Origin of the sequence: Winogradskyella arenosi (assembly GCF_003337305.1) — a bacterium.
In the GTDB taxonomy this organism is placed as follows: domain Bacteria; phylum Bacteroidota; class Bacteroidia; order Flavobacteriales; family Flavobacteriaceae; genus Winogradskyella; species Winogradskyella arenosi.
The window spans coordinates 173,014-230,684 of the sequence record NZ_QPJO01000005.1; the positions used below are offsets into that span (position 1 = coordinate 173,014).

Sequence of the window (57,671 nt, forward strand, 5' to 3'; positions counted from 1 at the left end):
TAAAACACTTGTTAGAAATACTGATGTATGTGAAGGAGTATCAATAGATCCTTCTGACTGTGGCTCAACAAGTTTTACAACTCTAGCTACAGAATGGACTAGCCTAGGTACAGATGTATTTTCTAACCTTGGTACTCACACAGCAATGTGTGGTCCACCAACAACCTATACCTACAACGGCACATGGTCGCCAAGCGATCCAATTGGTTCAGCGACTGCTAACGATGATATTATCATTGCAACTGGAGATGTTACACTCGTTAATACTATTTCCGTAAATACAATTACTGTAAACCCTGGTGCTAGCTTAACTTTAAACTCAGGAATTACGTTAACAGCAACTGTCATAACACTTAAATCTGATTCAAATAATTATTCAAGTTTAATTTCGAACGGTACAATTTCTGGCCCCGTTTATTACGAACGCTTTGTAAATACAATAGGAAGCGGTGCTACCAGTAATCCTGGTAATGACTTAATTTCATTACCATTAATGCCTGAAGGATTAACCTTTGATTCTTTTATTAGTAATGGGAGCAATGCTGACGAAATTGCTGAGAATGGAACTTATTACGCTTTTGCACCTTACAACAATGCTAATATGAATTATGAGAATTTCTTAATGAATGGAACACAACAACTCACTAAAGGAAAAGGTTATAGAGTAGCTACAACAAGCGGTGAGAATTTAACATTTACTGGTGCGCCAGACAATAACACAATCTCAATAGAAATTGAAACCCCAGCTTCTGGAAGTCCATGGAATCTTATTGGTAACCCTTACCCGAGCTATATTAATGCACGTGCATTTTTAAGCCATAACGCTAGTATTTTTGACACGTCAGCTACGGCTATTTATGCTTATAACAGTAACACCTATAATGGAGTTGCGCCTACCACGGGCAATTTCACTATTATTAATATTGCAACTATAGACACCTTTATAAATGAAAACTTTAATATTGCACCTGGGCAAGGTTTTTTTGTAGTTTCCAATGCGATTGGAGGTCATGTAGAGTTTATTCCCGAAATGTGTACCGTAAATGGAAATGATGATTATATCGCGGGGAGAGATGCAAATAGCTTTGAGTACTTTAAGCTCAATTTAACGGGTACCTCAACCTATTCTACAAATTTTATCTTTAATGATAATGCGAGCTTAGGATTAGACCCAGGCTATGACGCTGCGGTATTTGCTCAAACCCCAGAACAATATCCTTTATTTTCGCATTTAGTAGAAGACAATACTGGATTACCGATAGCGCTACAATCTTTAAACACCACAAATTTAAGTAATGTTTCTATTCCATTAGGTGTAAATACCAATCAAGGTGAGACCATTACATTTAATATCGATAGCGCTCATTTACCAGAGTCTACTTTAGTCTATTTAGAAGATACCGTAACCAACAGTTATACCTTACTTAACACTAATGATTACGTCTTAACGCCAAACAGCAATATTACTGGCACAGGACGTTTTTATCTACACCTATCAAGCAATACATTATCCTTACAAGATAATGCAATAACAGCATTAAACATATATACAAACACAGCAGATCAAACTATTGTTATCTCTGGTCGGGTTAAGAATAAGACAACCGCTACTATATATGATATGCAAGGTAGAAAAGTAGTGCAACGTGTATTAAACATCAATGAATCCGTTCAAACAATAGATACTAATCATATGGTAAAAGGTATTTATGTCATAGACCTAAGTAACAAAACACAAAGTAAAACTCAAAAGATAATCATAAACTAAGAACAGCTACAAAAGCCCCCCTTTTTAACGTCACTTTTAACATTTAAACGGTTAAATATAGAATTATTAATATGGGGGCTTTTATTTATTTCAATATTATCTATATTGCGACAAATTACCGTATTGAAAGAGGGATGATAATAAGATTTTTAGTCCCACTTCATCTGATTTTGGCTTATTAATTATGATTTTTAAACGTAAAAGCTTACATTTAAAAAATTCAATAATTTAAGCTTAAATTATTATTTTTGAACTCAAAATTTAGGGCAAGAGCCATGAAGAAAGATAACAATACCGATAAAATTACAAGAAAGGAAGCCATTTCTAAAATGGGTAAATATGCTGCATTAACGGCGGTAGGAACGTTTGTGATCTTAAATCCATTATCATCTCAAACACAATCAACCCCTCCTCAAACTGGAGGAAACCCGTTCGGATAAGGATCACATTTTGAATACGCACTTAGCACCAACATTATATATGTGCTTTGGTGATTATTGGGTCTTGTGGTATGCCATCTCCAATAGTTATAGCATTGTGCATTCTGACTATAAACAACTTTTAGATACATACTTTTCCTCAAATACGGAGCTAGAGTATGCATCTCAAGTTTTAGAAGTTTTTTCAGAACCAGAAAGAACAAAGCTTTTAGAACACATAGGCCTGTATCTAAAGAATTGCAACCTCCCATATACTTTACCCCTTAAGCCTACGGGAACACTAGATTCCACAAAGCGGAAAATTGTAAAATATTACCAAATTGCGTCGAAGACCATTAAAATTTCGTTTTGTTCAGAATTGGTTTTAAAGACCATCCACCCCGCCCTAGCGCAATACGCCACCGACGTCGCATATTACGATGTTAATTTCGATATCTATTTAAAGGAGAATACGCTCTTTTTGTATCAAAATGAAAAACTTATAACTTCTGTTTTAAAAACAGATTACCATCATATTCAGGGCAAATTTATGATGCGCTTACTTTGTACTATACATCACAAAGAAGAAGTAGATTGGATAGGAACCCTTCATGGTTCAACAATTACAGATGGCCACTCCTCTATTGTATTTGTTGGAAAGTCTGGCAGTGGTAAAAGCACTTTATCGGCCCTATTAGCGACACATGGCTTCCAATTATTAGCAGATGATGTTTCACCGTTACTATATGAAGATCAACACATCTATTACAATCCATCAGCCATATCCATAAAAGAAGGGGCTTTTAAAGTCTTACGTCCTTTGGTAAACGGCTTTGAAGATATAGACATTGTTAACTTTAATAAGGCAAAAGGTCAACTAAAATACCTCCCCTGCTCACAGCCTAAAGCAACACATTATCCCTGTAAAGCTATGGTTTTGGTGAATTATAAAGCCGACTCTGAAACACAACTCGAAGAAACCTCAATAAAAGTGCTTTTAGAAACCATTATTGAAGACTCTTGGATATCACCGAACCCTATACATGCCGAGCAATTTTTAAATTGGCTAAAATCTATTAAATTGTATCGACTAACCTATAGTAATACGGATAGTGTTAATGAAACCGTTGCAACACTATTTACACAGCTTTAAGTCTGCTGTATTTTAAATGAGTTAACCGTTAACGTCCTTTATGAATCCCATTATAAGCACGCATATAATCATAGCAAACATCTTGAGTTTTGAACACCCAAGAAGTGCCTTAGCGAACCAACTGCGCGATCCACATTTTAATTGGGATGCTATTGTTGTAGAAGGAAGCAAACAATTAGTTTTACCTGCCATTTACTGTAGGTTAAAAGCTAAAAACCTATTAAATATCCTCCCTACTGACTTAGTAAATTATTTAGAGGAAATCACTTCCATTAACAGACAGCGCAACCTTAGCATATTAGCGCAAGTACAAGCTATTTCTAAAATTTTAAAACAACATCATATTAATCATGTATTTTTAAAAGGAACGGCTCTTTTAGCTTTAGGCTGCTATGAAGATAATGCGGAACGGATGGTTGGAGATATTGATATTTTAGTTGAAAAAGACCAAGTTCAAAATGCTTTTGAGCTTTTAAAGGATTCAGGCTATCCTAAAACCCATGGCTTTAATTATGAAACGAAAAATTTTAGACATCTCGATCGCTTAATCTCAGACCACGAACTTGCAGCTGTAGAGATTCACTCGGAACTCTTTAAAAAAAAGCATTGGTCCATTATAGACGTGGAATCCGTTTTGCAAACTAAGATGGTCACTGATAACATTCCCTTACCTAACCTAAAGTACCTAAGCCTCCATCTTATCTTAAGCTGGCAACTCAATGATCATGGACATTACTATAATACCTGTAGTCTCAAATCGATTTACGATATATTAGCCATAAAAATGCATAAGGACCGTCGTCTATTGGATAATTTACTTAACCTAAAATACGTCCAATCCTATTTTGAATTGGCCAAACATTATTTTATTGATGTCTCAGAAATTTCGTCTAACCGTTACATGCGTTATAGAGGAAAATGTCATTTATTGACCAGCCGAAATCGAAGTTTACAAACGGGATTGACTTATTTAAAATCCACTCTTAAATTTATTGGGAATCGACTCCATTTACTCTTTACTAATACAAGTTATTTAAAGCATATCATAGCCCATAAAATTCTAAAAAGATAAAATTTTCAGTAAAACTCATGGTAATTCCTCTCCTTTAGACTCACTCTACACTCTACCACCTTAAATCATAGCCATTCAACTTATTAGATTCATAAACCACAACAATATTTTATAGAAAATCACTAAAAAAACGTTCATAATTTCAAAATAATCTCGTTTTATTTTTTTTTGTCAAAAAAAACAATAAGTTTACAGCAATGTTTGTATTATAATACATAAAGTTTACCTTTGACCAAAATCATTTTTATATGAAAAAAACACTTTTAGCCGTACTTTTTATTTCTGCAAGTCTATCTATCTTTGGTCAAAGATACCGTGATGATTGGACAATAAGTGTCGGAGTAAATGCTCTTAATAATATTGCTACACAATCTCCAATAAACAGTCCTGGCGAGTGGGGCTTTAGAAATCCACTTTCAGCAGCTATTGAGTATAGTTGGATCGATAACTTCGCTATTGAACAATCATTCTCAATAAATGGTTTTGATGGTGATCCTAAAATCGATAATAGTTTAACAGAATCAAAATACAACTATTTCGCCCTTGATGCCAATGCAAAATATTATTTTAGAGAATTAATTTTCGGTCGAGGTCGTCATTTAAGTTGGTTCGATATCCATGCTAATGCAGGTCTTGGGTATTTCCATATTGAGAAAAGTAAAATGTCGTTTAACTTAGGAGGTGGAGTTTTAGTTTGGCTAGATAGAAATCAAACATTCGGACTAAGAGCACAAACCATTGCTAAATTCAGCTTTAATAATTCAGTTTATGGTTATGATAACAACCATTACCAATATCACTTACAAGCTGTATTTAGATTATAAGTTTATACGCTATAACATATACCAAAGGTTCACTATTAAAGTGAGCCTTTTTTATTGCCCTATATTTCTATACGCCACCAATATGGTTTACCGATTTGTTTTCACTTTAATTATATTTATGGAGCACCATACTAAGAAAAACTAATAGCCCGCAAACTTAAAGTTTAACATCTGTCTGATGAGTTTATAAAGCACCGGAAATTGCTTGTTAAATTCGGATGGAGTTTCTATAAAATTTTCAAGTAGAACCGCAAAAAACTCATATTGATTGGTATAGGCATAGGCTCTAAAATATTTAGATGCAATGAGCTTACGCCGTACACTTTCGTTATTTTGAAGGTATCGCGTTAAATTCACAAAACCTTGATTAAATATTAAACTACTAATATCATTACGCTGGGCTGCATTTAAATGTACTGCGTGTCCAAACTCATGAATTCCAAGATTTAAATTATCATCTCCTATTTTATAACCGTATTTAAAATCTTCCCAAGAGAAAACAATAGCCTTATGTCTCGGATTGGTTTCACCTTTATGATACGCCCCATTAATTTCAGAATAATAGATTTGCGGATAAATGATTACCGTTTCAATGACTTCTAATAAATAATTCTTAAATCCAAATGTTAGCATAATTGCCGTTGCTGCAATCGTTACTCGCATTTGTTCTGTAACCTCCAAATGTGACTGCCCCACAAACTCTTTTTCCTTAATAAATGTCGCTACTCTGTGATGAAAATACGCCTGTTCTTCCTTTGCTAATCGGTTATAAAACGTACTCTCTTTTTGTAAGATAGAAAGTTGTTTCGGCGTCAATCGATTTCGTTTTAAATAGACATGTGCAAACACAGGTTTCTTATAAAATGAGGCGTAATAAAACTGGAAAATCCAGGCTAGACGATACAAAATATAGCCAACAAGTAGAACGAGACCCAAAGGCCAAAGCCATGTTGATAAGAGACTATTTTCGAGAGTATCGTGCACTATTGGTAAAAGCATTCACATGGCTTTAAATTCATGAAGCTAAATCTAAACTATAAAAATTGAACGACAAAAAAATACCACACTACAATATCTCGTAGTGTGGTATTTTATAAGCATTTTTATCTAATGTAACTTGAATTTTTTGTGCAGCTCAACCTTAATAAAGAAGGCCAATACCCGATCTATTTATGGGAAAATACCACGTTGAATATATGCTTTTTCAATACGTTGTATAGCAATACAGAATGCAGCCGTTCTTAAATCTACACATTCATTTTGCGCATAATTATAGACACGATTGAAAGAGCCATTTAATTTTTTACGAAGCTTTTCTAAAACTTCTTCTAAATGCCAAATTTCACCACTTCGATTCTGTAACCATTCAAAATAACTACCAATTACCCCTCCTGAATTACATAAAATATCTGGAATAATGATAATCCCACGCTCTAAAAGAATTTTCTCTCCTTCAACGTTTGTAGGCCCATTAGCTCCCTCAGCAATTAATTTCGCCTTAATACGTGGGGCATTCTCTTTAGTAATTTGATTTCCTAATGCTGCTGGAATACAAATATCACAGTCAATAGCGAAGAAATCATTCTTATCTACAAGTTGAGACTTTGGAAAATCCATCACAGTTCCACCTTTCTTTTGTGTGTAGCTAAACAGGTTTTCAACGTCAATACCTTCTTGGTTTTCAATACTCCCTTGAGCGTCTTGCACACCAACTAATTTAGCCCCGTCTTGCTCTAAGAAAAGCGAAGCCCAATAGCCAACATTACCAAAACCTTGAACAATAAAACGTTTTCCGCTTAAGTCCATGTCATTTCGCTCTGCCCAGAATTTAATGGTTAAATAAACCCCAAATCCCGTTGCACGGTCACGTCCTTCTAGTCCACCACTTCCATCGGGCTTACCGGTGACAACATGTTGGTTAGCACTGCGCAAGGCTGGTGGTCTTGTACTCATATAAGTATCGGCAATCCAAGCCATGGTCTGACTGTTAGTATTAACATCTGGCGCTGGAATATCATGCTCTGGTCCAATATTATCCGCAAGAGCGTAAGTAAAACGACGTGTAATACGTTCTAGCTCTGATTGTGAATATAAAGACGGATCTATTTTTATCCCTCCTTTACCACCACCATAAGGTAAACCTGCTAATGAGGTTTTCCATGTCATCCACATAGCTAACGCACGAGCCGCATCTAAATCTACCGTAGGGTGATAACGCAAGCCGCCTTTATAAGGACCTAAAGCGCCATTATGTTGTACCCTATACCCTGTAAAAACTTCAACATTACCATTATCCATTTTCACTGGGAAATTAACTAAAATTTCGTTGTTGGTAATGCTTAATATTTTTCTAATGTTTGGATGTAGGTTGATGTGATCAGCAGCACTGTTAAATTGCTCCATGACGTTATCCATCATTCCTTTTAAAGGCACAGCCTTCTTTTTAACCTTTAACTCCTTTTTTGAATTTTCCATTTATGCGTATCTTATTTTTAGAATTACATATAATTTTGCCGTAAAAATAACAAATTCTTAAATAACAAGCGTTTTTTTATTAAATAACTAATTAAGCTTTTATCGCCATATTTGTTTTTCGTACTTATTATTACCGAAATAGCTTGTACAACGCTTAAACGCTGAGGTTTTGCTTCTGTTACTTTTAAGACCTTATTTCATTATCTGAGGTAGTCTTCTCATCATTAACCATATAAATAGTCCGAGTTGGGAAGGCCAAATCAACACCTTCGGCTTCAAAGCGCTTCTTTGCACTTTCATAAACGTCGCATTTTAAGGTGAATGAATTCCCAAAACTTGAAGACCAAGCCCAAGCTCTAATCACTACAGAAGAATCATTGAATTTTGTTAAGGCCGTTTTCACGATGGGTTTGCCTAGTTGCTTGTCTGATTCAGATCGGTTATCATGAATTAACGGATGATTTTCGCATTCTTCCTGTAGTATTTTTTTTGCCAAGGTCACATCACTGCTATAGGTAATACCGAGTTCAATATGCTCGCAACACTTCAATTCTCCTAAATCGTAGTTAATTAATTTTTCTTTATTTATAACTGCATTAGGGATCACGATCATTTTATTCTCGAAATTTCTGATTACCGTATGGCGTAACGTAATATCCGTCACCGTTCCTACCATCGTATCTGTTATTTTTATAACATCACCTATTTTAAAGGGTTTAAAGGACACGATAAAAATACCTCCTACTAAATTGGATAAAGCCTCTTGAGAAGCCACCCCTGCAATTAAAGCTAAAACACCTGCGCCACCTAAGGCCGTTTGCGCTACGCCTTTTAAGGATGGAAAGGCCATTAATGTAAATAACAAACCGATAAAGCAAATGACAAACACGGACACATACCTAAGAAACTTATAGGTTGTAGGATCAAAATCGTGAGTAACCTTTTCGTCAATACGATGCTTAAACCACATATTACAAACGGTAGCCGTAATAATAGTGATTACTGTTACCGCGCCAATATAACTGGCCAACTTAAAATAATTAATCAATAGCTGATCTTTGTCTCTATCTACAAAAACGGCACTCAAGGCTATAATCCCTAAAATTAACCATAATAGATTGAGCGTAATCCGCACTAATTTCATAGATCTCACAGGAGCATCGGGTAAGCGTTTGGCTTCCTTTTTTACTAACCACTTTATGATAAACTTTGTTGATAAACGCAGTAGAATCACAGCGGCTATAACCGCCAGAACGTAAAGAATTAAATTTTTATAGGTACTTATAAACTCTATCATAATAACTAAAATTTAAACGGATAAAGGATGCCTTCTCCTAAGCAATAATAAGGTTTTAAAGCTACACTTAAGAAGAATTTATAGCATTACTTATAGCTTGCGCTTAGCTTCTAAAATGCCTTTTAGATTAAACACCACAAGGTGGTCTACAATTTGCGCTAAGGTATATTCTTGGGTTAATTCGCGATTAAGAAGTAGTACATCTATTTTATAAATGTTGAGCAGACAAAATAACCTTAGGTCTACGGAAGCCACAATATCGCCAGATTTTTGCGCTTCTTTTAATAAATTTAAAACAATGGTAAAGGTGACATAATCACGTTCGTGTTGGTAGCGCTTAAAGGCTTTAGGATAGTATTTTTTCAATTCTATGTAAAACGTAGTGGAATTCGTCGAGAGTTGACGAATTCCATAACGATACATTAAAATGACTTTTTTTAAGGGTGAAATTTCGCGATTTAAAATTTTATTAAAAACGGCATGATGCCCTTCAAAAATAAAATCGACACTTTTTTCAACCAAATCTTCTTTACTCTTATAATGCACATACAGGGTCTTTTTGGAAATACCGAGATGATTAGAAATATCCGCCATTGTGGTACTTCTAACACCGTAATTTTTAAAGATAGGAATAATACTGTTCAACATATTTTCCGCTGTATGGACAATTTACAAAGCGTCAAGAATTTAATTCAAGATTATTTCCAACCTCCACCTAGAGCTTCGTAAAGATCTACGACCGCAACTAATTGTTGTAATTGGCTATCAATGCTATTAAGCTCTGCACTTAAGGCACTTTGTCTTGCTGTTAATAAATCTAAATAGTTGGCATAACCGTTTTTAAGTAATTCTTCTGAATTGGCTTCTGCAATACGCAAGGCTTCAACTTCATTCTTTCTGAATTCAAACTTTTTCGTTTCAGCTTTATAAGCATATAAGGCATTAGAAACCTCACTTCCGGCCACTAATAAGGTCTTTTTGAAATTCAACAACGCCGTTTCTTGATTGGCTAAGGCCACTTCCTTCTGAGTTTTTAATTTTCTTTGATTAAGCAAAGGTTGTGTTAATCCCCCAACCACCGTTGCAAACAGCGAATTGGCACTTAATAAATTATCTAATTCTAAACTTTGAAGCCCTCCAGAAGCTGTTAAGGTTAATGAAGGATAGAAGCTACTATTCGCTACGTTGGTAAGCTCAAAATTCTTAATTAAAGAATATTCAGCCGCCATGACATCCGGACGATTACGCAACAATAATGTTGACACTCCTAATGTCAGTTCTTGATCTATCTTTTGCGTTTGCAAAGGACTTCTTTCTAACTCCTGAGGCGTTCTTCCTAACAAAATACTCAACGTATTTTCAGCTTTAAAAATGGCCATTTCAATATCAACCTGTAAGGCTTTAGCACTATTGTACTGCGCTATATTTTGGTCTACTGCAACCTGAGTTACTTGTCCGGCGTCTTTTAACGCTTTGATAGTCTCTACACCACTTGCTCTTGTTTCAATGGTCTTTTTAGTCACTTCTAACTGGGCATCTAAAGCCAAGAGGTTGTAATAGGTATTCGCAATACTAGAAATCAGTTGCGTTTTCACCGCTTGATGTGCCGCAACGTTTTGCAAATACTCCGCTTGCGACGCACGCTTCCCGGATCTTATTTTTCCCCATACATCGGCTTCCCAAGATAAATTGGCCGTGATATCATAGGTATCTAAACCACCGCTAAATATAGTACCAAACTGACTATTTTCAGAATATTCTTGATGCGTGTAATTAGGCCCTACACTCAAGGTTGGCATAAATCCTGCCTTACCTTGTTTGGCGTACGCTTCTGCCGCAATCATTTGCTGAATGGCAATACGTACATCCATATTATTCTGCAGCCCTTCTTCGATATACTGTTGAAGGTAAGGATCTGTAAATAAATCTTTCCAAGAAACCTCTGCGATAGAGACACTATCGGTAGGCAGATTCTCTGTTCTATAAAGCGCTTCTGTTTCAAGATCTAAATCTGGCCTTACATAGTCTTTTGCTACAAAACAACTTTGTAATGTGAATGCCACGACTAATAATAAAGCACCTTTACTGAAATGTTTATGTTTTATAATTCCTGTCATAATTCTTAATCTTCAATAGTTTGTACTGCGGGTTGGCCTGAAACTTTTTCTTGCAACCACTGAAATAATATAAATAATATTGGAATAACGAAGACTCCTAATAAGGTTCCGATTAACATCCCTCCTGCGGCTCCTGTTCCGATAGAATTATTTCCTTCTGCACCTACACCTTTAGCTAATACCAATGGCATTAGTCCTAAGATAAAAGCGAAAGAGGTCATTAAAATAGGACGTAAACGTGCCTTAGCACCATGGATTGCTGCATCCACAATACTCTCGCCATTTTTACGACGTTGCAGTGCGAACTCTACAATAAGAATTGCATTCTTAGCTAATAACCCAATAAGCATAATTAAGGCAATTTGGAAATAGATGTTGTTTTCTAATCCTAAAAACTTCGTACTTATATAGGCTCCAAAGACACCAAACGGCAGCGATAATACCACTGCAAATGGTAGTAAATAACTCTCGTACTGAGCACTTAATAAGAAATAAACAAACAGAATACTTAAGATAAATATAAAGGTCGTTTGGTTCCCCGCACTTACTTCTTCTCTAGTTAATCCTGAATAAGCAATAGTATAATTACTTGGTAATTTTGCGACTTCTTCCTCAATAACTCTAATAGCATCACCTGTACTAAACCCGTCGTTAGTTGCTCCAGAAATACTGGTAGAGTTTAATAAATTAAATCGTGTAACCGATTGCGGTCCATAAACACGTTTTAAGTTTACAAACTGAGTGATCGGTGTCATTTCACCTGAATCTGTTCTTACATACATGCTATTTAAAGCATTCTCATCCGCTCTATCTTCTGGCAAGGCTTGAATATAAACTCTAAATTGCTTTCCGTATTTAGAAAAATCAGAGGCATAAATTCCCCCAATATAACCTTGTAAAGTAGAGAAAATACTACTTACAGAAACACCTTTTTCTTTTGCTAATGGCACATTAACTTCCATTTCATACTGTGGATAGTTGGTACTAAAAGCCGATTGTGCGTATTTAATTTCTGGATGGCTCATTAAAGCCATAGCAAACTCTTTATTCGCTTTATCTAGGTCTTTAAATTCGCCCCCAAACTTATCTAATAAATTCACTTCGAATCCTGCTGAGTTACCAAATCCACGAATACTTGGTGGAGAGAAGAAAATAATGTTTGCTTCTGGTAATCCTGCCGCCACACCAAATAATTTTCCGGTAATGGCCTGAGCAGAAAGTGAAGGATCTTCACGATCAGTCCAATCTTCCAGCTTAATAATCCCCATTCCGAAGTTAGATCCTGCACCGTTAATTAAACTTCGTCCTTTAATAAAGTTAACACCAACAACCCCTTCCATATTTTCTATTTTGGAGTATAGTTTTCTAGTTACGGCATCTGTTCTATCTAAAGAGGCCCCTGCAGGCAATTCAATATTTGCAAAGATGATTCCTCTATCTTCATTCGGTACAAATCCTGTTGGCGTTGTAGTCGATGCCCAATAGATTCCCACACCTGCAATAATTAAAAGCAATACAGATACAAATTTTCTTCGGTATAAAAACTGAAGCGATCTTCCGTAACGTTCTATAGTAGCATTAAAACCACGATTGAATAAGGTATAAAAACGTTTTAATGGCCCTTTTCCTTTTAATTCTTCATCTTCTTTATGCTCTTTTAAGAGTAAAGCACATAAGGCAGGACTTAAGGTTAAAGCGTTTACGGCTGAAATAAGAATGGCAATAATTAAGGTTACCCCAAATTGCTCATAAAACACCCCCGTAGGTCCGGTTACAAACGTCACAGGAATAAATACCGCTGCCATAACCAAGGTAATGGATATAATGGCACCAGAAATCTCATTCATGGCTGTTAAGGTTGCTTTTTTCGGATTGTGTTCTCCTTCATCCATCTTAGCATGCACGGCTTCCACTACCACAATAGCATCATCCACCACAATACCAATGGCAAGAACTAACGCAAATAGTGTTAATAAGTTGATGGAATAACCAAAGACATTCAAGAAAAAGAAGGTACCGATAATAGATACCGGAACGGCAATGGCCGGAATTAACGTAGAGCGGAAATCTTGTAAAAAGATGAATACCACTAAGAACACCAACAAGAAGGCCTCTAATAACGTATGTACTACTTTATCTATAGATGCATTCAAGAATAAACTGGTATCATAAGGCACAAAGATATCTAAACCTTCAGGTAAATCTGCTTTTACATCTTCTAAGGTTGTTTTAATATTTTCAATAATCTCCTGGGCATTAGAACCTTTAGTTTGAAAAATCCCCATAAAAACTGCTGGATGTCCTAAACTCATAGCATTTGACGCATAAGATTGCGCATCTAATTCAATAGTAGCAACATCTTTTAATCTCAAAAATTCACCATTCCCTAAGGCTTTGATAACAATATCACTGTACTGTGCTTCATCTTTAAAACGTCCACTATAAGTTAAAGTGTACGAAAAGGATTCTCCATTATTCTGCCCTAGTGATCCTGCTGCAGCTTCTAAATTTTGTTCTGCTAAAGCGGCAGAAACATCGGAAGGTATAAGGTTATAAGCTGCTAATTTTTCAGGGTTTAACCATATACGCATCGCGTAATCTTGTTGCGAAAATAAACTTACATCACCAACACCTCCAATACGTTGCATAGCAGGGATGACGTTTATCTTTAAATAGTTCTGAATAAACGTGGCGTCGTAATTTTCACTTTCAGAATACATGGAAATAAACATCAAAGCACTTGTTTCTTGCTTCTGTGTTATAACTCCGGTTTGTGTAACTTCTGAAGGTAATAATGGGGTTGCTCTCGCTACACGGTTTTGCACGTTTACCGCCGCAATATCCGCATCCATTTCTTGATCGAAATACACCGTAATTTCTGCAGTTCCGGTGTTAGACGCCGTAGAGGTAATGTAGGTCATTCCCTCAACTCCGTTTATTTGTTCTTCAATAGGAATGATAACACTTTCTAAAACCGTTTCGGCATTTGCTCCGGTATAACTTGCAGTAACCTTAATGGTTGGTGGAGCAATATCTGGGTACTCTTCAATAGGTAAGCTGGTGATACTAATAACGCCAAGCAAAACTATAATAATAGAGATGACTGTTGAAAGCACAGGTCTTTCAATAAATGTTTTTAACATAATTACTAAGTTTGTTCGTTAATTAGTTTCTAAATAAAGTCTCGATAGGTTCAATAGCCTCTTCAAACGGTGTTTCTTGTGGCGTAATCACCATTCCAGGACGTAGTTTTCCAACTCCAGAAACCACAATTTTATCCTCTGCTTTTAGGCCCGATGCTACAACGTATAAATTATCTACAGTACCTTGAACTTTAATAATTGAGGTTTCAATTTTATTATCGGCTACTAATTTAAAAATCATCACATTTCCTTGTTGCTCAAACGTAGCACTTTGTGGAACAACAATAGCATCTTTATACGTGATAGGGAATCTTATTTTGCCACTATTTCCATTGGTTAATATTTCATTAGGGTTATCAAAAGCGGCTCTAATTTTAATGGTTCCTGTACTTTGGTTGACTTGACCTGTACTAGTTTGAATACGGCCTTTTTCAGAGTATTCTTTACCATTCGCTAAAATCAAAGTTAAATCTGGCGAATTTTTAATACGTTCGGCCTTAGTTTTCCCTTCGGATTGTTGCAGATGATTAATGTACTGCGCTTCATTAAAACTAAAGAAAGCATATACTTGATCAATTTCACTTACTGTTGTTAATGGTGAAGCATCACTAGGACTAACTAAAGTCCCTTCTCTAAAGTTTATAGCACCAACGTATCCGTCAATAGGACTTTTAATGGTTGCATACCCAATATTAGCCGCTACCCCACTGTAATTCGCCTTAGCTTGTGCTAAATTGGCCTTCGCTGTTTCTAATTGCACAGGACTAATAATGTTTTTTTCAACTAATGGAATTAACTTATCCACCTCAACTTGAGCCACATTAATACGTGCTTTTGCGGCACCTGCATCTTGATTTAAAGACTGTGTTTCTAACTTAAACAACACTTGTCCTTTGCGTACTTTTTGACCTTCATCAACTAAAACATCTTGAATGTAACCCGATGTTTTTGCTCTAACATCACTATTTACAATACCTTCAATCGTGGTAGGGTATTCTTTATAACCCGTTACGGTTTTAGTTTGTAATAGCGTCACAGGAATGGTTGGAGGTGGCGCTTGAGTAGCGGCAGCAGCTTGTCCTTCTTTGTCTCCACAGCTTAAAACAAGGAAAAATACACCGAGTGCTAAAATTGAGTATAAATTATTCTTTTTCATTTTTTATAAGGTTTAAATGGTAATATGGTTCGTTATTATTTTAGTTTTTAATTCTTTTATCGAGGTGGTAGCCCCATCTAAAAAGGCGATATAATCGTTATGAAAATTTAAATCAAACCGATCTTCATCTCCGTCTTCAAGTTGCTGATTAATGGTATCCTTATAGTTTTTAATCTCTAAGTGTAAGCCTTTGATGTCTTCCCATTCTTTCACCATATTATCAATGTGCTGAAGTATGGAATCCTTATTGATAATAAAATACTTCTTACGATCTCCCGTTTTGGTGAAGTACACAATCTTTTTAAGATCTTGAAGATGGTTTAAATGTGTAGAAATGGTACTCTTACTCGCACACAGAATATTCACCATATCTTCAAAGGTGACCCCTTTTTTACCGGTGAGAATGATATAAGATAAAATTCTTGCAGCAACAGGAGCCAACTGCTCTCTTGTTTCTAAATGCACCCCTAGCTTTTCAACTAAGGCCATTTTTTCTTTACAAATAGTATTCGTCATTGTTCACTAATTTCTTGTTATGGATATGAAAAAAATACAACATCCACATCATTCAGTTTGCAAATATACCAATTGGTTCGGTACTAGCCGAACTAAACGAAGTTAACAATTTGTTAAAACACTTTAGACCATAAAAAAAGCCTGTACACAATATATACAAGCTTTTAACTATAATTTGTTCGTCAGGTTTTAAACGACTTCTTCAATCTTTTTGGGCGAGGTTAAATGCAGAATAACATAACCAACAATTGCAGAAATAAAGGAGCCGATAAGGATTCCTATTTTTGCCGAATCTACATATTCTGGTGATGACGCAAAGGCTAAACTTGCAATAAAAATAGCCATCGTAAACCCGATTCCGGCTAAGAAAGCAACACCTATAATTTGAATAAATTTAATATCACTTGGCACTTCAATAAGCTTAATTTTTTTTGCTATAAATACAATTAGGGTAATTCCAATCCCTTTTCCTAAAATTAAACTGATGATAATATTAATCACTAAGGCCGTATCTAAACCTTCTGATCCACTGATAAGCACCCCTGCATTGGCTAAGGCGAATATTGGGATAATGAAATAGGCCACCCATCCATGTAAATTGTGTTCTAAATGCTGTAATGGCGACTGAAATTTAGCCGACCAATCGTCTAAATCGTCAATCAGTTGAATTTGTTCTGTAGACAAAATAGGCGCCTTCAGTATACTCGCTTTCTTTATACGTATAAAGATTCGTTCTAACTGCTCTACAAAAGTCGCGGTCTTAATCTTTTGACGAATTGGCACAGAAAAGGCCAATAAGATCCCTGCCACCGTTGGGTGTAATCCTGCTTTTAAGAATAAAAACCATACAGCGATACCTAAGAAAAACAACAAGAATCTAGAATAAATTCCTTTATAAGATAACACATATAAAAAGGCCAATAAAGCTGCTGCTATAAGGAGTAAGGAAATTTTAATGGTACCACTATAAAATATGGCAATTACAAGTACCGCCCCAATATCATCTACAATTGCAAAAGCTGTTAAAAACACCTTTAAACTTAAAGGCACACGGTTTCCTAAAACATTTAAAATAGCTAATGAAAAGGCTATGTCAGTAGCCATTGGGATTCCCCATCCTTTTGTTGTTTCAGGATTTTGATTAATCAATAGGAAAAATAATACAGGAACAATCATTCCCCCTAAAGCCCCAACTAAAGGAAAGGCTATTTTTTTAGGTGAATTTAATTCTCCAATAAGCAGTTCTCGTTTTATTTCTAAACCGATAAGGAAAAAGAAAATTGCCATTAAGCCATCGTTAATCCAAAGAATTAAAGGTTTTTTAAATTCAAAACTTTCAGTAACGATTCCGACATCATATTGCCAAAGATCTCTATAAATATCACCAAACGGAGAATTAGCCCAGACTAATGCGATAATAGTGGCGAGCAATAGCAAAATACCACTGAAACTTTCAAATTGAACGAATTTCTGAAATGGGGTGAGAAATACTCTTCTGATCATAAATATTGATTTGATACTTTATTGGTTAATTCCAAAGATAAGATAACGAGATTTTAAAAATAACTGAATTGCAGTCCTTTTTTAATCCATATCTCATTGATTAATTATTTTATTTATTTCTTAATGAAGTGCACTTTAGCTACAATTTCCAAAGTACTTTTATCTTAACAAGATAGTAAAACGATTATGTTTTTCATAATCGAAGCGTCAAGCACCTCATTATTTCAGACTTAAAACACGTTGAAGTCTTAGGTATTACGCCCTATAAAGGCATCTATTGAAAACCGTCCTGGACCGGTTAAAAGTAAAGTTATATAGCCAACACCATATAAAAGTCCTTTCTCCATCACTCCAAATCCATCTCCAATATGAACTATAAAAACCGCAACAAGCATGGTAACAATTAGTGGGATTAAAGCCCAACGTGTTGCCAAACCGAGCACTAACAATAGGCTACAAATTACTTCTGCAAAAACAGCCAAAACTAATGAAGGTAAAACTCCCACACCAAACGGATCTGCAAAACGCAATTCCTCACCACTAAACAAGGTATTCCACTTGCCAATACCATGGCCAAAACACATGCCTAATCCTAAAAACACTCTTAAGATTAAAAGTCCTATATCGGTTAAAAACCGATGTCTATTGCTACGAAGTGAATGCATTAATGACTAAGATTAAAAGTTGCTAATGACGCTCTCTTCCCTACACTTAACGTTAACACGTTAGCGTTTAAGGTATAATTTTGCGCTGTATTAAAAACGGCTAAAATTTGAGATTCATTTATTTTAGACTTTAAACACATCATCTCTGTTGTAGCCAATTCTGAAAATTGAATACGATATCCTTCTTCTATTGTATAACGTCCTGTAAAAGTATTACAACCAGCGTTTCCGCTAATCCTATGCGTCTCCGCATCTAGAGTAAAATAAATCTGCTGCCCTTCGATAAGCTTACCTTCTACAGCCGCACCGTTTAAAGTTGTTAAAACCCATTTGCTATTTTCTAGCGTTTGCTGTATCTCATTCTTGCTCATTTTAGAAGATGCCATAGATGCTCCTTTAGAGCTGTTACAGCTTAAGCCCAAAACAAAAACTAAAGAAAACAGTATTGGTGTGATACGCATTATTGGTAAAAATTGATATTTACAAATATAGAGTTAGTTCAAAATCATTAAAGCAACCAAAGATTAAAGTATTGTTAAAACTAAGTTAGCAACAGTCCATAATTTCAAAAAACTTCGTCTTTATAAGCCTCTTTTTGCATGGACACACTCATTCTCATCTCAAAAGGATCTATTGCTTATACCTTCAGCAAAGCTTTAAATACGACTATGTCAATTTAACCTAATTGAAATAAAATTCCTTCAAGAGAAATCCGAGAAAGTACTACTCCTCTGAAAAGCAATAGATGGAAAAAATATAATAAAATTCATCACAAACTAGGTCACTTTAATTCATTTATTGAAAGGGTAATCTTATCTTCGCGCATTCTTAAAATTAGACTTATGAAAGTTCGCGAGTATTTTATTTTAATTTCAATTGTAACGACGTTATCTTTAGTAATTATAGCCCAATTTTGGCCTCCAATACTATGGGCATTTTTGGTGGTAGCGCCTTTAATTATAATGGGAATCTTTGATATTTTTCAAAAATCCCATACCATACGACGAAACTTCCCTCTATTAGGACGTTTTAGATATATCTTAGAATCTATCCGACCGGAGATTATGCAGTATTTTGTAGAAACGGATACGGAAGGGCGTCCTTTAAATAGAATTTTAAGATCCTTAATATACCGAAGAGCTAAAGGCGAAAATGACACGGAACCTTTTGGAACGCAAATGGATATTTACCACTCGGGTTACGAATGGTTAGAACACTCAATGTATGCTAAAACCAATCCTAAAGATATTGGGGAATTTCCACGTTTAATTATTGGAGGAAAAGATTGTAAACAACCTTACTCGTCGAGTTTATTAAATATCTCTGCCATGAGTTTTGGTTCGTTAAGTAACAATGCCGTCCTGGCCTTAAACAAAGGCGCTAAAATGGGAAATTTTGCTCATAATACTGGTGAAGGGGCAATCAGTGATTACCACTTAGAACATGGTGGCGATTTAATATGGCAAATTGGTACGGGTTACTTTGGCTGCCGACATGATGATGGGACGTTTAACGAAGTTACCTTTAGAGAAAATGCTTTGCGTCCTCAAGTAAAAATGATAGAGATTAAACTTTCTCAAGGGGCGAAACCTGGACATGGAGGAATTTTACCTGCCTCTAAAAACACCGAAGAAATTGCAAAAATAAGACACGTAAAACCGGGTATTGCGGTACACTCTCCACCTTCACACTCTGCATTCTCAGACCCTATACAATTTATGCATTTCATAAAAAAACTGAGAAGCCTTTCTGACGGTAAACCGGTTGGATTTAAACTCTGTTTAGGGAGAAAGCAAGAATTTATGGATTTTTGTGAAGCCATGATCTTTACAGGGATTCGTCCTGATTTTATTACCGTTGATGGTGGTGAAGGAGGAACAGGAGCCGCTCCTGTAGAATTCTCAAACTCTATGGGAATGCCATTAAGAGAAGGACTTATTTTTGTTCACGATACCTTGGTTGGCTTTGGCCTTAGAAACGATATTAAAGTTATTGTGGCCGGAAAAATAATTACTGGTTTCCATATGGCGAGAGCCTTAGCTTTGGGAGCTGACGGTTGTAATAGTGCAAGAGCGATGATGCTTTCTATTGGTTGTATACAAGCCTTACAATGCAACACTAACACGTGTCCTGTTGGGGTGGCCACTCAAAATCCTTCTCTTGTAAAAGGTTTAGTGGTTGAAGATAAAGCACCACGTGCAAAACGTTACCATGAGGCTACAATTCATAGTTTCTTAGAGTTGGTTGCTGCGGCCGGACTTACAAGCCCAAAGGAATTACAGCGTGAACATATTAGTAAGCGTGTAGGACTTTACGATGTTAAAACTTATGCTGAAATTTATCCTAATATAGAGGAAGGTTGTTTATTAAATATTGACACCATTCCTGAAGAATATAAAAAATTCTTCCACCTCACACGTATTATGAAATAAAATACCGGATAGATTAGAATAATGCTTTCAGAAATGAAAGCATTTTTTTATGTCTAGGTCTAAAAAACGATGAGATTTTGAAAGATGAAAACGCATTAATACTTCTAAAGTTGGTTTATTCTATTATCTTTATTACAACTGCAATTTAGCTTGCAACGAAATCCATTCATTCATGATTAAACTCTTGAAATCATTTTAACGCGCATCAAAACTCAATTTAAAGAATTATTAGACTTCTTTAAAAGCACCAATTTTTCTAAAGCTCTATTAGTAGGCATAGCCATGAGTACGCCTATAATTTTAGGTATTGCTCTTAACCAGTTTGAAATTGGACTTTCACTCTGCCTCGGCGCCATTTGGTGTTCTCCGAGTGATGTTAGTGGAAGTTTAAAACATAAGCAAATCGGCATCTTGGCCTCTTCAGGACTTGTGGTAATCATTAGTTTTATTGGCGGTTACCTTAACATGACCAACTATTTGCTTTTTCCTATTTTAGGACTACTTACCTTTTGTATTGCCTTTATTTCTATCTATGGTTTTAGAGCCTCCTTAATAAGTTTCTCTGGACTCTTGGCCTTAATCTTAAGTTTTGCTAATATCTCAAAAGGTTTAGAGGTTTATCAATTTGCATTGTTTGTCGGGTGTGGCGGCTTATGGTATCTCACCTTATCTACTTTATCCTACTACCTCAATCCTAAAGCGCAGACCGAAGAAATTTTGAGTAAAACCTTTTTACTCACGGCCGATTTTCTAGACACCAGACGTCAACTCATTGGAACACAGCCCAACCGTGTGGCGTTACAAAAGCAACTGATTAACATACAGAGTGAACTCATAGAACACCATGGCACCTTACGTGAAATACTCATCTTATCGCGGAAAAATTCAGGAAAATCAAACTACAACAATAAACGTCTACTGGTTTTTATTCAATTGGTAGAAATCTTAGAAACGGCTATAGCCAATCCGGTAAATTATGAAAAAATGGATGCCCTTTTTGAAACACATCCGGAACTTAAGGCCGACTTTCAACATTTAATTTTAGAATTATCACAGCAATTAGGCGTCATTGCTAAAAATTACAGAGCGCAAAAATTTCCTTCAAATAGCATTTTAAATGAACGTTTTAAAACGCTTGAACAAGATATATTAAAATTCAAAAGTGAACCAAATCAAAAGGATTATGAACGTTATCTCATGCTTCAAAACCTATTAGATTACCAGTTGAAGCAAATTGAAAAAATCAAGAAGATAAAATGGCTATTGGGCAATCCGGAGTTAACCTCTAAAGACGCCTTAAGTAAAGAAAAGATGAATCGGTTTATTGTGTCTCAAGATTATGATCCTCGGATTATTCTTAGAAACCTCAGCTTTAAATCTACAATTTTTAAGCATTCCTTACGCTTGGCCGTCGCGGTTATGGTGGGTTACGGCATCGGTTTAATGTTCGATTTCCCTAATCCGTATTGGATTATCTTAACCATTATTGTCATTATGCGTCCTAGCTATGGTCTTACTAAAACACGTTCTAAAGACCGTATTATTGGAACCCTGATTGGCGCCGCCATAGCAAGTGTTCTTGTTTTTTTAATCAAAGACCCTTACCTCTTTGGTAGCCTGGCCATCATCGCATTGGTGATCGCCTTTTCTATGGTTCAGAAAAATTATAAAGCCTCAGCAACTTTTATAACGCTAAGTGTTATTTTTATTTACGCCATCTTACAACCCGATGTTATTCAGGTTATTCAATTTAGAGTTATCGATACCGTAATTGGGGCTGCAATATCTTTTATAACGATGCGCTGGTTATGGCCAGCTTGGTCCTTTATGGAAATTGGTACGCCTATTACCGAAGCCATTAAAGCCAATAGCGCATTCTTTAAATCCATAAGTACTTTTTATATCAATAAAGGAACTGTACCCACCAGTTTAAAGGTGAACCGAAAAGACGCTTTTGTACAGATGTCTAATCTGAGTTCAGCCTTTCAACGGATGGCACAAGAGCCACAATCGAAACAAACGCATATCGACGAGATTTATGAGCTCGTGGTTATGAATCATAGTTTTTTATCCTCACTATCGTCTATCAATACCTTTATACAACATCATAACACAACGGCTGCTTCAGATCAGTTTATAGCAATTTCCGAACAAATTTTAAGTCATATTGATAAGGCTTATGAGCACTTAAAACAAATTGATTTTGAAACCTTTAATTCTACAAGCTCCAAGTCTAACTTTAAGAGTGCGCCATTAGATTTTTCTGCAGATCAACTGACCTATAATAGTATCATGGCCTCTAATAACCAACACATCCATAGGGAAGCGCATTTGGTGTGGGAACAACTCTATTGGTTATACGGTTTAAGTGAGAAAATGCTAAGATTAGCGTCTAAATATACCTTAGAACCGCAAGACGCTTAAACATTAGAGAAATAAAACCACCATGCTATAAATGAAAAAAAGATGAAAGTTGCCTTTCATCTTTTTCTTGTGCATGAGATGACTCTAATTAATCTTAGCCTCTTCTCTTAAAATATTCTCCGTTAACGGGTTTTTAGAACAAATGGTATTTAAGACAAGTTCAAAGCCTCCTTATAATGTTCCGTACGACTTAGTAAAATAGTTTCTAGAACTCTTGTAACATCAGCTTGCCATTTTCTAGCCATATCTAGCTCTCCGCTTAGGCCTGTTTCCGTAAGGCTATTAAAGAACTCTAAATCTATTCTTGGTTGACCAGCACTTGGAGAAAAGGTAAGTAATACCTTGTCTATAACCTCGTTCGTTTTGGCCCCATCTTTAACACGTCTTGTGGCTTTATTAACGTCGCAAACTTCAATGGTATTTAAGTCTACAGATTGTGATTGTACCACACCATTAATCGTTTTGTGAAAGAATAATATGTTTGTTTTAGTATCTAAACCAATCGCAAAGTTGCTTTGTGCATCGATACGTGTTAAGGTACAATTCTGTTTTGTCGCCTCGGCTTTTAAAGCTTTTTTTAATTGGCGTTGTTTTTTATTACTACCGTATATGAAAAGTACAAACGGTAAAATGATGATAGCAATAACTATTGCATCGATTATAAATAATCCTGATCCCATAATTTTTGAATTTTAAAAGGGTAATTTTTAAGTTGTATGTATTAGCATGTAGGAGGTGTAAAACCTCGATAAGAAGTGTCTAGTTTAACTATAGACAGACCAATACTTACCAAAAGGTATGAAAAGGATATAGTGTTTTTTTTACGCGTAGAATTTTAAAACCGTGCCAACCCGATTTAAGGTATTGTGCAAACTGCACTTTAAAAACTTGCAGACTACGATGGCTAACACCATAGATCTTAACTAGCTTTTTATTAGGCGGACCAGGTTCTTCACTTAAAAGGTTTAAGACTCTATAGTCTGATGTAGGCGCATCGAAAAATGCGTTTGGAACAATAGAAACCTGAGAGATTTCATCTTCAGACTGTGAACTTAAACTTTGTTTAAAAACATCATTATGGTCACTGGGAAATTGGTGTGCATTGGCAAGGGTACCAAGCAGAACACAAATCCATATGATAAACGTTTTTAACATGTTGTATTTTAAATGCAGCTACAAAGGAAAAGCATATTTTTGAATTATTTGATAAATTGCTGTTAATTAATTACCGTACGTATTTCAACTTTATTAAGTTTATAACAGTCGCCATAGCCTCTACGACGTTAAATTTATATTAAAAGCGTATATGGCCATACTAAATACGGCAACATTTAGTTTTTTTGAATGGACGAGCGTAGCTATGGAATAGACCTTAATTCGATTGAAATTTTAGGGATAGAGTTAATCCTTTTTTAAATGCATTAAGCCATTTATTTTAAGACCCTTATCTTGTTGTTGTCTATGCTGTAAGTACTAGCGGCTTGCAGACCTTTAAAATTAATTAGTAGGAAGTAGAGCACTTTTGAATGAATCACGTTTTATGAACATAAATAAATCGCATATCCCACTTATCGTTACAACCCTTTTTGGCATCATATTATTGGCCTTGCAAAAACCGGTAACCGATTCTCTAGTTAAGAAGAGTGATAAGCTTGATGCCCGATATTCCAAAATATATAACATTAAAAGCACGCATTTTTTACCTGAAATTTTAAATGAGATCAGTGGCTTTACTTGGTTAAGTGAAAATGTATTTGCTTGTATACAAGATGAAGATGGCTTTATTTATATTTATGATGTTGCTAAGAAAGACATGGTTTCTACCATTAAATTTGGTACTTCAGGAGATTATGAAGGCTTAGCAATTAACAACAAGGATGCCTATGTGATGCGAAGCGATGGCACTATATACGGCGTGGAAGATTTTAGAAGTGATAGCCTCCACGTTACAAAATACAAAACGCTCTTCTCTGGAGATCATAATATTGAAAGTTTAACCTATGATAAGGATAACGATCGCTTATTAATAGCGCCAAAGGATGAAGGACTTTACAACAACAACGAAAAATCAATTTATCAGATTCCATTGCAGACCTTAGTTATGGACAGTCTCCCAACGATTAAAATTGATTTAAATGCGGCTATATTTAAACCTTATAAGCATAAAAAAATCCACAAGACCTTCAATCCTTCTGATATTGCCATCCATCCTATAACCAAAGAGATTTATGTCTTAGAAGGAAAAGATCCGAAGCTTTTAATTTTGAATTCGGAAGGAAAATTACTGCACTTACATCCCTTGGATAAACGTAAGTTTGGACAACCTGAGGGTATTACTTTTAGTCCTGAAGGACGCTTATTTATATCTAATGAAGCTACAAAAAGTGGAAGCGCTTCTATCCTTGAAGTTGAATTAAAATAGTTTCTGGTAAGCTTGAACATAATCTAACCAAAACGAAGCGAAGGGATTGCGATGCATCCCTATTCCCTCCGCTTTGAAAATAGTTGCAACAAAAAAACGCTCAAGCAAGCTTGGCAATAATCTAACCAAAACGAAGCGAAGGGATTGCGATGCATCCCTATCCGCTCCGTTTTGAAAATAGTTTCAACAAAAAAACGCTCAAGCAAGCTTGGCGTTTTTTCTTATGAAACTATTTATTCGTGACCGCGAAGGGATTCGAACCCCCAACCCTCAGAGCCGAAATCTGATATTCTATCCAGTTGAACTACGCAGCCCTAATTCCTATTTAAAACAGGAACTAATTTATTTAAGACAATTTTGCCTTTACAATATTCGAAATGGTTTTTCCATCGGCTTTACCAGCCAATTCTTTACTTACCATTCCCATTACTTTTCCCATATCTTTCATACCCTCAGCACCTGTAGACGCAATAGTCTTCATAACCACCACAGTAATTTCTTCCTCGGTTAATTGCTTTGGTAAAAACTTTGCAATTACTTCGGCCTGTGCCAATTCTGGTTCTGCTAAATCTTTACGATCTTGCTCTAAAAATATAGCAGCGCTATCTTTACGTTGCTTTACCATTTTAGATAAAATTTTAATCTCTTCTTCCTCAGAGATCTCTTCTTTAGAACCTGTAGCGGTTTGTGCAAGTAATATTTCTGACTTTACAGCTCTTAATGCAGCTAAAGCTGTTTGATCCTTTTCTTTCATCGCTGCTTTCATAGCAGTCATTACATCAACTTGTAAACTCATAGTGTTGTTCTTTTATTAAGAAGCGCAAAGATACTAAAACTTTCGTTTTTGTGACTACAGTTGGCCTTTAATAAATGGCTATTTCTAATAAAAAAAAGCCTCTAAAAATATATTTTTTTGAGGCTTTTTTATAGGCTGTTAATAACTTTGAATAATGTCGAGATTAGTCTACATTATCATGTAGAAAAGAATTATTACTTCTTAATTGAATATCGTCATTGTCATCAGTTCCGACAGACATTCTAGAGCTCGTATTTTCAGAAGAATGCTGTGCATCTTCTAAATTCACTCCTTGACGTTTGTAAGCCGGTACCTTTTCAATTTCATTGATCTTAGCGTTGTTGAACTTATAGTTGAAATCTTTCATTTTTCTTCTACGTTCATCGGCTCTAGAAATTAACAAATCCGAAATAGGACTGTTCATTGGGTCAATCTCCTCTTCAGGCGCTGTATTAGGCTCTGGAGCGGCAATCGTTTTCTTTTCAAAAGTAATCTCTTCCTTGACCTCCTTTTTCTCTGTCTTAGTGTTAACTGGAGACTGCACCGTATCAAAATCATTTAAGGTGTAGCGCTTTTCACCTTGCTCATTAACTTTGGCTGTAGATCTAATTTCTACAGGCTCATTAACGTCTATATCATTTACCTCTTCATCTAAACTAAAGAAGGTTTTATTCTCTTTCTTTGGTGGCTGCTGGTCTTCAACAGGTTTTGGTGTTGAATTAGACAGGGGCAAATCAAAAGTTAGGGTAATCTGCTCTTCTGGCTCAGACTCTACAGGCTTTGTTTTATGCTCTACTGGTGTAATGATAAATTCTTCTGGCTCAACCGGAGTTTGTGGTTCTGGTTTAGAGTCTAAGACTTCTTCATAGACAATATTCATGCTTTTTAAGAAATCTGTGGTCTTAATAAGATCAGCTTCATGACCTGTTTTATCCTCAGTTTCATTTGAAGGCTCTTCTAGATTTTCTTCATCTAGTAACGTATGACGAACAACAGGCGCCTCTTTCTTTTCCTCTAATACGATATCTGGAGTGATGATAGCAGGCGTTTTTTCTTGCGTGCTAATTCCTGGCTCTTGAGTTTCCTCTAAAGCGTGTATCACTTTTTTAGTTTCTGTATTAGAGATTTCGTTCTGTTGATCTATATTAAAACCCGTAGCAATGATGGTTACAGAGATCGATTCTTGTAATTCTTCATCTTCACCAACACCCATAATGATATCTGCACCATGTCCGGCTTCATTTTGAATATGATCATTAATCTCACCTATTTCATCAATAGTAATTTCCTGAGAACCAGAAACGATCAGCAACAATACGTTTTTAGCTCCTGTAATTTTATTATCGTTAAGTAATGGCGAATCTAAAGCATTCATAATCGCTTCTTGTGCTCGCGTTTGCCCTGATGCCGTTGCCGACCCCATAATGGCAGTACCACTATTACTCAATACCGTTTTAGCATCACGTAAATCAATATTTTGTAAATAGTGATGCGTAATAACTTCAGCAATACCACGAGATGCGGTTGCTAAAACTTCATCGGCTTTAGAGAACCCAGCTTTAAAACCGAGATTTCCATAAACTTCACGAAGTTTATTATTGTTAATAACGACTAAAGAGTCTACATGTTGACGTAATTTTTCAATACCACGTTGCGCTTGTTCATTACGCATTTTACCTTCAAACTGAAAAGGCATGGTGACAATCCCAACCGTAAGAATATCTAATTCCTTAGACATCTTAGCAATAACAGGAGCTGCACCCGTACCTGTACCACCACCCATTCCGGCAGTAATAAATATCATTTTAGTGTTGGTATCTAACATTCTACGAATGTCCTCTGAACTTTCAACAGCGGCTTGTTCTCCAACTTCAGGATTGGCACCAGCGCCTAATCCTTCCGTTAAATTAACGCCAAGTTGTATTTTATTAGGAACACCACTATTCTGTAGAGCTTGAGAATCTGTATTACAGATTACAAAATCTACCCCTTTGATCCCTTGTTGAAACATGTGGTTGATAGCGTTGCTACCACCTCCTCCGACACCTATGACCTTTATGACATTTGATTGGTGTTTTGGCAAATCAAATGAAATATTTCCAAATTCGTTGCTGTTACTCATAATTATTATGGGTTTACTATTTATTCTATTCTTTTTCAATTGGGCAATTTTTAAACTGCCCTACTCTTCTCTTATCTCTCTTAAGGCAATTTAGAATTACCCTATTGTACTACTCTGTTTTATCTAAAAAATCTTTAACGCGTTCCGTTAATTTATCTAAAAATGAACGGCGTTCTTTTACGGGCTCGACTTCAACTTCTTCTTCTGGCATCGGTTCTACAAGTTCTGGCTCTGCCACAACTTCTTCTTCTACCACAACCTCTTCTTCAATAGCTTCGGCTTTTTTACGCTCTTGACGTTTTAAACCATCCATAACTAAACCTACAGCGGTTGCAAATAACGGACTCGCAATATCTTCATCACTACCACCAGCTAAATGCTCATTAGGATAACCGATACGCGTATCCATCCCTGTGATGTATTCTACTAATTGCTTTAAATGCTTTAGTTGTGCTCCACCACCGGTTAAGACAATCCCTCCAATCAGTTTTTTCTTCTGCTCTTCGTGACCGTAATTTTTTATTTCTACATACACCTGTTCTATAATCTCCACCACTCTGGCATGAATAATTTTAGACAAGTTTTTTAATGTTATTTCTTTTGGCTCACGTCCTCTTAACCCTGGAATGGAAACAATTTCGTTATCCTTATTTTCTCCTGGCCATGCAGATCCAAACTTCACTTTTAAAAGTTCTGCTTGCTTTTCTATAATAGAACAACCTTCTTTGATATCTTCAGTAATGACATTTCCACCAAATGGAATCACTGCTGTATGACGAATGATCCCGTCTTTAAAAACGGCCAAATCAGTCGTTCCACCTCCGATATCAATTAAAGCTACTCCAGCTTCCTTTTCTTCACGACTTAACACTGCATTAGCAGATGCTAAAGGTTCTAGTGTGATGCCCTCTAAATTTAAGCCTGCACTTTTTATGCAACGGCCTACGTTTCTTATAGAAGAGACTTGCCCTACAACCACATGAAAATTCGCTTCTAAACGACCGCCATACATCCCGATAGGTTCTGTAATTTCAGCCTGACCATCAATTTTATACTCTTGTGGCAAAACATGAATAATTTCTTCTCCAGGAAGCATTACCAATTTATGCACTTGATTAATTAAACGATCTATATCCTCTTCATCAATAACCACATCAGAATTCGGTCTGGTAATATAATCACTGTGTTGCAAACTACGGATATGCTGACCAGCAATGCCCACAGTAACATCTTCAATTTTTTCAGAGGCTGCTGCTTCTGCTTCTTGTACAGCTTGCTGTATAGACTGAATGGTTTGGGTGATGTTATTAACAACACCACGATGCACACCCATACTTTTAGCCCTACCTAAACCTAGAATCTCAACTTTATCGTACTCGTTTTTGCGACCAATCATGGCCACAATTTTTGTGGTTCCTATATCTAAACCTACTGAAATATTATGTTTGTCCATAGCTTACTTTTTGGTGCAAATAACTTGTTTATCAAATTTTAAATTCACGACATCATAGTGGTCTAAAATTTGGTCTTTAAACGCCTTCTGATAAAACGCTTTAAAATTGTTAATCTTTTTCTCGAGATTTTTTAAAGTTCCTAAATGAACTTTAAAATTACTTTTCCGAATTTTAAAATCGATAGTGTCATCCTCATTTTGATGGATTTCAATAACATGTTTTTTTAAGAAATCATCTTCGTCTGCAAATTTCGCAAATTGATAGACAGTTTCAAGCTTATTTTTCTTAATATTTCCGGTAACAAGTGGAACTCTTGCTGCATAGTTAACAGACAAAGGCATAAAGCCACCTTCATCATCAATATAATATGAGGCATTTGTATGAACTCTTGCTATTGGTTTTTTTTGTTCTACTTCCGCTGTAAGCCCGCCGTTTACTGACATAAACACTTCGGCCTGCTTTATCATTGGATTAGAATTTAGGGCAGTCTCTAAGGCATTCAAATCTATAACTTCTTTAGGCAGCTCTGCAACCGGTTCTTCATTAAGTATTAACAATTTACTAACATTTACTTCGGTGATAAACATCCTGTTAGCTCCCAAAAATGTGATTTTTGGATCCCCAACTTTACGCACCTTGTTTCTTTGGTTAGAAAAAGCGAATAAAAAGCTTACCAATACAAGTAACCCAATGACTTTTATGTAATTAAAATTAATTTTTGACATCAAAGGCTTCTTTTATACGTTTCACTTCTTGTCCTATATCTCCAGCACCAATAGTTAACACCACTTGGGCCTTAGATTTCTCAATTTCTTTAATAAGCGCTGCCTTTTCCACTAAAGCTTTACGCGGGTTTTCTATCTTATCTAAAAGCCACTGCGAGGTCACCCCTTCTATAGGCAATTCTCTTGCCGGATAGATGTCTAAAAGTAACAGTTCATCAAACTTAGAAAGGCTTTCTGCAAACGCATCGGCAAAATCTTTAGTTCTACTGAATAAATGCGGTTGAAAAATCGCTAATACCTTTTTATCAGGATACATTTCTCTTACCGCCTGATGCACAGCTTTAATTTCTTCAGGGTGATGAGCGTAATCGTCAATAAACACAAAATCCTCTGTCTTTATTTGATAGGTAAAGCGACGCTTCACACCTTTATAAGACGCTAAACCTTTTTTTAAGTCGTCATAACCACATCCATATTCAGCAGCCATCGCAATAGCGATAAGCGCATTAGATAAATTATGACGTCCCGGTAAATAAAACCTAAAATCGTGTTCTATACCTTTAGGCGTCTTAATATCGAAGACGTAACTTCCATTTTCTATCCTAACATTTTGCGCGCTGTAATCCGCTTCTTCTTCTACCCCATAGGTAATACCGTCTAATGGTAAACCTTGTTTTACAAACAATTTTCCGCCCGGCTTAAGACATTCTGAAAACGCCTTAAAACTTTCAACCAAAGCTTCCGCACTTCCATAGATATCCAAATGATCGGCATCCATAGACGTAATGCTAGCCAAGTTTGGCGATAAGGCTAAAAAGGAACGATCAAATTCATCAGCCTCAACGACGGTAACTTCAGTACCATTCAAGATTAAGTTAGAGTCGTAATTTTCACTTATACCGCCTAGAAAAGCCGTTACAGGACTATCACAAACGTTTAAGAGATGCCCTAAAATACTCGTCGTAGTGGTTTTACCATGCGTACCAGCTACAGCCAAACAAAAGGTTTGTTTTGTAATGGCACCTAAAATAGCAGAGCGCTTAAGAATGTTGAAATTGTTGGCTTTAAAATATTCTAATTCCGAATGACCTTTAGGAATTGCCGGTGTATACACTACTAAAGTTGATTCAGCTTCTAAAAATGAGGTTTCAATTTCTGAAACATCATCGTTAAAATGAATCACAGCTCCTAAATCTTGAAGCGCACGGGTAATCTCTGTTGGGGTTTTATCGTAACCGCCAACATGCTTACCATGGGCCACAAAATAGCGTGCAATGGCGCTCATACCGATGCCACCGATGCCAATAAAATAGACGCTATTTATACTTTCGAAATTCATTATTTATGCAACATTTTTTCAACCTCATCAACGATATCTCGTGTGGCGTTGACCAAGGCTAAAGCTTCAATATTTTTACTTAATTCTTCTCTTTTAGTTTTATCTGTGATTAGTGCTGAAAATTTCTTCTGAAAATCAGCTTCTAAATCTTTTTCTCGTATTAATATAGCCGCCTCTTTATCTGCAATAGATTTGGCATTTTTAGTTTGATGGTCTTCCGCAACATTAGGCGACGGAATAAAAATCACCGGTTTCCCTACAATACACAATTCTGAAACCGAAATAGCCCCTGCTCTTGAGATTATAATATCTGAAGCGGCATAAGCCAAATCCATTTGATTTAGAAAGGCATGCACTTGAATTGTTTTATTCGTATCGTATTTTTTATACTGCTCATAGTATAATTTACCACATTGCCAGATCACTTGGATGTTTTGAGCTTCAAAAAAATCAATATTCGCTTCTATAAGCTGATTAATTCGTCTTGCCCCTAAACTTCCTCCGAGCACCAATAACGTTTGTTGCTCTTTATTGAGTTTGAAAGCCGTTTGACCTTCAGCACGTTTATCCTTTACTTGCAACAAATCCTTACGAATAGGATTTCCTGTAAGCTTAATTTTCGCTTTTGGAAAAAAGCGCTCTAAACCATCATAAGCAACACAGATGGTATTCACTTTTTTAGACAACAACTTATTAGTGATGCCTGGGAACGAATTTTGTTCTTGAATTAAACTTGGGATCCCTTTAGAGGTTGCCACTTGCAACAAAGGTCCGCTAGCAAAACCACCGGTGCCCACAACAGCATCGGGCTTAAAGCTTTTTATAATTTTACGAGATCGCCATAAGCTGCTCATCAATTTAAACGGAAAAGCTAAATTCTTCAGGGTTAACTTTCGTTGAATTCCGGAAATCCACAAGCCTTCAATTTTATATCCTGCTTGAGGCACCTTATCCATTTCCATACGATCTGAAGCCCCAACAAAAAGGAATTCGGCATCAGGGTAACGCAACTTTAATTCATCTGCAATAGCCACTGCAGGATAAATATGCCCTCCTGTACCTCCTCCTGAGAGGATAAATTTGTATGTTTTAGTTTGCTTCAATCTCTACTTATTTTTTAAATCGTTTCGCTTAAAATAGATAGCGGATTATCGTCTGCTATTTCCTGTTCTTGTTCTCTTTCTTTTAGCACTTCGCGCTTAGCGCTAACACTTAGTATAATTCCGATGGATAAACAGGTCATCCAAATAGATGTTCCACCACTACTAATTAAGGGTAAAGTCTGACCTGTTACTGGAAACAACTCTACCGCAACGCCCATATTTAATAAGGCTTGAAATACGATAGGCAATCCTACAGCCAAGACCAATAATTTTCCGAAGATGGTATCCGATTTATGGCTTACCACAATAATTCTAAATAACAACCACATGTATAAGACCAAAAGAAAAACACCACCATATAAGCCGTACTCTTCAATAATAATGGCAAAAATAAAATCTGAAGACGACTGTGGTAAGAAGTTCTTCTGAATACTTTTCCCCGGTCCTAAAGGTGTAATCCCTGTAGCAATAGCAATTTTGGCTTTCTCTATTTGGTAATCCGCTTCGGTATCCTCTCCATTTGAAAAATTTTCCACACGACTAATCCAAGTATCCACACGGTTAGGCATGGCGCCTGGAAATGCTTTAGCCACTAAAATAAATATGGTTAAGGCCACAAGACCACTCAGCACCATTAAAGATAAATACTTAATAGGATACCCCCCTATAAACGACAGCATCATAATCATCGTAAATACAATTGCTGTGGTAGAGAAGTTCGCCGGAAGGATTAACATTAAGATTAAAAAAACCGGAGCCCAAAGCGGCAAAATAGTTTCTTTAAACTGAATCTCTTTATCCTTTATTTTAGACAGGTAACGCGCTACATACACCATTAAAACTACGGCTGCTAAAGTAGAAGTCTGAAAAGACATACCTACAATAGGGATTTGTATCCACCGACTGGCATTAGCACCTTCTATTGTAGTGCCTTGCAACATGGTTACCAATAAAAGCACAAACACAATAGGCACCATAATAATAGATAATCCTCTAAAATATTTATAAGGTACTTTGTGCACACCAAACATAATAACAAAGCCTAAAAACAAGTGCATAAAGTGTTTTATAAAAAACGAAAACGTACTAGAGTTCCCGCCATGGTAGGCCAAATTACTTGCCGCACTATAAACAGGCAAAAACGAGAATATAGCCAACAATGTGACTATAGCCCAAATGGCGCGATCTCCTTTTATTTGTTTAAATAGGTTTTGCATGCTCTTTTAATCTGTCCTGCAACTGCAGGTTATTCTATATTTTTTTTTAAGGTATACTTATCGTTCGGTATTCAACCAATGATTTATAAATTTCTTACTGCTTTTTTAAACTGACGTCCACGGTCTTCATAGCTCTCAAACAAATCGAAACTTGCGCAAGCTGGTGACAATAACACATTATCTCCTGCGCTTGCCAATTTATAAGCTAACTTAACGGCTTCCGTCATGGATTGGGTTTCAACAACCTGATCTACCATATTACTAAAGGTCTTAACCAACTTGGCATTATCCGCACCAAGACAGATAATCGCTTTTACTTTTTCGTTAATAAACGGAAACAACTCTCTATACTCATTCCCTTTATCTACACCTCCAACAATCCAAACCGTTGGTGCAGCCATGCTTTCTAATGCAAAATAAGTGGCATTAACATTAGTGGCTTTAGAATCGTTTATATACTGAACTTTATTAATTTTTAAGACACTCTCTAAACGGTGCTCTACCCCTTGAAAGTTCTCCAGACTATCACGGATGGTCTGTTTTCTTATCTTCAGTAAATGCGCAACAGTAGAAGCTGCCATCGCATTCTTCACGTTGTGTTTCCCTTCTAATGCTAAATTATTTGCTGGCATAATGATTTGGTTATTATCTATTGTTATTATTATCTCGTTTTGGCGTAAATACGCCCCCTGCTCCATCACTCTTGTTAAGGAAAAGGGTAATTTTTTAGATTGAATTTGATGCGCTTTTAAATACTCCGCGATGACCTCATCATCGGCATCATAAATAAAGTAATCGTCTTCAGTTTGATTTTCTACTACTCTAAATTTTGAAGCGATATAATTTTCAAATTTATAATCGTAGCGATCTAAATGATCGGGAGATATATTGGTTAAAACCGCAATCTTTGGTTTAAAACTTTTTATATCATCTAACTGAAAACTACTCACTTCTAAAACGTAGTTGTCATGATCTTCTTCAAGAACTTGCTTCGCAAAACTATCGCCAATATTCCCCGCTAAGCCTATATCTAATTCTTGTTTTAGAATATGATGCGTAAGACTTGCTGTGGTGGTCTTGCCGTTACTTCCTGTTATGGCCACCAAAGTAGCTGTTGTAAACATTGAAGCGAATTCAATTTCAGAAACCACTTGTATTCTTGCAGCGCGAATTTGTTTTACCAAAGCCACACGTTCTGGAATCCCAGGACTCTTCATAACGAGGTCTGCATTTAGAATTTTTGATTCTGTATGCTGTTCGTCTTCAAACTCAATCTCATTATTTAAAAGAACGTCTTTATATTTTTTTTTAATCTCTCCTTTATCGGAAACAAAAACACGGTATCCCTTCGTTTTTCCTAAAAGCGCTGTTCCTACACCACTTTCACCTCCACCAAGAATGACGAGCCTTTTCATTATCTAATTTTCAAGGTTACCATGGTTATAATTGCAAGCAAAATACCTACAATCCAAAACCGTGTTACAATCTTACTTTCATGATAACCCGATTTTTGATAATGGTGGTGCAATGGCGACATTTTAAAAATACGTCGGCCTTCACCATATTTCTTTCGTGTGTATTTAAAGTAACTCACTTGCAATACCACCGATAAATTCTCGGCTAAGAAAATTCCGCACAACACAGGGATTAACCACTCTTTACGGATGGCAATAGCGATAACAGCTATAATTCCACCGATAGTTAAACTTCCTGTATCTCCCATAAACACTTGAGCCGGATAGGTATTGTACCATAGAAAACCAATTAACGCCCCTACAAAGGCCGCGATGTAAATGGTAATTTCTTCCGCTCTTGGGATGTACATTATATCGAGGTAATCTGAAAACACAATATTACTAGACACCCAAGCAAAAATCCCTAAGGTAAGTACAATTATTGCGGAGGTTCCGGCGGCGAGTCCATCAATACCATCTGTAAGATTAGCACCGTTAGACACCGCTGTAATAATAAAAATACTAACCAAAATAAAAACCACCCATGCGTACTTCTCTAAGCTTGGACTAATCCATGTAATTAAATCTGAATAGTCAAATTCATTATCCTTTAAAAACGGAATCGTAGTCTTGGTTGACTTTTCTTCTGGCTTAAACAACTTAGCTCCTTGCACCCCAGGATTGGCTGCTCTTAACTCATTTTGTTGTTGTATTGGCAGTTTTTCTTTAATGGTAACATCATTATTAAAGAATAAAGTGGCCCCAACAATAATCCCTAGCCCCACTTGACCAAGAACTTTAAACTTTCCTTTTAAGCCTTCTTTATCATTTTTAAACTTCTTAATATAATCATCAAGAAAACCGATTGCTCCCATCCATAGGGTGGTTACAATTAACAGAATGATGTAAATATTTTCGAGCTTAGCCAACAAAAACACCGGTATCAATGTCGCAAGGATAATAATTACCCCTCCCATTGTTGGAGTTCCTGCTTTTTCTACCTGCCCTTCTAAACCAAGATCACGAATGGTTTCTCCCACCTGCTGTCTTTGTAAAAAGCCAATAATACGCTTCCCGTATATCGTAGAAATCAACAACGACAAAATCATAGCCACCGCTGCTCTAAAGGTTATAAACCCAAAAAGTGACGCTCCTGGCAATTGAAACTGTTGCTCTAAATATTCAAATAAGTAATACAGCATTCTTAGTGGTTGTTTTCGTTTTTTATTTCTCTAATTGTTTTAAATACGTTTGAACGATTTTATAATCGTCAAAATCAAAGCGCTCTCCTTTTATTTCTTGATAGGTTTCATGTCCTTTTCCTGCGATAAGAATAATATCCTTTTCACCTGCCATCTGACACGCTGTTTTTATAGCTTGTTTCCTATCGGTGATGGCTAATGTTTTATTAAAATTTTGGGCTTGTACTCCTTTTTCCATGTCTTCTATAATGGTTTCAGGCACCTCACTTCTTGGATTATCACTGGTTAAAATTACCTTCGTACTTAAAGCCGATGCGATATGGGCCATTTTAGGACGTTTGGTTTTATCCCGATCACCACCACAACCGACTACCGTAATAAGGGTTTCATTCTTAGTCCGGATATTATTGATGGTTTCTAATACATTTTTTAAAGCATCTGGCGTATGCGCATAATCAACTATAGCGGTAATTCGTCCTTCTGAAATAAAATATTGAAAACGTCCGGAAACATTTTCGAGCTCACTAATTAATCGTAATATTTCTTCTTTCTCTAGGCCTAATAATTCTGCAGTCCCATAAATCGCCAAAATATTATAAGCATTAAAACTTCCAATAAGACGCGTCCACAACTCGCTATCATTAACTTTTAGCAACAAGCCTCCAAATTCATTTTCTAAAATCTGCGCTCTATAATCGGCATAATTTTTTAAGGCATAAGTATATTTTTTAGCTTGGGTATTTTGCAACATCACCAAACCATTTTTATCATCGCTATTGGTCAACGCAAAAGCTTCACTTGGCAACTGATCGAAAAAGGTTTTTTTAACATCTCTATATTCCGCAAAAGTATCGTGATAATCTAAATGATCATGTGACAAGTTTGTAAATATGCCACCTTCAAACTTTAAACCTTCTGTTCTTTTTTGATGGATGCCATGAGAACTCACTTCCATAAAGCAAAATTCCACTCCGGCATCATTCATTAAGCTTAAATACTTATTAATAGTCAAGGAATCTGGTGTGGTATGTGTGGCTTTAAACTCTTGATCATCGACCATGATTTTCACGGTAGACAAAAGCCCCACTTTATACCCAGCCTTCTTAAAAAGTTGATATAACAAACTTGAAATGGTCGTTTTACCATTGGTTCCCGTTACTCCAACTAACTTTAGATTCTCTGAAGGATGCTCATAAAAATTGGCTGCCATATAAGCTAAAGCCTGATGCGAATTCCCAACTTCTATATATGCAATTCCGTTTTCAAGCGTCTCCGGAAGTGCTTCACAAACAATTGCTGTCGCCCCACTTTTAATCGCCTTATCAATATACTGATGTCCATCGGTTAGCGTTCCTGAGATTGCTACAAAAACATCGTTAGTTTCAACCTGTCGTGAATCAAACTCAATTTTATGCACAGGAATACCTGTACTCCCCACCACAGCATTGATTGTAACCTTATACAATATGTCTTTTAAAACTGTCATGATGCTTCTAATACTATAGTTTGATTGGTTTGTAATACCTCGTGCTTAACGACCGACTGCTTTTTAATAACACCACTCCCTGTTAATTTCACTTTTACATCCACATGTAAATTTTCTAACAAGGCAATAGCATCCATAGCCGGCATCCCAACAACACTCGGCATTAATTGTTTATATTTTCGTGAATTTTCATAATAACGCTCATAATCCTTACTCACTATCTGATCGTTAAAATCTAAGGTTTCCACCTCATCCACTATAGGCGTATCCGTATAAATCTTTTGTGCAATTCTTTTAAATACCGGTCCGGAAACATCCGCACCATAAAATCCAACTTTCGTACTTGGTTGATGCACCACAACGATACACGAGTACTTAGGATTCTCAGCCGGAAAATATCCTGCAAATGACGACACGTACTTTCTGTTTTTACGCCATTCTTCATAATTTGCATAATCCGTTCTGGCGGTTCCGGTCTTACCTGCCATTGAAAAGGTTTCAGAATACATTCGTTTTCCTGTTCCCTTAATAACAACATTCTTTAACATGTCTTGCACCTCCGCTAAGGTTTTATCAGAACATATTTTATCGACTAAAACTTCCTTTTCAAAAACTTCAATATTCTTATCAAAAGATTTTACCGCCTTTAAAAATCTAGGCTTTATTAACTCCCCATCATTAGCAATAGCATTGTAAAATGCCAAGGTTTGTAATGGCGTCATTCTAAGGTTATAACCATAAGCCATAGAAGGTAAAGCATTTCTACTCCAGTTAAAAGCTCCTGGTTTTGGAATATCAGGTTTTCCTTCTCCTATAATAGCCACACCCAAAGTCTTATCGAGTCGCCAAGAACTTAAGCGATCTAAAAACTTTTCGGGTTGCTTCGCATAATGATCATCTATAATAGTTGCCATCCCAATATTTGAAGACACCTCTAAAGCTCGTGCTGCAGAGATTTTACCATAACCACTACCCGAATCGGTAATTACACGTCCGTAAAAACTTTTTCGTCCTTTCTTAGTATCTACTACTGTAGCGGTATCAATAACCCGATCTTCCAAAGCCGCCATCATAGCCATGACTTTAAATGTTGAGCCCGGCTCATGACTTTCTCCAACCGCATAATTTAAGCGCTCGTAATAATTTCCTTTTTTGTTTCTTCCAAGATTAGAAATCGCTTTAATCTCTCCTGTTTTCACATCCATAACAACCACACAACCGTGATCTGCCTGATAATACTCTAGCTGTTTCAACAAGGAATGATGGGCGATATCTTGAATATTAACATCTATAGTGGTATAAACATCATAACCATCTTGAGGCTCTACCTGATCGAAATCAGCAATAGGCTTCCACTGCCCATTTCCAATTTTCTGCTTTAATCGTTTCCCATTTTTACCTTGAAGGTATTTCACTCCAAAAGCACCATCAATTCCTGGTCTTGTATAATTTCCGTTTTCATCTTGACGTTCATACCCAATGGTACGCTCTGCTATTCCACCCATAGGGTGCTCACGTCGCGTGGTTTGCTCTACAATTAATCCCCCTTTAATTGCCCCAAGGTTTAGCAAAGGAAAATTACGGATTCGGATATAGTCTGAATAGCTAATATTCCGCGCCAATAAGAAATACCGATTCTTATTTTTTCGAGCTTTTCGAATTATATTTTTATAATAGGAAACCGGCTTTTTCTGATAATAAGCATGAAGCGAATCTGCCAAAGCACCGATATACTTTTCAAAGGTCACATCTTTAGCTTGGACGGCATCAATTCTTATATCATATTTAGGAATTGAAGTGGCCAACAAACTACCATCTGCAGAATACACATTACCACGATTAGCAGGAATATCGAAATTTTCTAAGGTTCGCTTTTCCGCTAGTGCTCTATACGCATCACCCTGAATAAACTGTATGCTCACCAATTTAAACACAACAGCCAAGGCGAATACAAACATGCAGCCTGTGACGAAGTACAATCTGTGTAATATGTTTTTTTCTGTGATTGCCAAAGTTTATTCTTGTTGTGATTTTACTATAATTTTAGTTGGTGGATTTAAGGATATCCCAATTCCTTTTTTCTTCATTTCAGCCTCTACAAAAGACTCTTTTTTAAGCTGCATTAACTTCCCTCGTTTATCTACAAAAGCAGAACGCAACTCTTTTACTTCATTTGTTAACCTTGCAATCTCGTACACTTTTTGATCCGCACTATGCGAACTTGCAATCATAATAATTGCTAAAACGGAAATAAAAATGATGATACGCCAATTTTTAAACGAATCATCACTGACCAGAAACTTCCCTTTTAATATGCCGTAGACGCCTTTCATCATATTTTTTTAGCAATCCTTAGCTTTGCACTTCTTGCTCTATTATTCACTTTTATTTCTTCTCTAGACGGGACAATTAAGCGTCCCACTTTTTTTAAGGGCACTTCAAAATTACCAAACACATCGCGCTCCGGTTCGCCTTCAAACAAACCATTTCTTATAAAACGCTTTACCAAACGATCTTCTAAAGAGTGGTAAGAGATAAAACTTAAACGCCCGTCTGTCTTTAAGACTTCTGGCATTTGAAGCAATAACGCTTTTAAAACTTCAATTTCTTGATTCACCTCAATACGAATGGCCTGATAAATTTGCGCCAAGACCTTATTCTCTTTTTGGTGATTTAAAAACGACTTTAACACCGCCTTTAACTGTTCGCTTGTTTTTATTTCAGCCTCCTTTCGTGCTTCAACAATAACTCTTGCCATTGCCGGAGCCTGCCTTAACTCGCCATACTGAAACAAAACAGCTCTTATTTGCTCTTCGTCATAATTATTAATAACCTCATAAGCAGACAATTTACTGTCTTGATTCATTCGCATGTCTAAATCAGCTTCAAAACGGGTTGAAAATCCACGCTCCGCCACATCAAACTGATGCGAAGAGACGCCAAAATCAGCCAAGACACCATCCACTTCTTTAACACCATAAAATCTTAAGAAGCGCTTAATGAATCTGAAATTTTCATTAATTAACACAAACCGCTCATCATCGATAGCATTCTCTAAAGCATCTTTATCTTGATCGAAGGCGTATAATTTCCCTTGAGGACCTAATCTTGATAAGATTTCACGACTATGACCTCCACCTCCAAAAGTGACATCTACATAAACACCATCTGGTTTAATTGCTAAACCATCTACTGTTTCCTTAAGTAATACTGCATTATGATAATCCATCGACGTCTTCATCTTGCCCCATGACTTCCTCGGCCAAATCAGCAAAATCTGAAGCCGCGTCATCAATAGCTTGTTCGTATTTATTTTTATCCCAAATCTCAAGAATATTTACAGCAGATGCCAAAACCACTTCTTTTGTAATGCCCGAAAAACCAATAAGATCCTTCGGAATTAACAAGCGACCAGCGCTATCTACCTCAACCATTTTAACTCCAGCCGTAAAGCGTCTGATAAAATCGTTATTCTTTTTTTTAAAGCGGTTTAGCTTATTCAGCTTCTCCATCATTTTATTCCATTCAGACATCGGATACAATTCTAAGCATGGCTGAAAAACAGCGCGCTTTAAAACAAAACCATCTTGCAACGCTGATGAAAGCTGCTTTTTAAGTACAGCGGGTATCATCAACCTTCCTTTGGCATCTGCTTTACATTCGTATGTCCCTATAAATGAATTCAAAAGATATTCTTAACTACTTTAACGATTCAAATTCAAAGATATTGAAAAAAACACCACTTTTTACCACATCTTACCACATTTGTTGATAAGTTTTACCACTGAGGGGTCTAAAATTCGTTCAATGTCAATAAATTCGTCTTGCGAGCAGATATTAATTTAGTGGGAATTATTAACACCGAATTAGAAACTAGCCTTTAGTAAAAAAACACTGATATTTTATACAGATTATATATATTCTAAAGGATTTAGTTATATTTGTTTTTAACACATAAGTACGAATTTGCACATGGCACACCTTTTAAAAAAAGAAAAGGAATTTAGATATATTGAAGTAGGCGAAGGCAAACCAATTATAGTGTTGCATGGTTTGATGGGTGGGCTTAGCAATTTTGATGGCGTTACCAAATACTTTAGTTCTAAGGGTTACAAGGTTATCATCCCAGAACTACCTATTTACAGTATGTCATTGTTAAAAACCAACGTAAAAAGCTTTGCAAATTACCTCAAAGACTTTATTGAATATAAAGGCTTAGACGAGGTTATTTTGTTAGGCAACTCTTTGGGCGGGCACATTGGCCTGTACCATACCAAACTATACCCTTCAAAAATTAAAGCCCTTATCATTACGGGGAGCTCTGGCTTGTACGAAAGTGCAATGGGCGGAGGTTATACCAAGAGAAGTGACTACGAGGTTATGAAGAAAAAAGCACAAGAAGTGTTTTATGACCCTGAAGTAGCCACTAAAGAAATTGTAGACGAAGTTTACGAAACAGTAAACGACCGTAATAAACTTATTAAGACTTTAGCAATTGCCAAAAGTGCCATAAGGCATAATATGGCTAAAGATTTACCTAACATGACTACACCTGTGTGTATCATTTGGGGGAAAAACGACAATGTAACGCCTCCTGAAGTTGCGGAAGAATTTCATGAGCTTTTGCCGGATTCTGAATTATATTGGATTGACAAATGTGGGCATGCCGCCATGATGGAGCATCCAGAAGAATTCAATAAAATCTTAATACAATGGCTAGAGAAACGCGGTTTTTAAGTGTTTAGCAACCCCAATTCTAAAAACGAGATTACTTCTCTAAAACAAGGTGCAAGATCCTTAACGTTTAATTAAAAACAGATCCTACTTTTATAGGAACTTAAGATGAAAATAAAATCAGCCGAATTTGTAGTTAGTAATTCTGAAGTGGCAAAATGTCCTAAAAACAACATGCCCGAATATGCTTTTATAGGCCGAAGTAATGTGGGAAAATCTTCATTGATTAACATGCTTACCGACCGCAAAAGTCTAGCAAAAACTTCAGGACGACCAGGAAAAACGCAACTGATTAATCATTTTGCTATTAATGACACGTGGTATTTAGTAGATTTACCAGGATATGGGTATGCACGAGTTTCAAAAACTTCAAAGAAAAAATTTCAAAGCTTTATTACCAATTATTTTGAACAACGACAGCAGCTCGTTTCTGCTTTTGTTTTAGTAGATATTAGGCATAAACCTCAACCTATAGATTTAGAGTTTATGCAATATTTAGGCGAAAGTGAAATTCCGTTTGGTATAATTTTTACTAAAGCAGACAAATTAAAGCCTAAGGCTATAGAACGCCATGTAGAGGACTACTGTCAAGAACTTTTAAAATTCTGGGAAGAACTCCCTCCTTATTTTGTAACCTCTTCTTCTAAGAGTATTGGCAAGGATGACGTTTTAGATTTTATCAGTGCTACTAACGATGAAATTGAACAACTTCGCGGCGCCTAAATGCTGCCTAAAACCATTGACTTACAAAAAGGATTATCACGAAGTAATACTTTATTAAAGACTCCTCAGCGGAAGCTGTAATAAGACGCTCTAGTATTGCAATCCTCTAAACCTGCAAGGAAGCTCTTTTTTTATTACAACCCTATTAGCGTTGATCGGTAGAATCTCTAAGTGAATTGACACGTCCTCATCCACATCGCTGCTATAAGGATTATTAGCATCACTAAAAGTATTGCCGTAAAATAAGGTATAATAAACAGGTGAATCTTCGTTTAAAACAGCCTTAGAAACAGAAGAAGCAGACCGATTAGAAACATAAAATCTCTAGGTCTTCACATCCAAAGCATCTCGTAAAGCATTACCCACTAACATAAATGCCATAACGAGCAGCATGATACAAAATCCTGGTATTAAGGCTAAATACGGTTTACCTAAAATAATATAATTGTAATGGTCTTTTATCATAGCTCCCCAACTGGCCATTGGCGGTTGCGCGCCAATCCCCAAAAAACTCAATCCGCTTTCTATTAAAATCGCTGCTGCAAAATTAGCGGCAGAAATGACGATTAAAGGTCCAAAAATATTAGGCAGTATATGTTTTGTGATAATTCTGTAATCATTATATCCTAAAGCTCTTGCTGCTGTAACATATTGCATTTCTTTGGCGCTGATCATTTGTCCGCGCACCACTCTCGCCACTTCTACCCACATGGTTAACCCTACGGCAATAAAAACCTGCCAAAAGCCTTTTCCTAAAGCCAAAGTAATGGCGATAACTAATAATAAGGTAGGGATTGACCAGGTAATATTTATAATCCACATAATTAGGGCATCAATCTTCCCTCCGTAATAGCCTGCTAAACTCCCCATAATAAGTCCGACAAAAAGCGAAATAAAGACCGCCACAAATCCAATAAAAAATGAAATTCGAGATCCGATTAAAATCCGGCTCAAATAATCCCTTCCATACTTATCCGTACCGAAGCGAAACGTTCTATGGTTTATAAAAGGTTTATAATCTGAATTTGGAAAACGCGACAAGGCAATTTCTTTTTGCTCCCCCACTAAGCCATCGGAAGCGTAAGCCGTATAATGCAAAACATCTTGCTCTACCCGATAAGATGAAATAGGAATTTCGCTACTTGTATTGTGTTCGCCAAAGAACTGTTTAGACCACCAGTTCTGATTAGAATTTATCCCGGAAGGAATGGTTAACATATCTACCGAAAATCCTGGAGTTTTAGAATGAATAGACAGGTGCATCTGATTGGCATTCTCTGAATGATCTGGCGCCACAATATAAGCTCCTATAGACAGTAAGCCTATACAGATAATAATAAGCAAACTAAAAACGCCCCAAAAGTTCTTTTTGAACTTTTGAAGCGCTAAGCTTGTTAATGAATTATTTTTTTTAGCCATTCAGCATATCAATTAGGAACACATTAAACCTTTAACACTTGCGGTATAGGCAAAAGTTACTCCTTTTTACAATTCTTTAATTCTTTACTGAGTTTGCCATACTTCCTTCAAGACCATGAACTGCTTTTATATCGCTAAGCACGTTAATTGCCTCTTCAACATAAACATCTTTAGATAAACTTTTATGCCATCTGTTACGTTTTTCCATAAGTACAGAATCATTATCCATCAATTTCAATTCGTACGGTAATGACGTAAAGGTTAAATCGGTTTGGTATTCCGAAAGTTTAGAAAAACGTTTCGCCTCTTCCTCATTAATTTCCATTTCCTTTTTATAGGTTTCGTAATTTAAAGAATAAGCCTCACGGTCTCTAATTTTCTTTACCCACTGTGCATTCGCATCAATAAGTTTTAATTGTTCATTACTTGCCATTCTTGCTTTACTCTTTGCTACGGTCGTGTCGTAATCAAAATAATCAGTCCACACCTCATAATCGGCAGCATCAATCTTATCCCATGGTAAAGGGTTTTCCTGATCTTTTTCTCCGATATCAATATAGCTATAACGGTCTGGCACCACAACATCACTCTTCACACCTTCCAATTGGGTAGAGCCGCCATTAATTCTATAAAACTTTTGAGTGGTAAACTTTAAAGCTCCCATATCTCCAGCAGTATTGTTTTTCACCATACGGTTAAGATCCATAACAGTTTGGACAGTTCCCTTACCGTAGGTTTGCTTGCTTCCAATTACAATACCTCTTTTATAATCTTGCATGGCTGCAGCTAAAATTTCAGATGCTGAAGCCGACAATTCATTCACTAATATCACTAAAGGACCATCCCAAAGAATTGACTTGTCCTTATCTTTTAAAACTTCTTTAGCCTCTCCTGTTGTTTTTACCTGAACTACAGGGCCTTCTTCAATAAATAAACCTGCAATATCCACAACGGTTTGTAGTGATCCACCACCGTTATTTCTTAAATCCATAACAAGCCCCTCAACACCTTCTTTCTTTAGACGAATAATTTCTTGTTTAATATCTGAAGCGGCATTACGCTCATTATAATCTTCAAAACTAATATAGAACTTTGGCAAGTTGATAATTCCGAAGGTTTTCCCTTCTTTTTCAACAATTGAAGACTTTGCGTAAGTCTCTTCTAACTCAACTACATCTCTTTTAATATCAATATCCTTTACCGTTCCATCTACCTTTTTTAAAGTTAACGTCACAACAGTACCTTTAGGTCCTTTTATAAACTTAATAGCATCATCTAAACGCATGCCAACCACATTGACCGCTTCTTTTTCATCTTCTTGCTTCACTTTTAAGATCTGATCACCAACTTCTAATTCGTCCGCTCTCCAAGCTGGTCCACCGCTAATAATCTCATTCACCATAATACCATCAACCTTCTTTTGTAAACGTGCGCCAATACCTTCAAATTTTCCAGAGATATCTCTATCAAAACGCTCTTTATCTTCAGGTGCAAAATAAAAAGTATGCGGATCAAATTCTTCTACTATGGCATTGATATAAACTGCAAACCAATCATTACGACGTCTATCATCAATATAATCATACAACTCGTCTAATGATTTTTTAGTAGACAATCTGGCTTCTGCTTCAAGTTCTTTTACAGACTTTTTCGTTACCGTACTTTCATTTTCATCAGCATCTGCATCTAAATTTTGTTGCGCCAATGCATCATCGTAATTCGCAATGGTTGAAAATTTCAATTGCTTTCTCCAACGCTCTTTCATTTCACGCTTACTCGTGACATAAGTGAGTTTTTTGTAATCAGCGTTGTAGGTTTCGTTCTTAGAAAAATCAAAAGGCTTCTCTAAAAGACCTTTATAAATTTCCTTAGATTCCGCAATACGTTGTAGTAAACGCTCGTGTGTTAGGTTAAAAAACGAAACATCATAGGCTTTGATCTGATCATCAATTTGATTTCTATAGGCTTCAAATTCTTTTATATCAGACTCATAAAAATAACGCTTAAACGGATCGAGGTTATTTAAATAATCATCAAACACTTCAGATGAAAACTTATCATTAATCTCTTTTGGCTCAAAATGCCCTTGATCGAGTAGGTAAGTGATTAATTGAATTAATAATCGATCCTTATCTGGATCTTCAAATTTCTTACTTGTAAAACTGCATGAGGCTACGGCGATAAGCAATGCCAGCAATAAAAATTTATATTTCCCTTTCATTTTTCTTTTTGCTTTGTTTATGGTCTATTAAAGGTAAATTGGGTTTGCCTAACTCCCATTTCTTATTTTATATATACGAAGAACAGGTCTTGAATACGACTTAAAATGTCTTTACAGAATGAAGTAGGCTAACAATTTTTCACTAAAATAGCTGAAAAAACCATGCCATAAAAAATCGAGACCCTATTTTTTTGTTAAAGCTAATATTATAGCGCTTGTATTTCATAATTAGCATTGTAATTGCTTTTTTTTAGGTTTTACTTAACAGTGAAATTGAATTTACAAGGCTAAAATCTGCAGCTTTCAATTTTTCAATCTTAAACCTAAAGCCTTACACAACTCCGTAAGATTACACACGCATTATCTAGAACTAAACAAGCCGACCTATTCGCTACGAAAGGCCGCCTTTTTTATTACTTTTACAATTCATTTAAAATTAGTCTAGAGATGTCTAAACGCCCTTTAATTTTAGTTACCAATGATGATGGTATTACAGCGCCTGGTGTACGAACTTTAATTTCTGTTATGAAAGAACTCGGTGATGTTGTTGTGGTAGCACCAGACAGTCCGCAAAGTGCCACCGGACATGCCATTACCATCAATTCTACCTTACACATGGAAAAAGTAACTATTGATGGAGCTCAACCTGAATACAGTTGCTCAGGAACGCCGGTAGACTGTGTAAAATTAGCGGTTAATGAAATTTTAGACCGACGTCCGGATATTTGTGTTTCAGGGATTAACCATGGCTCTAACTCCTCTATCAACGTCATTTATTCTGGAACAATGAGTGCTGCTGTAGAAGCCGGTATTGAGGGGATCCCTGCCATTGGCTTTTCGTTATTAGACTACAATTGGGATGCCGATTTTGAACCTAGCAAATCTTTCGTAAAAAGCATCACCGAACAAGTCTTACAACACGGCTTACCTGAGGGTGTGGTTTTAAATGTGAATTTACCTAAATTGAGCAGCGAGGCTATAAAGGGTATTAAAGTATGCCGACAAGCCCGTGCCAATTGGAAAGAAGAATTTGACAAGCGCACCAACCCGATGGGACGTGAATATTATTGGCTTACTGGTAAATTTGTTAATATGGACAAGGGAGAAGACACCGATGAATGGGCTCTTGAAAATGGCTATGTTTCTGTTGTACCGGTTCAGTTTGATTTGACGGCACATCACGCCATTCAGCATTTAAATTCATGGTCCTTAAACAAATAAAAAAGCTCAAGTAAAAGATATATGAAAAAAGAAATATTAATTGGATTTTTAATTGGCGTTGTAGCCTCAGTATTTGGATTTATTTTCGGGATTCAGATCTTTGGAAATTCAAGTGATTGGGGGCTTGTGGTTGAACGCTCTATTAATCAAGGTTTTTTTACAAAACTGATGAGTATCGGTGCCGCATTAAATTTAGGCGTCTTTTTTCTATTTTTAAAGAAGAATAAAGACCAAAGGGCCAAAGGGGTTTTAATCTCTACAATTTTAATGTTAATTATTACGATGGCTATTAAATTTCTAAATTAGTATGAAATACTATATTATCGTTGGTGAAGCCTCTGGCGACTTACACGGCTCTAATCTTATGAAAGCCTTGCTAAAAAAAGACCCGCAAGCCGATATAAGATTTTGGGGAGGTGACCTTATGCAAAATGTTGGTGGCACCTTAGTAAAACACTATAAGGAACGCCAATTTATGGGATTTGCTGAAGTTATTTTTAACCTCAGAAAAATCCTAGGACTCATTACGTTTTGCAAAAGCGATATAGAAGCTTTCAACCCTGATGTCATCATCTTTATAGATAATTCTGGTTTTAACCTCAGAATTGCAAAATGGGCGAAAACCCAGAATTTCAAAACACACTATTACATCTCGCCTCAAGTTTGGGCTTCTAGAGCTAGTAGAGTTGAAAACATTAAACGCGATGTTGATGCTATGTACTGTATTCTTCCTTTTGAAAAGGATTTCTACAGCACCTACAATTATGACGTCAACTTTGTAGGCCACCCACTAATTGATGCCATTGCAGATCGGCCTCAAGTTAATGAAGCCGTGTTTAGAAAAGAAAATAAACTTAGCGAACTTCCTATCATTGCCTTATTACCCGGAAGCCGTAAACAAGAAATCACTAAGATGTTAGGGGTAATGCTCAGTTTAGTGGAGGACTTTAAAACCTATCAGTTTGTTATTGCTGGGGCACCAAGTCAGGACTACGACTTCTATAAACCCTTTATCAAATCAGAGAACATTAAATTCATCCCTAATAAAACCTACGACCTCTTAAGTATTTCTTATGCGGCCTTAGTCACTTCTGGGACGGCCACTTTAGAAACGGCCTTATTTAAAGTTCCTCAGGTGGTTTGTTATAAAGCCAATGCTATTTCTTATCAGATTGCGAAGCGGATTATTACTTTAAAATACATTTCCTTGGTCAATCTTATTATGGACCGCGAAGTTGTGACTGAATTAATTCAAGGCGATTTAAATAAAAAACGCTTGAAAAAAGAATTATTAGCTATTTTAGATTCTGAAAAACGCGACCAGATGTTTTTAGATTATTATGAGCTAGAACAAATATTAGGAGGACAAGGCGCTAGTGCTAAAGCTGCCGAACTTATTGTTTCTTCTATAAAATCTTAACGATCCCAATCTTTTCTATGAGAACCTTAATACCATTTTTTGTACTTCTATTATTTGCAAGCAGTTGCAAGTCTAAAAAAACCAACTCAAAACACTCGAGAAACACCCCTAGTGTTAATGTTAACACCACTGCTAAACCTACTGCTGAAGCTAAAAGCATTGTAAAATATGCCCAATCTTTTGAAGGTACGCGTTACAAATATGGAGGAACAACAAAAAAAGGTATGGATTGCTCGGGGTTAATTTACACCAGCTACAAAAAACATGATATTAGTCTCCCAAGAACCACTTCTGGGCTGAAAAGTTATGGGGACTGGGTTGATGTTAAAGAGGTCAATGTAGGTGATTTGGTATTTTTTGCGACCAGTAAAAACAGCCGAAAGGTTAACCACGTTGGTATAGTGACGAATGTAAGAACTGGAAATGTAGAATTTATACACGCTTCTACCAGTAGAGGGGTGATGATTTCTTCATTAGCCGATAGGTATTGGTACTTTGCTTTTGTACAAGCCCGCCGAGTTTTATAGGATCTCTTTAACACTTATTTCAGCACAAACTCCGATAACAAAAACTGCAAAAACATTATAACTTAAAGATTTTTAGTAACTTAGAAATATGAAGTTACTAAATTTTATTGTCATAAAACTAACACTCTGTTTAGTTACTGGAATTCTAGTAGCGCATTATTTCACGTTAGATACGAACCTTATTATTTACATATCTATAGGCTTAACCCTTAGCCTTTTGGTTTACAACTTTCTCATTTCAAAGCTTATTTATAGCCCCATAACCTTTGGGATCCTTAGCTATTGCTGTATGTTGAGTTTAGGAATGACAAGCTATCACATTCAAGATGAAAAACGTCATCCTTCACACTATAGTCATTTAGAACTATCGGACTCCCCAGAAACGCTGATTTTTCAAATTAAAGCCCGTTTAAAACCTGACCGCTATAACGACAAATATATTGTAAGCTTAAAATCCGTAAACACGCATAAGGTTACAGGCCAACTTCTTCTCAACATACGTCGAGACACCCTTATAAAACCCATAAACGTTGATGACGTATTTGCAACCCAAGCAAGATTGCAAAACACAGCAAGCCCTAAGAATCCCTATCAATTTGATTACGGTAAATATTTAGCTTTTCAACATGTACATCATCAAATCTATGTACAAACATCTGAACTTTTACCACTTTATAACAGCAAACGCACCTTATATGGTTATGCGGATGCCTTGAGAGTGCACATAAATTCTAAACTTGTCACGGCAGGTTTTAAGGATGATGTTTTAAGTATTATGAATGCTCTGCTATTAGGGCAACGTCAGAATATTGATAAAACACTTTACAATAGTTATGTCAATTCTGGAACCATCCATATCCTAGCGGTATCAGGCTTACATATAGGGATTCTACTTTACCTTCTTAATTTTTTATTTAGCCCCTTACTCTTTCTTAAATACGGCCATTTTATAAGACCTTTTCTGTTAATTCTAATCCTGTGGTCCTTCGCCATTATTGCGGGCTTAAGCCCCTCCGTAACACGTGCTGTCACCATGTTTAGTGTAATTAGCATCGCCATGCATCTTAAACGCCGCACCAATATTTACAATACCCTTGTGACTTCGGCATTTTTTACCCTTCTCTTTCAACCGAATTTTCTATTTGCTGTAGGTTTTCAAATGAGTTATTTGGCCGTATTAGGGATTGTTACCCTACAACCTAAACTCTATGCCCTTTGGATTCCAAAATTCTATATTCCTCGTAAATTATGGGAAATTATAACCGTTACTATAGCTGCTCAACTCGGTGTTTTACCAATTAGTTTGTTTTATTTTCATCAATTTCCAGGCTTGTTCTTTATTTCTAACCTAGTAGTAATTCCATTTTTAGGCCTAATACTTGGTTTAGGTATATTCATTATTGCCTTAGCCCTTATAAATCTTTTAATTGAAGAAATAGTCATCACTTACAGTTTCGTCATTGATAGTTTAAATTCATTTATCGCATGGGTTGCGCAATTTGAAAGTTTTCTACTGAAAGATATTTCATTTTCTTTATTCCAATTGGTGTGGTGTTACGCTTTATTGGTTAGCATAACTCAAGCCCTAAGAACCTATCGTTACAAATGGGTAGTCCTTAGTTTGATTCTCGTTATTGGTGGGCAATCAAAGGCGCTTTATCAAACCCTACAATCCCCTACTGAATCCTTTATCATTTTTAATCAAAGTCGGCATACGGTGATTGGCAACCATAAGGATCAGACCTTGGCGGTCTATCATAATTTAGAACCCGACCAACAGCGCAATCATACAACAATTCGAAATTATAAAGTAGGTGAAGGTATTAAAGACGTCACCTTTCATAAGCTTCAACCCGTTTATCAATACAATGATAAAACCTTACTTGTTATTGACAGTCTAGGAGTTTATAACAAGCTCTCATTCGCGCCTGATTATATTGTGTTACGAGATTCGCCACGACTGAACTTAAACCGACTTATAGACCAATTAAATCCTAAACTAATTATAGCAGACGCTAGCAACTACAAGACTTATGTAGAACGATGGAAACTTACGTGTAGGCATAAAAAAATCCCTTTCCATTATACCAATGAAAAGGGAGCCTTTATTATAAATAGCGCTGCTATTATTCCTTAAACTTAGGTTCAAAAGCCTTATAATAGGCATTAAACTGTTCTTGAGAGGTCATTTCCTTATGCTTATCGCTCTTAAATAGCTTTAAATACAATTCTAATTGTTGTGGCTTTAAATACCCCGAAATCGGAGAAATAAATCCACCTTCTTCATCAAAAAACACCATTGTAGGATAGGCTTGAATTTGTAAAAAACGAGAAAATTCGTGAGCACTATTACGTCGGTTTGCTTTTTGTGGGTCGTAACTTGGGTTTTCGAAAACCTGACCTTTATAGGTTAACTTAGAATTCCCTTCAGCATTAAACTTTACAGCATAATAATGTTCGTTAATATAAGCTGCCACATCTGGATTTTGAAAGGTATTTTTATCTAGCATTTTACAAGGACCACACCAATTGGTATAGACGTCCATAATAATTTTTTTGGGTTGTTCTTTTTGAAGCTCTAAAGCTTCATCTAAAGTGACCCAATCGATTTCTTGTGCGATTGCTGTAAACGATAATGTAAAAACAGCAAGGAGTGTTAAGGATATATTTTTTATCATGTTATATGTGTTGCAAAATTTGATCCGAACTTACAAAAAATGCTCCTAAAGTGGAGCATTTAATAGATTTTTAACGGTTTATGTTAACGTACACCGTGCATTAATTTCTTTAAAACAGGGTTTAAAAAGAAGATTAATAAGCCCGCAATAACAGGAACAATCGTAAATATTAAGAAGAATGTAGATAAACTGTATTCTTTAGTAATATTCTCAATCTGTCCTCCTAACACGGCTGCTAATTTATTACCAATAGCAATAGCGAGGTACCACATACCAAACATTAGAGCAATCATACGCCCAGGAACCAACTTACTTACATAAGACAGTCCAACCGGAGACAGACATAACTCTCCAAGGGTATGGAATAGATAGGCTAATATTAGCCAAATCATACTCACCTTTACACCATCTACAATACCAGCGGCACCAAAGGCAAGTAAACCAAATCCGAGCCCCATAATACTTAAACCTAAAGCGTATTTAGTAGCCGCACTTGGATTGTATTTACTCTCCCACCATTTAGAAAAGAAAGAGGCAAAAACAATAATAAAGAATGAGTTTAAGATACTAAACCACGATACCGTAATTTCGACTTCCTTATCTCTAACATGGGTTACAGTTGCTGCTACCACCCCATTATCACGATTTAAAATTACCGCCTGTTCTTTAGTGGCTTCTAAGCGTTCGTCATCTAAAAATCCGAACTCTGTACCATCATTATTTTTTGGTGCAATATGAAGTTTATCACCAACATTAAACGTTAACGGCTCTGCAATAGATGTTGTACGTGTTACGATTTCATGGTTTGCATCGGCCTTTGTATTTTCTGAAACCGGAATATATAGAAATTGCAATTTACCATCTGCGTCTACTTTTTGTTTTCCAGAAGCATCAACATCTGCTGTTTTAATGGCAGAATATGTGACATCGTAAGCTACGGTATTAAAATCTCTATTTAACATCCAACCTACAATACCCCACATGAACAAGAAACAAATAACCAATACAATATTAGACCCTGGAATCTTTGTAAATGTTTTCTTCCATAAAATCACCAAAACATAAGAAATGATAATTAAAGGAATCACTGTTAGTAAGGTGTTAATAACGTTAAAAATTGTTGCCGCACTTCCACTTAACATTCGATCTACATTATCCCTAGCGAAAATCACTAAAGACGAAGCTCCTTGCTCAAAAGACATCCAAAAGAACACCGTAAAAAAGGCAAAGATGATAAAGGCAATCATACGATCTCTCACCACGGCAGTATATCGTAAAATACGACCAATAACAAGAATTAAGAATAAAACTAATGCAAATAATACTGCGGTATACTGTCCTTCAAAATCATCAATTTGAAAGAAAGAGAACATGTCAATCCCTGCAATTTTAGACATTGGATCGTTAATCGCGTAACCCAATCCGATCACAGAAGATATAATGATTAAAACTTTATCTAACGTTGTAAATGGATTTGGACGTTCTTCCTCATCTTCAACAGCCACTTTAGGCGCTTCAGAAGTCGACGCTTCTACCGTATCAACCTCAGTAGCTTTTGCGGGTTTAGCACCAATCTTTCCAAATAACGGTCCAGATAACCAAAACTGAATAGTACCAAGCAGCATAAAAACACCTGCTAAACCAAATCCGTAGGCCCAACCTACTTTTTCAGCTAAATACCCACATAACATCATTCCGAAGAAGGCGCCGGCGTTTACCCCCATATAATAAATGGTGTAGGCTCCATCTTTCTTCTCAGGATTTTTCTTATACATATCCGAAATGATAGACGTCATGGTAGGCTTAAAGAAGCCGGTACCAATAACTAAAAGGAATAAACCAAAGTACAATGAAAACTCTGTTTCAATAGCCATGGAAGCATGCCCAGCCGTCATAATTAAAGACCCAATAATTACGGCATTACGATAACCGGTGTATTTATCGGCAAGCCATCCCCCAATAATTGGTGTAATGTAAAGTAGCATGGCGTAGGTCCCAAAGAGAGCCCCAGCATTCTCTACTGTCCATTCCCAACCCGGGTTATACCCAATAGCGGCCATGGTTAAGAAATTAACTAATAATACACGCATTCCATAAAATGAAAAACGCTCCCACATTTCAGTAAAAAATAGAACAAAAAGCCCCGCAGGATGCCCTAGGACCTTGTCTTTAAACAGGTTTTCTATGTCTGTATTCATAAAATAATTAATTTAGTTAGTAGACTAAAACCCTTACGTAGTAGCTATACAACGTAAGGGCCTTAGTAATGAAGTATTTAAAAATATATTTAGTTATTTAGTTCTGTATTTGCTAATTCGTATGGTTCTTGTTCTAAAATTTCATGCTCATTATCTTCAGCACCATGTGTTAACTTCTTCAATTTCTTCAAGAATAATAACAATAGTAATCCAAAGGCTACGGTAAAAATAGTTAACCACATAAAGGTTGCATACTCTTGCTCACTTTGTTCTTCCTCTAAAACAAAAGACACCCCGTAATCTTTTCCATCACCTTTATTCTCGATAATTTGAGCTTTATCTTTATCCTTTTCAAAAACCAAACGTGCATGATAAGGATTGGCTTCTGTAACGTTATTTTCTTTTAAGACTTCTAACAGTTGGTGTGATTTTGAATCGCCTCCCTGAGCTAATTCAAATAAACGATTTAAATTCTTACCTGTTTCAAAATCTTTAAATACAACCGTTCCATTTTCAGGATATACTGTAGATTTTATACTGAAATTTTTATCCTCATCAATTGGGTAAGCCGTTGTATCTACAACCTTATTATTAGCATCCTTAATTTTAAAGGTTTCTTTTGAAATAAAAGGTAAAACCTCTTGTTTGCTTACCACCATTTCTCCATTGAAAGATTCTAACTGAGAAGATTCCCCAATAGTTCCGGCCAATTTATTTCCAAAACCTGTTGCCGCAAAATAAACGCCCATCATTATAGAAGCGTATTTTAAAGGTGCCAATTTGGTAATAAATGATAAGGATACAGGTGAAGTACATAGCTCGCCTATAGTGTGAAATAAATACGCTAAGAAAATCCAAAACATCGCTGCTTTTCCAAACGTTTCAGAACTTGCTTCTTGAGAAGCAAACATCATAAACACATAACCAAGTCCCATGATAATTGTTCCTATCGCCATTTTAAATAATGAAGAAGATTCTCTACCACTCTTTTTCCACCAGATCCAGAAACTACCGATAATAGTACCAAAGATAATGATGTAACCCGCGTTTAAAGATTGGAATACTGCTGCCGGAATTTCTTCTAACCAGCTTAATCCAATATGTCTATCAACCTTTGCATCTGTATAAAGGTTCATTAAACCTCCAGCTTGCTCAAAGGCACCCCAAAAGACCACCACAATTAAGAAAGAGATTAATAAAACCACCACTCTATCTTTTTCAATCTTAGTTAACGGACGTTTTGCTGCTAGACGTTCTTCTTCTGTAGCTTCACTTCCACCGGTAAACTCACCAACACCTTTTAAGAAGCGTTGTCCCCATATAAATACAATCTGCCCTAATAACATTCCTATACCTGCTAAACCAAATCCATAGTGCCAACCGTAGTAGTAAGCCACTAAGCCCACGGTAATACTAGCTAAAAAGGCGCCAACATTAATACCGATATAGAAAATAGTAAAACCACTATCTCGTCTTATATCCCCTTCTTTATACAGACCACCAACCATGGTAGAAATGTTAGGTTTTAATCCCCCAACCCCTAAAATAATTAAGGCTAAACCTGTAAAAAAGGCCCAACTTTGAGGTATGGCTAAAACACCATGCCCAATACAGAGTAATAGACCACCAAACATTACGGTTTTTTTCTGTCCTAAAAATTTATCTGCAATCCATCCTCCTGGAATAGAAGCCACATACACCAACATGGTATACCAACCGTAGAGCCAGATCGCATCTTTATTAGACCAGCCTAAACCTGGATCGATAGCTGTAGCGGAAGTTGCCATATACAACACTAATATTCCACGCATTCCATAATAGGAGAAGCGCTCCCACATTTCTGTAAAAAACAGAATAAATAAACCTATTGGGTGCCCCAGAATTTCCTTGTGATGCACGACTTTAGTTGCTGTTGACATAAATAGTAATCTTAGTTAGTTATTTTATTAATGATAAGCGGATTAGTTTTTAGACGCTTTAGAAGAATCTCCTAAAGTGCTATGAATAAAATTCGTCATCTTCTTATATAAATGTAATCTCGTGTTTCCTCCGTAGATCCCGTGATTTTTGTCAGGGTAAATCATCCATTCAAATTGTTTATCCGCCTGAATAAGGGCTTCTACCATGCGCATTGTATTTTGAACATGCACGTTATCATCACCAGAACCGTGAATCAGTAGAAAGTCTCCTTTTAATTTATCTACATGATTAATTGGAGAGTTATCATCATAACCACTTGCATTTTC

Annotated in this window: 48 protein-coding genes and 1 tRNA gene (2 of these 49 only partly in view); 15 read left to right on the plus strand and 34 right to left on the minus strand. The window is 36.3% G+C overall.

What is annotated here, in order from left to right:
- The 5 genes from DFQ08_RS14025 to DFQ08_RS14040 form a co-directional block, all read left to right on the plus strand.
- Positions 1–1,768: the 3' end of a GEVED domain-containing protein gene (locus DFQ08_RS14025; RefSeq protein ID WP_114310667.1), read on the plus strand. It extends 2,828 nt beyond the left edge of the window; 1,768 of the gene's 4,596 nt are visible here — the last part of the coding sequence; its start codon lies beyond the left edge, outside the window; it ends in the stop codon at positions 1,766–1,768.
- 275 nt (positions 1,769–2,043) lie between these two features.
- Positions 2,044–2,208: a hypothetical protein gene (locus DFQ08_RS16225; RefSeq protein ID WP_181858415.1), complete on the plus strand. Its 165-nt coding sequence runs from the start codon at positions 2,044–2,046 to the stop codon at positions 2,206–2,208.
- A gap of 10 nt (positions 2,209–2,218) precedes the next feature.
- Positions 2,219–3,340: a phosphoenolpyruvate carboxykinase (ATP) gene (locus tag DFQ08_RS14030; RefSeq protein ID WP_147269482.1), complete on the plus strand. Its 1,122-nt coding sequence runs from the start codon at positions 2,219–2,221 to the stop codon at positions 3,338–3,340.
- 40 nt (positions 3,341–3,380) lie between these two features.
- The gene (locus DFQ08_RS14035) at positions 3,381–4,412 is read left to right on the plus strand and encodes a nucleotidyltransferase family protein (protein WP_114310669.1); all 1,032 of its coding nucleotides are present in this window, start codon (positions 3,381–3,383) and stop codon (positions 4,410–4,412) included.
- A 248-nt stretch (positions 4,413–4,660) separates the two neighbouring features.
- A complete protein-coding gene (locus DFQ08_RS14040; RefSeq protein ID WP_114310670.1) occupies positions 4,661–5,236 on the plus strand; it encodes a hypothetical protein in 576 nt (191 codons plus the stop codon).
- Positions 5,237–5,377: 141 nt separating this feature from the next.
- On the opposite strand, the gene DFQ08_RS14045 is transcribed toward DFQ08_RS14040, so the two are convergent.
- The 11 genes from DFQ08_RS14045 to DFQ08_RS14095 form a co-directional block, all read right to left on the minus strand.
- On the minus strand, positions 5,378–6,220 hold the full coding sequence (locus tag DFQ08_RS14045) for a zinc-dependent peptidase (RefSeq protein ID WP_394347189.1): 843 nt from the start codon (positions 6,218–6,220) through the stop codon (positions 5,378–5,380).
- 186 nt (positions 6,221–6,406) lie between these two features.
- Entirely contained in the window at positions 6,407–7,711 is a 1,305-nt protein-coding gene (locus DFQ08_RS14050; RefSeq protein ID WP_114310672.1) for a Glu/Leu/Phe/Val family dehydrogenase, read from the minus strand.
- Positions 7,712–7,895: 184 nt separating this feature from the next.
- Positions 7,896–9,008 carry a mechanosensitive ion channel family protein gene (locus DFQ08_RS14055; protein ID WP_114310673.1) on the minus strand — a complete coding sequence of 371 codons (1,113 nt, stop codon included), beginning with the start codon at positions 9,006–9,008 and terminating at the stop codon, positions 7,896–7,898.
- 90 nt (positions 9,009–9,098) lie between these two features.
- Positions 9,099–9,656: a TetR/AcrR family transcriptional regulator gene (locus DFQ08_RS14060; protein WP_114310674.1), complete on the minus strand. Its 558-nt coding sequence runs from the start codon at positions 9,654–9,656 to the stop codon at positions 9,099–9,101.
- Between the two features lie 50 nt (positions 9,657–9,706).
- Entirely contained in the window at positions 9,707–11,125 is a 1,419-nt protein-coding gene (locus DFQ08_RS14065) for an efflux transporter outer membrane subunit (protein ID WP_114310675.1), read from the minus strand.
- Positions 11,126–11,130: 5 nt separating this feature from the next.
- Positions 11,131–14,268, minus strand: coding sequence for an efflux RND transporter permease subunit (locus DFQ08_RS14070; RefSeq protein WP_114310676.1), 3,138 nt, complete (start codon positions 14,266–14,268; stop codon positions 11,131–11,133).
- Between the two features lie 22 nt (positions 14,269–14,290).
- Positions 14,291–15,424, minus strand: a complete 1,134-nt coding sequence (locus tag DFQ08_RS14075) for an efflux RND transporter periplasmic adaptor subunit (protein WP_114310677.1) — start codon at positions 15,422–15,424, stop codon at positions 14,291–14,293.
- A 12-nt stretch (positions 15,425–15,436) separates the two neighbouring features.
- Positions 15,437–15,940, minus strand: a complete 504-nt coding sequence (locus DFQ08_RS14080) for a GbsR/MarR family transcriptional regulator (protein WP_114310678.1) — start codon at positions 15,938–15,940, stop codon at positions 15,437–15,439.
- A 189-nt stretch (positions 15,941–16,129) separates the two neighbouring features.
- Positions 16,130–17,443: a Na+/H+ antiporter NhaA gene (gene nhaA / locus DFQ08_RS14085; RefSeq protein WP_114310679.1), complete on the minus strand. Its 1,314-nt coding sequence runs from the start codon at positions 17,441–17,443 to the stop codon at positions 16,130–16,132.
- A 248-nt stretch (positions 17,444–17,691) separates the two neighbouring features.
- Positions 17,692–18,108: a DoxX family protein gene (locus DFQ08_RS14090; protein ID WP_114310680.1), complete on the minus strand. Its 417-nt coding sequence runs from the start codon at positions 18,106–18,108 to the stop codon at positions 17,692–17,694.
- Entirely contained in the window at positions 18,108–18,494 is a 387-nt protein-coding gene (locus DFQ08_RS14095; protein ID WP_181858416.1) for an META domain-containing protein, read from the minus strand. Before DFQ08_RS14095 ends, DFQ08_RS14090 begins: the two co-directional genes overlap by 1 nt.
- A 456-nt stretch (positions 18,495–18,950) precedes the next feature.
- Here DFQ08_RS14095 and DFQ08_RS14100 point away from each other — a divergent pair, with 456 nt between their 5' ends.
- Complete coding sequence (locus DFQ08_RS14100) at positions 18,951–20,540, plus strand: FMN-binding glutamate synthase family protein (RefSeq protein WP_114310682.1); 1,590 nt, start codon at positions 18,951–18,953, stop codon at positions 20,538–20,540.
- Between the two features lie 282 nt (positions 20,541–20,822).
- Positions 20,823–22,964 (plus strand): FUSC family protein, encoded by a 2,142-nt coding sequence (locus DFQ08_RS14105; RefSeq protein ID WP_114310683.1) that lies wholly within the window; start codon positions 20,823–20,825, stop codon positions 22,962–22,964.
- Between the two features lie 149 nt (positions 22,965–23,113).
- Here the strand turns inward: DFQ08_RS14105 and DFQ08_RS14110 are convergent, their stop codons facing one another.
- Positions 23,114–23,644 (minus strand): hypothetical protein, encoded by a 531-nt coding sequence (locus DFQ08_RS14110; protein ID WP_114310684.1) that lies wholly within the window; start codon positions 23,642–23,644, stop codon positions 23,114–23,116.
- A gap of 106 nt (positions 23,645–23,750) precedes the next feature.
- Positions 23,751–24,119, minus strand: coding sequence for a hypothetical protein (locus DFQ08_RS14115; protein ID WP_114310685.1), 369 nt, complete (start codon positions 24,117–24,119; stop codon positions 23,751–23,753).
- Positions 24,120–24,504: 385 nt separating this feature from the next.
- On the opposite strand from DFQ08_RS14115, the gene DFQ08_RS14120 reads away from it, so the two are divergent.
- Complete coding sequence (locus DFQ08_RS14120; protein ID WP_114310686.1) at positions 24,505–25,386, plus strand: SdiA-regulated domain-containing protein; 882 nt, start codon at positions 24,505–24,507, stop codon at positions 25,384–25,386.
- A 240-nt stretch (positions 25,387–25,626) separates the two neighbouring features.
- On the opposite strand, the gene DFQ08_RS14125 is transcribed toward DFQ08_RS14120, so the two are convergent.
- The 15 genes from DFQ08_RS14125 to mraZ all read right to left on the minus strand — a co-directional run bounded on the left by DFQ08_RS14125 (position 25,627) and on the right by mraZ (position 41,970).
- Positions 25,627–25,700, minus strand: a tRNA-Arg gene (locus DFQ08_RS14125).
- Positions 25,701–25,732: 32 nt separating this feature from the next.
- A complete protein-coding gene (locus tag DFQ08_RS14130; protein ID WP_114310687.1) occupies positions 25,733–26,182 on the minus strand; it encodes a GatB/YqeY domain-containing protein in 450 nt (149 codons plus the stop codon).
- 163 nt (positions 26,183–26,345) lie between these two features.
- Positions 26,346–28,304: a cell division protein FtsZ gene (gene ftsZ / locus DFQ08_RS14135; protein WP_114310688.1), complete on the minus strand. Its 1,959-nt coding sequence runs from the start codon at positions 28,302–28,304 to the stop codon at positions 26,346–26,348.
- A gap of 109 nt (positions 28,305–28,413) precedes the next feature.
- Entirely contained in the window at positions 28,414–29,757 is a 1,344-nt protein-coding gene (gene ftsA, locus DFQ08_RS14140) for a cell division protein FtsA (RefSeq protein WP_114310689.1), read from the minus strand.
- Between the two features lie 3 nt (positions 29,758–29,760).
- Positions 29,761–30,483, minus strand: a complete 723-nt coding sequence (locus DFQ08_RS14145) for a cell division protein FtsQ/DivIB (protein ID WP_114310690.1) — start codon at positions 30,481–30,483, stop codon at positions 29,761–29,763.
- Entirely contained in the window at positions 30,470–31,822 is a 1,353-nt protein-coding gene (gene murC, locus DFQ08_RS14150; RefSeq protein ID WP_114310691.1) for a UDP-N-acetylmuramate--L-alanine ligase, read from the minus strand. The genes DFQ08_RS14145 and murC overlap by 14 nt, the downstream gene beginning before the upstream one ends.
- Entirely contained in the window at positions 31,822–32,925 is a 1,104-nt protein-coding gene (gene murG, locus DFQ08_RS14155; RefSeq protein ID WP_114310692.1) for an undecaprenyldiphospho-muramoylpentapeptide beta-N-acetylglucosaminyltransferase, read from the minus strand. The genes murC and murG overlap by 1 nt, the downstream gene beginning before the upstream one ends.
- Before the next feature lie 14 nt (positions 32,926–32,939).
- Positions 32,940–34,142 carry an FtsW/RodA/SpoVE family cell cycle protein gene (locus DFQ08_RS14160; RefSeq protein WP_114310693.1) on the minus strand — a complete coding sequence of 401 codons (1,203 nt, stop codon included), beginning with the start codon at positions 34,140–34,142 and terminating at the stop codon, positions 32,940–32,942.
- Between the two features lie 83 nt (positions 34,143–34,225).
- Entirely contained in the window at positions 34,226–35,557 is a 1,332-nt protein-coding gene (gene murD / locus DFQ08_RS14165) for a UDP-N-acetylmuramoyl-L-alanine--D-glutamate ligase (protein WP_114310694.1), read from the minus strand.
- Positions 35,557–36,798, minus strand: a complete 1,242-nt coding sequence (gene mraY, locus DFQ08_RS14170; RefSeq protein ID WP_114310695.1) for a phospho-N-acetylmuramoyl-pentapeptide-transferase — start codon at positions 36,796–36,798, stop codon at positions 35,557–35,559. The genes murD and mraY overlap by 1 nt, the downstream gene beginning before the upstream one ends.
- A gap of 22 nt (positions 36,799–36,820) precedes the next feature.
- Positions 36,821–38,284: a UDP-N-acetylmuramoyl-L-alanyl-D-glutamate--2,6-diaminopimelate ligase gene (locus DFQ08_RS14175; protein WP_114310696.1), complete on the minus strand. Its 1,464-nt coding sequence runs from the start codon at positions 38,282–38,284 to the stop codon at positions 36,821–36,823.
- Entirely contained in the window at positions 38,281–40,242 is a 1,962-nt protein-coding gene (locus tag DFQ08_RS14180) for a penicillin-binding protein (protein WP_114310697.1), read from the minus strand. The genes DFQ08_RS14175 and DFQ08_RS14180 overlap by 4 nt, the downstream gene beginning before the upstream one ends.
- A gap of 57 nt (positions 40,243–40,299) precedes the next feature.
- A complete protein-coding gene (locus tag DFQ08_RS14185) occupies positions 40,300–40,620 on the minus strand; it encodes an FtsL-like putative cell division protein (protein ID WP_114310698.1) in 321 nt (106 codons plus the stop codon).
- Positions 40,617–41,513: a 16S rRNA (cytosine(1402)-N(4))-methyltransferase RsmH gene (gene rsmH, locus DFQ08_RS14190; protein WP_114310699.1), complete on the minus strand. Its 897-nt coding sequence runs from the start codon at positions 41,511–41,513 to the stop codon at positions 40,617–40,619. Before rsmH ends, DFQ08_RS14185 begins: the two co-directional genes overlap by 4 nt.
- Complete coding sequence (gene mraZ / locus DFQ08_RS14195; protein ID WP_114310700.1) at positions 41,500–41,970, minus strand: division/cell wall cluster transcriptional repressor MraZ; 471 nt, start codon at positions 41,968–41,970, stop codon at positions 41,500–41,502. The genes rsmH and mraZ overlap by 14 nt, the downstream gene beginning before the upstream one ends.
- 286 nt (positions 41,971–42,256) lie before the next feature.
- Here mraZ and DFQ08_RS14200 point away from each other — a divergent pair, with 286 nt between their 5' ends.
- Positions 42,257–43,021, plus strand: coding sequence for an alpha/beta fold hydrolase (locus tag DFQ08_RS14200; protein ID WP_114310701.1), 765 nt, complete (start codon positions 42,257–42,259; stop codon positions 43,019–43,021).
- A 105-nt stretch (positions 43,022–43,126) separates the two neighbouring features.
- A complete protein-coding gene (gene yihA, locus DFQ08_RS14205) occupies positions 43,127–43,741 on the plus strand; it encodes a ribosome biogenesis GTP-binding protein YihA/YsxC (protein WP_114310702.1) in 615 nt (204 codons plus the stop codon).
- A 324-nt stretch (positions 43,742–44,065) separates the two neighbouring features.
- On the opposite strand, the gene DFQ08_RS14210 is transcribed toward yihA, so the two are convergent.
- A complete protein-coding gene (locus DFQ08_RS14210; RefSeq protein ID WP_114310703.1) occupies positions 44,066–45,160 on the minus strand; it encodes an ABC transporter permease in 1,095 nt (364 codons plus the stop codon).
- Positions 45,161–45,236: 76 nt separating this feature from the next.
- A complete protein-coding gene (locus DFQ08_RS14215) occupies positions 45,237–47,381 on the minus strand; it encodes a carboxy terminal-processing peptidase (protein WP_114310704.1) in 2,145 nt (714 codons plus the stop codon).
- A 447-nt stretch (positions 47,382–47,828) separates the two neighbouring features.
- Here DFQ08_RS14215 and surE point away from each other — a divergent pair, with 447 nt between their 5' ends.
- The 5 genes from surE to DFQ08_RS14240 all read left to right on the plus strand — a co-directional run bounded on the left by surE (position 47,829) and on the right by DFQ08_RS14240 (position 52,686).
- Complete coding sequence (surE, locus tag DFQ08_RS14220) at positions 47,829–48,602, plus strand: 5'/3'-nucleotidase SurE (protein ID WP_114310705.1); 774 nt, start codon at positions 47,829–47,831, stop codon at positions 48,600–48,602.
- A gap of 21 nt (positions 48,603–48,623) precedes the next feature.
- Positions 48,624–48,908 carry a hypothetical protein gene (locus tag DFQ08_RS14225; RefSeq protein ID WP_114310706.1) on the plus strand — a complete coding sequence of 95 codons (285 nt, stop codon included), beginning with the start codon at positions 48,624–48,626 and terminating at the stop codon, positions 48,906–48,908.
- A 1-nt stretch (position 48,909) separates the two neighbouring features.
- The gene (gene lpxB / locus DFQ08_RS14230; protein ID WP_114310707.1) at positions 48,910–50,022 is read left to right on the plus strand and encodes a lipid-A-disaccharide synthase; all 1,113 of its coding nucleotides are present in this window, start codon (positions 48,910–48,912) and stop codon (positions 50,020–50,022) included.
- 17 nt (positions 50,023–50,039) lie between these two features.
- The gene (locus DFQ08_RS14235; RefSeq protein ID WP_114310708.1) at positions 50,040–50,549 is read left to right on the plus strand and encodes a C40 family peptidase; all 510 of its coding nucleotides are present in this window, start codon (positions 50,040–50,042) and stop codon (positions 50,547–50,549) included.
- Between the two features lie 88 nt (positions 50,550–50,637).
- Positions 50,638–52,686 carry a ComEC/Rec2 family competence protein gene (locus tag DFQ08_RS14240; RefSeq protein ID WP_114310709.1) on the plus strand — a complete coding sequence of 683 codons (2,049 nt, stop codon included), beginning with the start codon at positions 50,638–50,640 and terminating at the stop codon, positions 52,684–52,686.
- Here the strand turns inward: DFQ08_RS14240 and DFQ08_RS14245 are convergent.
- From DFQ08_RS14245 to DFQ08_RS14260, 4 genes are all read right to left on the minus strand, one after another.
- Positions 52,676–53,227 (minus strand): thioredoxin family protein, encoded by a 552-nt coding sequence (locus DFQ08_RS14245; protein ID WP_114310710.1) that lies wholly within the window; start codon positions 53,225–53,227, stop codon positions 52,676–52,678. The genes DFQ08_RS14240 and DFQ08_RS14245 overlap by 11 nt on opposite strands.
- 83 nt (positions 53,228–53,310) lie before the next feature.
- The gene (locus DFQ08_RS14250; RefSeq protein ID WP_114310711.1) at positions 53,311–55,425 is read right to left on the minus strand and encodes a peptide MFS transporter; all 2,115 of its coding nucleotides are present in this window, start codon (positions 55,423–55,425) and stop codon (positions 53,311–53,313) included.
- Between the two features lie 89 nt (positions 55,426–55,514).
- Complete coding sequence (locus DFQ08_RS14255; RefSeq protein ID WP_114310712.1) at positions 55,515–57,344, minus strand: peptide MFS transporter; 1,830 nt, start codon at positions 57,342–57,344, stop codon at positions 55,515–55,517.
- 42 nt (positions 57,345–57,386) lie between these two features.
- Positions 57,387–57,671, minus strand: the 3' portion of a protein-coding gene (locus tag DFQ08_RS14260; RefSeq protein ID WP_114310713.1) for a S9 family peptidase. Its footprint extends 1,917 nt past the window's final position; the window shows 285 of its 2,202 coding nt (coding positions 1,918–2,202); the start codon falls outside the window, past its right edge — the gene reads right to left on this strand; its stop codon occupies positions 57,387–57,389.

Excerpts from the sequence above, each read along its gene's own strand:
- DFQ08_RS14075 (WP_114310677.1), bottom strand. The coding sequence starts at position 15,424 with ATGAAAAAGAATAATTTATACTCAATTTTAGCACTCGGTGTATTTTTC.
- DFQ08_RS14200 (WP_114310701.1), top strand. The coding sequence starts at position 42,257 with ATGGCACACCTTTTAAAAAAAGAAAAGGAATTTAGATATATTGAAGTA.
- DFQ08_RS14240 (WP_114310709.1), top strand. The coding sequence starts at position 50,638 with ATGAAGTTACTAAATTTTATTGTCATAAAACTAACACTCTGTTTAGTT.
- DFQ08_RS14050 (WP_114310672.1), bottom strand. The coding sequence starts at position 7,711 with ATGGAAAATTCAAAAAAGGAGTTAAAGGTTAAAAAGAAGGCTGTGCCT.
- DFQ08_RS14160 (WP_114310693.1), bottom strand. The coding sequence starts at position 34,142 with ATGCAAAACCTATTTAAACAAATAAAAGGAGATCGCGCCATTTGGGCT.
- murD (WP_114310694.1), bottom strand. The coding sequence starts at position 35,557 with ATGAAAAGGCTCGTCATTCTTGGTGGAGGTGAAAGTGGTGTAGGAACA.
- DFQ08_RS14080 (WP_114310678.1), bottom strand. The coding sequence starts at position 15,940 with ATGACGAATACTATTTGTAAAGAAAAAATGGCCTTAGTTGAAAAGCTA.
- DFQ08_RS14250 (WP_114310711.1), bottom strand. The coding sequence starts at position 55,425 with ATGAATACAGACATAGAAAACCTGTTTAAAGACAAGGTCCTAGGGCAT.
- mraY (WP_114310695.1), bottom strand. The coding sequence starts at position 36,798 with ATGCTGTATTACTTATTTGAATATTTAGAGCAACAGTTTCAATTGCCA.
- DFQ08_RS14040 (WP_114310670.1), top strand. The coding sequence starts at position 4,661 with ATGAAAAAAACACTTTTAGCCGTACTTTTTATTTCTGCAAGTCTATCT.
- surE (WP_114310705.1), top strand. The coding sequence starts at position 47,829 with ATGTCTAAACGCCCTTTAATTTTAGTTACCAATGATGATGGTATTACA.
- ftsZ (WP_114310688.1), bottom strand. The coding sequence starts at position 28,304 with ATGAGTAACAGCAACGAATTTGGAAATATTTCATTTGATTTGCCAAAA.
- yihA (WP_114310702.1), top strand. The coding sequence starts at position 43,127 with ATGAAAATAAAATCAGCCGAATTTGTAGTTAGTAATTCTGAAGTGGCA.
- DFQ08_RS14215 (WP_114310704.1), bottom strand. The coding sequence starts at position 47,381 with ATGAAAGGGAAATATAAATTTTTATTGCTGGCATTGCTTATCGCCGTA.
- murC (WP_114310691.1), bottom strand. The coding sequence starts at position 31,822 with ATGAATTTCGAAAGTATAAATAGCGTCTATTTTATTGGCATCGGTGGC.
- DFQ08_RS14255 (WP_114310712.1), bottom strand. The coding sequence starts at position 57,344 with ATGTCAACAGCAACTAAAGTCGTGCATCACAAGGAAATTCTGGGGCAC.
- DFQ08_RS14100 (WP_114310682.1), top strand. The coding sequence starts at position 18,951 with ATGAAAGTTCGCGAGTATTTTATTTTAATTTCAATTGTAACGACGTTA.
- DFQ08_RS14090 (WP_114310680.1), bottom strand. The coding sequence starts at position 18,108 with ATGCATTCACTTCGTAGCAATAGACATCGGTTTTTAACCGATATAGGA.
- DFQ08_RS14145 (WP_114310690.1), bottom strand. The coding sequence starts at position 30,483 with ATGTCAAAAATTAATTTTAATTACATAAAAGTCATTGGGTTACTTGTA.
- DFQ08_RS14065 (WP_114310675.1), bottom strand. The coding sequence starts at position 11,125 with ATGACAGGAATTATAAAACATAAACATTTCAGTAAAGGTGCTTTATTA.
- DFQ08_RS14105 (WP_114310683.1), top strand. The coding sequence starts at position 20,823 with ATGAGTACGCCTATAATTTTAGGTATTGCTCTTAACCAGTTTGAAATT.
- DFQ08_RS14095 (WP_181858416.1), bottom strand. The coding sequence starts at position 18,494 with ATGGCATCTTCTAAAATGAGCAAGAATGAGATACAGCAAACGCTAGAA.
- DFQ08_RS14035 (WP_114310669.1), top strand. The coding sequence starts at position 3,381 with ATGAATCCCATTATAAGCACGCATATAATCATAGCAAACATCTTGAGT.
- DFQ08_RS14185 (WP_114310698.1), bottom strand. The coding sequence starts at position 40,620 with ATGATGAAAGGCGTCTACGGCATATTAAAAGGGAAGTTTCTGGTCAGT.
- DFQ08_RS14070 (WP_114310676.1), bottom strand. The coding sequence starts at position 14,268 with ATGTTAAAAACATTTATTGAAAGACCTGTGCTTTCAACAGTCATCTCT.
- DFQ08_RS14180 (WP_114310697.1), bottom strand. The coding sequence starts at position 40,242 with ATGTTTGTATTCGCCTTGGCTGTTGTGTTTAAATTGGTGAGCATACAG.
- DFQ08_RS14225 (WP_114310706.1), top strand. The coding sequence starts at position 48,624 with ATGAAAAAAGAAATATTAATTGGATTTTTAATTGGCGTTGTAGCCTCA.
- DFQ08_RS14210 (WP_114310703.1), bottom strand. The coding sequence starts at position 45,160 with ATGGCTAAAAAAAATAATTCATTAACAAGCTTAGCGCTTCAAAAGTTC.
- DFQ08_RS16225 (WP_181858415.1), top strand. The coding sequence starts at position 2,044 with ATGAAGAAAGATAACAATACCGATAAAATTACAAGAAAGGAAGCCATT.
- DFQ08_RS14120 (WP_114310686.1), top strand. The coding sequence starts at position 24,505 with ATGAACATAAATAAATCGCATATCCCACTTATCGTTACAACCCTTTTT.
- DFQ08_RS14115 (WP_114310685.1), bottom strand. The coding sequence starts at position 24,119 with ATGTTAAAAACGTTTATCATATGGATTTGTGTTCTGCTTGGTACCCTT.
- DFQ08_RS14130 (WP_114310687.1), bottom strand. The coding sequence starts at position 26,182 with ATGAGTTTACAAGTTGATGTAATGACTGCTATGAAAGCAGCGATGAAA.
- nhaA (WP_114310679.1), bottom strand. The coding sequence starts at position 17,443 with ATGATCAGAAGAGTATTTCTCACCCCATTTCAGAAATTCGTTCAATTT.
- DFQ08_RS14060 (WP_114310674.1), bottom strand. The coding sequence starts at position 9,656 with ATGTTGAACAGTATTATTCCTATCTTTAAAAATTACGGTGTTAGAAGT.
- DFQ08_RS14175 (WP_114310696.1), bottom strand. The coding sequence starts at position 38,284 with ATGACAGTTTTAAAAGACATATTGTATAAGGTTACAATCAATGCTGTG.
- lpxB (WP_114310707.1), top strand. The coding sequence starts at position 48,910 with ATGAAATACTATATTATCGTTGGTGAAGCCTCTGGCGACTTACACGGC.
- DFQ08_RS14245 (WP_114310710.1), bottom strand. The coding sequence starts at position 53,227 with ATGATAAAAAATATATCCTTAACACTCCTTGCTGTTTTTACATTATCG.
- rsmH (WP_114310699.1), bottom strand. The coding sequence starts at position 41,513 with ATGGATTATCATAATGCAGTATTACTTAAGGAAACAGTAGATGGTTTA.
- ftsA (WP_114310689.1), bottom strand. The coding sequence starts at position 29,757 with ATGGACAAACATAATATTTCAGTAGGTTTAGATATAGGAACCACAAAA.
- DFQ08_RS14055 (WP_114310673.1), bottom strand. The coding sequence starts at position 9,008 with ATGATAGAGTTTATAAGTACCTATAAAAATTTAATTCTTTACGTTCTG.
- DFQ08_RS14235 (WP_114310708.1), top strand. The coding sequence starts at position 50,040 with ATGAGAACCTTAATACCATTTTTTGTACTTCTATTATTTGCAAGCAGT.
- DFQ08_RS14110 (WP_114310684.1), bottom strand. The coding sequence starts at position 23,644 with ATGGGATCAGGATTATTTATAATCGATGCAATAGTTATTGCTATCATC.